Origin of the sequence: Mucilaginibacter sabulilitoris (assembly GCF_034262375.1) — a bacterium.
Lineage (GTDB): Bacteria > Bacteroidota > Bacteroidia > Sphingobacteriales > Sphingobacteriaceae > Mucilaginibacter > Mucilaginibacter sabulilitoris.
On record NZ_CP139558.1, the window covers coordinates 3978538 to 4036208 of the forward strand.

At 42.5% G+C, this 57671-nt stretch carries 34 protein-coding genes (2 of these 34 only partly in view); 29 read left to right on the forward strand and 5 right to left on the reverse strand.

From position 1 onward, the window contains the following. From SNE25_RS17180 to eutC, 9 genes are all read left to right on the forward strand, one after another. Positions 1-995, forward strand: partial view of a hypothetical protein gene (locus tag SNE25_RS17180; protein ID WP_321560224.1) — the 3' portion only. It extends 94 nt beyond the left edge of the window; only the last 995 of its 1089 coding nucleotides appear in the window; its start codon lies off the left edge, out of view; the stop codon is at positions 993-995. Between the two features lie 92 nt (positions 996-1087). Next, positions 1088-1552 (forward strand): RidA family protein, encoded by a 465-nt coding sequence (locus SNE25_RS17185; RefSeq protein WP_321560225.1) that lies wholly within the window; start codon positions 1088-1090, stop codon positions 1550-1552. Positions 1553-1659: 107 nt separating this feature from the next. Then, a complete protein-coding gene (locus tag SNE25_RS17190) occupies positions 1660-2766 on the forward strand; it encodes a D-TA family PLP-dependent enzyme (RefSeq protein ID WP_321560226.1) in 1107 nt (368 codons plus the stop codon). A gap of 1 nt (position 2767) precedes the next feature. Next, positions 2768-3838: a dipeptidase gene (locus SNE25_RS17195; RefSeq protein ID WP_321560227.1), complete on the forward strand. Its 1071-nt coding sequence runs from the start codon at positions 2768-2770 to the stop codon at positions 3836-3838. A gap of 272 nt (positions 3839-4110) precedes the next feature. Beyond that, positions 4111-6708, forward strand: a complete 2598-nt coding sequence (locus tag SNE25_RS17200; RefSeq protein WP_321560228.1) for an MGH1-like glycoside hydrolase domain-containing protein — start codon at positions 4111-4113, stop codon at positions 6706-6708. A gap of 190 nt (positions 6709-6898) precedes the next feature. Further along, on the forward strand, positions 6899-7831 hold the full coding sequence (locus SNE25_RS17205; protein WP_321560229.1) for a sugar phosphate isomerase/epimerase family protein: 933 nt from the start codon (positions 6899-6901) through the stop codon (positions 7829-7831). Between the two features lie 148 nt (positions 7832-7979). Continuing rightward, the gene (gene eat / locus SNE25_RS17210; RefSeq protein WP_321560230.1) at positions 7980-9323 is read left to right on the forward strand and encodes an ethanolamine permease; all 1344 of its coding nucleotides are present in this window, start codon (positions 7980-7982) and stop codon (positions 9321-9323) included. 34 nt (positions 9324-9357) lie between these two features. Continuing rightward, positions 9358-10737, forward strand: a complete 1380-nt coding sequence (locus SNE25_RS17215; RefSeq protein ID WP_321560231.1) for an ethanolamine ammonia-lyase subunit EutB — start codon at positions 9358-9360, stop codon at positions 10735-10737. A gap of 5 nt (positions 10738-10742) precedes the next feature. Continuing rightward, complete coding sequence (gene eutC, locus SNE25_RS17220) at positions 10743-11498, forward strand: ethanolamine ammonia-lyase subunit EutC (protein ID WP_321560232.1); 756 nt, start codon at positions 10743-10745, stop codon at positions 11496-11498. A 44-nt stretch (positions 11499-11542) separates the two neighbouring features. Here the strand turns inward: eutC and SNE25_RS17225 are convergent, their stop codons facing one another. The 5 genes from SNE25_RS17225 to SNE25_RS17245 all read right to left on the reverse strand — a co-directional run bounded on the left by SNE25_RS17225 (position 11543) and on the right by SNE25_RS17245 (position 17799). Continuing rightward, the gene (locus SNE25_RS17225) at positions 11543-12067 is read right to left on the reverse strand and encodes a DUF4251 domain-containing protein (protein ID WP_321560233.1); all 525 of its coding nucleotides are present in this window, start codon (positions 12065-12067) and stop codon (positions 11543-11545) included. 126 nt (positions 12068-12193) lie between these two features. Then, positions 12194-14077, reverse strand: a complete 1884-nt coding sequence (gene htpG / locus SNE25_RS17230; protein ID WP_321560234.1) for a molecular chaperone HtpG — start codon at positions 14075-14077, stop codon at positions 12194-12196. A 297-nt stretch (positions 14078-14374) separates the two neighbouring features. Next, positions 14375-14941 carry an NADPH-dependent FMN reductase gene (locus SNE25_RS17235; protein WP_321560235.1) on the reverse strand — a complete coding sequence of 189 codons (567 nt, stop codon included), beginning with the start codon at positions 14939-14941 and terminating at the stop codon, positions 14375-14377. Positions 14942-15104: 163 nt separating this feature from the next. Further along, a complete protein-coding gene (locus SNE25_RS17240) occupies positions 15105-16454 on the reverse strand; it encodes a sensor histidine kinase (RefSeq protein ID WP_321560236.1) in 1350 nt (449 codons plus the stop codon). After that, positions 16444-17799: a sigma-54-dependent transcriptional regulator gene (locus tag SNE25_RS17245; RefSeq protein WP_321560237.1), complete on the reverse strand. Its 1356-nt coding sequence runs from the start codon at positions 17797-17799 to the stop codon at positions 16444-16446. Before SNE25_RS17245 ends, SNE25_RS17240 begins: the two co-directional genes overlap by 11 nt. 290 nt (positions 17800-18089) lie before the next feature. Here SNE25_RS17245 and SNE25_RS17250 point away from each other — a divergent pair, with 290 nt between their 5' ends. The 20 genes from SNE25_RS17250 to SNE25_RS17345 form a co-directional block, all read left to right on the forward strand. Next, on the forward strand, positions 18090-19346 hold the full coding sequence (locus SNE25_RS17250; protein WP_321560238.1) for an efflux RND transporter periplasmic adaptor subunit: 1257 nt from the start codon (positions 18090-18092) through the stop codon (positions 19344-19346). Between the two features lie 116 nt (positions 19347-19462). Continuing rightward, positions 19463-20140 (forward strand): ABC transporter ATP-binding protein, encoded by a 678-nt coding sequence (locus SNE25_RS17255; protein WP_076373372.1) that lies wholly within the window; start codon positions 19463-19465, stop codon positions 20138-20140. Positions 20141-20359: 219 nt separating this feature from the next. Next, positions 20360-22789 carry an ABC transporter permease gene (locus SNE25_RS17260; RefSeq protein ID WP_321560239.1) on the forward strand — a complete coding sequence of 810 codons (2430 nt, stop codon included), beginning with the start codon at positions 20360-20362 and terminating at the stop codon, positions 22787-22789. Between the two features lie 87 nt (positions 22790-22876). Further along, positions 22877-25246 (forward strand): ABC transporter permease, encoded by a 2370-nt coding sequence (locus SNE25_RS17265; protein ID WP_321560240.1) that lies wholly within the window; start codon positions 22877-22879, stop codon positions 25244-25246. 97 nt (positions 25247-25343) lie between these two features. Further along, the gene (locus SNE25_RS17270; protein ID WP_321560241.1) at positions 25344-27707 is read left to right on the forward strand and encodes an ABC transporter permease; all 2364 of its coding nucleotides are present in this window, start codon (positions 25344-25346) and stop codon (positions 27705-27707) included. Between the two features lie 44 nt (positions 27708-27751). After that, positions 27752-30124 carry an ABC transporter permease gene (locus SNE25_RS17275; protein WP_321560242.1) on the forward strand — a complete coding sequence of 791 codons (2373 nt, stop codon included), beginning with the start codon at positions 27752-27754 and terminating at the stop codon, positions 30122-30124. Positions 30125-30286: 162 nt separating this feature from the next. Further along, positions 30287-32671, forward strand: coding sequence for an ABC transporter permease (locus SNE25_RS17280; RefSeq protein WP_321560243.1), 2385 nt, complete (start codon positions 30287-30289; stop codon positions 32669-32671). 74 nt (positions 32672-32745) lie between these two features. After that, positions 32746-35112: an ABC transporter permease gene (locus tag SNE25_RS17285; RefSeq protein ID WP_321560244.1), complete on the forward strand. Its 2367-nt coding sequence runs from the start codon at positions 32746-32748 to the stop codon at positions 35110-35112. Between the two features lie 199 nt (positions 35113-35311). After that, complete coding sequence (locus SNE25_RS17290; RefSeq protein ID WP_321560245.1) at positions 35312-35863, forward strand: hypothetical protein; 552 nt, start codon at positions 35312-35314, stop codon at positions 35861-35863. After that, entirely contained in the window at positions 35860-36780 is a 921-nt protein-coding gene (locus SNE25_RS17295; RefSeq protein WP_321560246.1) for an IS3 family transposase, read from the forward strand. Before SNE25_RS17290 ends, SNE25_RS17295 begins: the two co-directional genes overlap by 4 nt. A gap of 400 nt (positions 36781-37180) precedes the next feature. Further along, entirely contained in the window at positions 37181-39571 is a 2391-nt protein-coding gene (locus SNE25_RS17300; protein ID WP_321560247.1) for an ABC transporter permease, read from the forward strand. 65 nt (positions 39572-39636) lie between these two features. Continuing rightward, positions 39637-42012, forward strand: coding sequence for an ABC transporter permease (locus SNE25_RS17305; RefSeq protein WP_321560248.1), 2376 nt, complete (start codon positions 39637-39639; stop codon positions 42010-42012). 65 nt (positions 42013-42077) lie between these two features. Further along, positions 42078-44501 carry an ABC transporter permease gene (locus SNE25_RS17310; protein WP_321560249.1) on the forward strand — a complete coding sequence of 808 codons (2424 nt, stop codon included), beginning with the start codon at positions 42078-42080 and terminating at the stop codon, positions 44499-44501. A 45-nt stretch (positions 44502-44546) separates the two neighbouring features. Beyond that, on the forward strand, positions 44547-46940 hold the full coding sequence (locus SNE25_RS17315; protein WP_321560250.1) for an ABC transporter permease: 2394 nt from the start codon (positions 44547-44549) through the stop codon (positions 46938-46940). Positions 46941-47017: 77 nt separating this feature from the next. Next, positions 47018-47422 carry a hypothetical protein gene (locus SNE25_RS17320; protein ID WP_321560251.1) on the forward strand — a complete coding sequence of 135 codons (405 nt, stop codon included), beginning with the start codon at positions 47018-47020 and terminating at the stop codon, positions 47420-47422. 201 nt (positions 47423-47623) lie between these two features. Then, entirely contained in the window at positions 47624-48052 is a 429-nt protein-coding gene (locus tag SNE25_RS17325; RefSeq protein WP_321560252.1) for a DUF4097 family beta strand repeat-containing protein, read from the forward strand. A 256-nt stretch (positions 48053-48308) separates the two neighbouring features. Beyond that, positions 48309-50738 (forward strand): ABC transporter permease, encoded by a 2430-nt coding sequence (locus SNE25_RS17330; RefSeq protein ID WP_321560253.1) that lies wholly within the window; start codon positions 48309-48311, stop codon positions 50736-50738. A 182-nt stretch (positions 50739-50920) separates the two neighbouring features. Then, positions 50921-53275, forward strand: coding sequence for an ABC transporter permease (locus SNE25_RS17335; RefSeq protein WP_321560254.1), 2355 nt, complete (start codon positions 50921-50923; stop codon positions 53273-53275). 115 nt (positions 53276-53390) lie between these two features. Further along, the gene (locus SNE25_RS17340; protein ID WP_321560255.1) at positions 53391-55859 is read left to right on the forward strand and encodes an ABC transporter permease; all 2469 of its coding nucleotides are present in this window, start codon (positions 53391-53393) and stop codon (positions 55857-55859) included. A 74-nt stretch (positions 55860-55933) separates the two neighbouring features. Next, positions 55934-57671 carry the 5' portion of an ABC transporter permease gene (locus SNE25_RS17345; protein ID WP_321560256.1) on the forward strand. Its footprint extends 266 nt past the window's final position, so 1738 of the gene's 2004 nt are visible here — the first part of the coding sequence; its start codon is at positions 55934-55936; the stop codon falls past the right edge of the window.

Below are 57671 nucleotides of genomic sequence, written 5' to 3' on the forward strand. Positions count from 1 at the left end.
GCAACGGCCCACTAAGTAACATGGAACACCCAATGCAGGATTCCAGCAGTAAAGGCTGGCAGTTAACCATAGGGTACCGGTATTTCAAATCATTTCGCCATTTTAAAGGCACTGATGAACAAAAACAGCGACTGGTAATTGGCAACGAAGTTATCAACCACCAAAGCACTATTGATTTGGGTATAACCAAAATTTTTAATCAGTACTGGTCGGTATCACTTGGTGTGCCATACCTTATCAATACCCGTTCGTCCTTATACGAACATGGAGGTAAAGAAAGACACAGTTCCTATTCGCACGGTATTGGCGATATGCGCATAGTTGCCAACAGGTGGTTATTTAACAGCCATACCGCTACAAGAGGTAATATACAAGTAGGTTTGGGTGTTAAACTGCCTACAGGTAACGACAATTACATGTCGAAGTTTTATAACGTAACTCCAGAAATGCGTCCGGTTGATCAGTCAATACAATTGGGCGATGGAGGCCTGGGTATTATTGCCGAAGCAAACGGGTTTTTAAACTTCAGCAGCAGTTTCAGTGGCTATACCAATTTGTATTACATGGCCAATCCGCGCAACACAAACGGTACCCGCACTTATCGTGAAGTATTAAGCGCCGCATTAGCCAACGAAGCTATATCAAGCGTGCCCGATCAGTACCTGGCACGAATTGGGGTGAATTACACATTTAGCGGTGCACTCAACGCGCTTACCTTATCGGCCGGCGGCAGGATAGAAGGTATCCCTGTACATGACCTTATAGGCAAGAGCAGTGCTTTCCGTCGCCCGGGATATATTATATCAGCTGAACCTTCATTGAATTACAGCTTAAAAAGGGTAAACATTTTTGCCAATGTGCCAATTGCCCTGAAACGTAACCGCACACAAAGTGTAACTGATAAAGAAAACAGCATTAAAACAGGAACTTATGTTATTGGCGACGCCGCTTTTGCCGATTACTCTATAAATATTGGTGCTTCTTTTAAATTTTAGAAATACAAATGGTTGATTAATTTAAAGCCGGGAGTGAGATCCCCGGCTTTTTTTGTTGCTATTTGTTAGTTAATCTTTATAATTTTACCGGTATGAACACTCCCGAAGAAAACTTTGCAGCGCTGGGTTTAAACCTGCCGCCCGCACCAAAGCCGCTTGGCGTTTATAAACCATGTTTAGTTGATGGCAAGTACCTTTATTTATCGGGCCACGGGCCGGTGCAGGATGATGCCTCTTTAATTATAGGTCGCATTGGCGATACCGTTAGTCAGGAAGATGGCAAGTTAGCCGCCCGTCAGGTTGCTTTAACCATGCTGGCTACTATTAAAGCAAATATTGGCAGCTTTAATAAGGTAAAAAGGGTAATCAAAGTGCTGGGTATGGTTAACTGCACACCCGATTTTGAAAAACATCCCTTCATTATTAACGGTGCCAGTGAACTTTTTGCCAAAATATGGGGCGAAGAAAATGGCATAGGCGTACGTAGCGCCGTAGGCATGGGCTCATTGCCTGATAATATCCCGGTTGAAATAGAAGCTCTGTTTGAATTAGAATAAGTTAGTTTTAGGAGTTTTGAGTGATGAGTTTTGATAGTTTACAGAAAACCGTCAGATAAATTTGTCACTCAAAACTCATCACTCAAAACTTACAACCCACCCACCAAATGAACTGGTTTACAATTGATGATATTGAAAAGCTGGACACCCCTGCACTGGTAGTTTATCCGGATAGGGTAAAGGCTAACATCGATATGCTTGTTGGCATGATAGACGATGTTGCCCGTTTGCGTCCGCATGTCAAAACTTATAAAAATAAAGAAGTTACTTTATTGCTGCTTGCTGCAGGTATTCATAAGTTTAAATGCGCTACCATTGCCGAGGCCGAATTGCTGGCTATGTGTAAAGCGCCGGATGTATTGCTGGCCTATCAGCCGGTTGGCCCTAAACTTTACCGGTTTATCAAATTAATACATACTTATCCCGATAGCAAATTTTCATGCCTGGTTGATAATGCCGTTGCGGCCAAAGAAATATCAGATGAGGCAAAAAGATATAAAGTAAATATTAACGTTTACCTCGATCTTAACGTGGGTATGAACCGCACAGGTATCAAAGCCGGTTTTGAAGCTCTGCAGCTGTATATGGACTGTGATGTATTGCCGGGAATACATCCGGTAGGCCTTCACGCTTATGACGGCCATATCCATGATGTTGATCTTGATGTACGCGAGGAGCGGTGCAATGACAGTTTTGCCCCTGTATTAAAATTACAACGGGACGTGAAGCAAAAGGGTTATCCTGAACCTATCATTGTGGCAGGTGGATCGCCTACCTTCCCAATTCATGCGCAGCGTGCCGATGTGGAATGCAGCCCAGGGACCTTTGTTTACTGGGATAAAGGTTATCAGCTCGGTATGCCCGAGCAGCCTTTTTTACCTGCCGCTTTGGTAATTACCCGTGTAATATCATTGCCCGGTTCAACCAAACTGTGTTTGGATGTTGGTCATAAATCCATATCTGCCGAGAACGAACTCGCCAAACGGATATATTTCTTAAACGCGCCCGAACTCAAACCAATTGCACAAAGCGAAGAACATCTGGTGGTGGACGCCGGTGAGAATCACACCTATCAAATAGGTGATGTTTTATACGGCATTCCGCATCATGTATGCCCAACGGTAGCTTTATATGAACGAGCTTACGTGGTTGAAAATAATGTACTTAACAGCGAGTGGCTTAATACAGCCCGCGACCGCAAAATAACTATCTGATATGTTTATAATAGATGCCCATTTAGATTTAAGCATGAATGCGCTGGAGTGGAACCGTGACCTTACACGCCCGCTTGCCGAAATTAACCAGCGCGAGGAAGGCCTTACCGATAAGCCGGATCGCGCCAAAGCCGTGGTTTCCTTATCGGAGTTGCGCAAGGGTAATATAGGTTTGGTTGTAGCTACTCAAATTGGGCGTTATGTAGCGCCTGATAACCCGTTGCCGGGCTGGCATTCGCCCGAGCAGGCCTGGGCGCAAACCCAGGGACAGGTAGCCTGGTACAAAGCCATGGAAGATGCCGGTGAAATGGTACAGGTAACCGACCTGCCATCACTGGAACAGCATCTTAAGCTTTGGAGTGATGGGCAATCCGCAGAAAATAAGCCTGTAGCCTATATTTTAAGCCTGGAGGGCGCCGATTCTATAGTCACCGTTCAGCATTTGGAACGTGCTTACAATTATGGTCTGCGTGCTGTTGGCCCCGCGCACTACGGGCCCGGCAGATACGCCCAGGGCACTGATGCCACAGGTTATATGGGCTCTAAAGGTCATGAATTACTAAAGGAAATGGAACGGCTCAATATTATTCTGGATGCTACCCATTTATGTGATGATAGCTTTTGGGAGGCTTTGGATCACTTTAACGGGCATGTTTGGGCAAGTCATAATAATTGCCGTGCGTTGGTAAACCACAACAGACAGTACAGCGACGAAATGATAAAGGCCCTGATTGACCGTGATGCGGTTATAGGTGCGGCGCTTGATGCCTGGATGATGGTACCAAACTGGGTGAGAGGGCAGTCGACGCCTAAAGGTATGAACTGTAACCTGGAAGTGATGGTTGATCATATAGACCATATTTGCCAGATAGCCGGTAACGCCCTGCACGTGGGCATGGGATCTGACCTCGACGGCGCCTTTGGCCGCGAGCAGTGCCCTTATGACCTGGAAACCATTGCCGATCTTCAAAAAGTACCCGATCTGCTAAAAAAACGCGGCTATACCGATCAGGATATTGAAAATATGATGCACGGAAACTGGCTGCGGTTTTTAAGAAAAGCCTGGGCTTAAGCTAAATACCAAAAGTGTCATTGCGACCGCAGTGTAGCAATCGCGAACTTTACAGAGCGAATAGACATAGTGCGCGATTGCTTCGTCGTTCCTTCTCGCAATGACATGAATATCTCGTCCGATAACTTTTTAACCATCGGCTTTACCTATAATCAGTTGCGTTATTTCTCATCCGCATGTAAAACAAACCACTCATTTATATTAACTTTCCTTAAATAAGCATACTTTGCAAATACTTGTTTAGGTGGCATTATGCTGCGGAGGATTTTAAAATGAATGCAGAACAGTCAAGGTTAAAAGATACAAGCTGGAAAAAATGGGGCCCTTACGTAAGTGACCGCCAATGGGGTACCGTACGCGAGGATTATAGCGCCAATGGCGACGCCTGGAATTTTATTACCCATGACATGGCCCGAAGTAAAGCCTATCGCTGGGGCGAAGAAGGCATTGCAGGGATATGCGACAGGCAACAATTGCTTTGTTTTGCTGTTGCTTTATGGAATAAAAAAGATCCGATCATAAAAGAGCGTTATTTTGGCCTCAGTAATCCCGAAGGTAACCACGGCGAGGATGTAAAGGAACTGTATTATTATCTCGATAGTACACCTACGCATTCCTACATGAAAATGCTGTATAAATATCCCCAGCAGGAATTTCCATATCAATGGTTGCTCACCGAAAACAAGCGCCGTACCCGAAACGATCCGGAATTTGAATTGCTTGATACCGGCATATTTGATAATGACGCCTATTTTGATGTTTTTACCGAATACGCTAAAAACGCTCCCGATGACATATTAATTAAAATAACTGTTTATAACCGGGGCAATCAGGATGCCGCACTTAATGTGATGCCTACTTTATGGTTCCGCAATACCTGGAGCTGGGGATATAAGGATTATAGACCATATTTGGTCGCCAACGGGCAGGGTAAGATAGAAGTGTCTCATAAAGACCTTGACAAGTTATGGCTGCATACAGAGGGCCCATGCGGATTACTGTTTTGTGAAAATGAAACCGATACCCGTCGTTTATATAATTATGATAATGGTATACAATATATCAAAAGCGGCATTAACGATTATATTATAAACGGAACTGATACCATTAATCCTAAAAATACAGGTACAAAAGCCGCGGTTAATTATGATATAACCGTTGCTGCCAAACAGAGCGTTACCCTACGCCTGCGTTTATCGCCCGACGCCAATTACAGCTTTGAAGACTTTGATGATATATTTAACATCCGCATAACCGAGGCCGATCAGTTTTATAACGATATATACAGCAATAAAAATGATACCGAACGAAGCCTGATACAAAGGCAGGCCTTTGCCGGGATGCTTTGGAACAAACAGTTTTATTATTCTGACATACGACATTGGCTCCGGGGTGACCCGGCCCAGCCCAAGCCGCCTGAGCAACGGAAAAATGCCCGCAATAGCAAATGGATGCACTTGAATACGAGGGATATTATATCCATGCCCGATAAATGGGAGTATCCCTGGTTTGCGGCCTGGGATCTGGCTTTCCATTGCTTGCCACTGGCCCGGATAGATATGGCTTTTGCTAAAAATCAATTAATACTGCTCACCCGTGATTGGTACATGCACCCCAATGGGCAGCTGCCTGCCTATGAGTGGGATTTTAGCGATGGCAACCCCCCGGTTCACGCCATGGTGGTATGGAGCGTTTATAAAACCGATAAGGAAGCCAATAATGGTAAGGGCGACCTTTATTTTCTGGAAAGGATATTTCATAAGCTGATGCTCAATTTTACCTGGTGGGTAAACCGTAAGGATGCTTCCGGTAATAATGTTTTTGAAGGTGGTTTCCTTGGCCTCGATAATGTAGGGGTTTTTGACCGCAACATGCACCTGCCAGACGGACAGCACCTTGAACAGGCCGATGGCACCAGCTGGATGGCCATGTATTCGCTCAATTTACTGCGTATAGCTACCGAACTGGCTGCTGATGATAAATCATACGCTGATATCGCCTCGAAGTTTTTTGAGCACTTTATATACATTGTGGGAGCTATGTCAAACCTTGGTGATAACAATGAAGGGCTTTGGGACGATGAGGACGGTTTTTTCTACGACCAGTTGCGCTTTCCGGATAATGGCTCTGCAAAAATGAAGGTCAGGAGCATAGTAGGACTTATTCCTTTGTTTGCCACCGAAGTGCTGGATGAAAGCGATATAACAGATAGCCCTATATTTCGCGACCGTATGAAATGGTTTGCCGAGAACCGGCCCGACCTCGCTTCGCTGGTATCGCGCTGGAATGAGAAAGGCGCCAACGGCAAACACCTCATTAGCTTACTGCGCGGTTTCCGCATGAAATCGATCCTGCGCTATATGCTTGATGAAAATGAATTTTTGAGCGATTATGGTATCCGTTCTCTCTCCAAATATCACCTTGAGCATCCTTATCATGTATCGGTTAACGGGATTGATTTTGGTATTACTTATACACCTGCTGAGAGTGATAGCGGTTTGTTTGGGGGCAATAGTAACTGGCGGGGCCCCATCTGGATGCCGTTAAACTATCTTATTATTGATAGCCTGCACCGTTTTTATGAGTACTATGGCGATGATTTTAAGGTTGAATGCCCAACCGGTTCAGGTAATTACATGAACCTTAAGGAGGTAGCCAATGAGCTTTATCGCCGGGTATCGAATATTTTTTTGCGCAACGGCGATGGTAATCGCCCTGTTTTTGGCCAACACACCAAAATACAAACCGATCCCAATTTTAAGGATTATATACTTTTTTACGAATTTTTTGATGGCGATAATGGGCGTGGTGCAGGCGCATCGCATCAAACCGGCTGGACCGGACTGATTGCTAATTGTTTGTACGCATAAATTAGATATCCATTTCCCCAATTATCATTATTGGAGTAGAAAAATCCTAATACATGGTAAAATATGGGTATTTGTACATTATAAATGTCGTCTTAAATTTTATTGTGTAAAAAAGACACAATAAAATTTCTTTCCCACCGAAAATTATTTAGTTTTACTGTACCACTTATTAAAACTAAAAATTATCAGCATGAATTACAACAGGAGAAAGTTTATTCAAAGCGCTGGTGCACTGGCGCTTGGCAGCATAGCTTTATCAGGCAGGGCAGGCTCGCTATTAAGCAATGTACAGGGGGGGCACCCGATAGGTTTGCAGCTATTTACATTTTTTGACATCATTGATCAGGATGTGAAGGGGACCTTAACCAAAATAGCAGATCTTGGTTTCAAGGAATTGGAATCGGCATTCAGTAAAAGGGGCGGCTATTACGGAATGAGCCCGAAGGAATTTAAAGCCATGGTGAACGATCTGGGAATGGCCTGGACATCGCACCACGTATTAGGCGCTCCTTTCAAACTTCCTCCCGGGGCAAAGATGCCTGTTGGGGCCGATGGCAAGCCTATGGTGATACCACCAATGAAAAACCTGCGTGATAATATGCAGCAACTGGTTGACGATGCAGCTGAGGGCGGCATTAAATACCTGGTTTGCGCTAATTCACCAACCGCCACGCTGGATGAAATTAAATCAACCATTGAAGTGCTGAACAAGACAGGGGAGGCGGCAAAAAAAGTTGGTATACAGTTCGCCTACCATAATCACGATATGGAATTCCATCCGGTTGACGGCAAAGTACCTTATGATCTGTTGCTAAGTGAAACTGACCCCCAGAATGTAAAAATGGAACTTGATCTGGCTTGGGCAGTTAAAGCCGGTAAAAATCCGGTTGAAATGTTTAAACAGCATCCCGGTCGTTTCCCACTATGGCACGTAAAAGACCTGGACGCCGGCCGGGAAAATATACTGCCCGTTGGGAGCGGTACAATCGACTTTAAACCAATTTTTGCCGCAGCCTCATCAGCAGGCATGCAGCACTTTTTTGTAGAACACGATATGCCAAAAGATGCGCTGGCCAGTGTTACTAGCAGCATTGGCTATCTGAAAAATACATTGAAGGTTTGATATCCCCCCCGCTCAAACAGCGCGTCGTTGTGAGAAACGAAGCAACGACGCGTTTTGTTCTCTTAATAATTCCATAACACGCCATTATTTTGATTTAACATGTGCTTTAACTATCTTAAGGCGGCATTAATTAACAGATCAAAAAATTATGGCAGCACCCCCGGCAGAGCAGTTAAAACGAGTATTAAAACCTGTTCATCTGTGGGCTATTGCTGTTGGGTTAGTTATCTCCGGCGAATACTTTGGCTGGAACTTGGGCTGGGCCGTATCAGGTACCATCGGCTTTTTAATCGCTACACTGGTGATCACGTTAATGTATATCACCTTTATATTCAGCTATACAGAACTTACTACCTCTATTCCTCATGCAGGCGGGGCATTTGCCTATGCTTATAGAGCGATGGGTCCAATCGGCGGGTTGATTGCGGGTTATGCCACACTTATTGATTTTTTACTCGCGTCGCCTGCAATAGCTATTTCGCTGGGCAGTTACCTTCATTTTTTATATCCGGAAATTCCTGTTATACAATCGGCTATGTTGTTTAATGTGGCCTTTATCATACTCAATATATCAGGAGTAAAAGAGTCGGCTACATTTTCAGTATTCATTACTGTGCTGGCTGTTGCTGAATTATTGTTATATATGGGCGTTGTATCGCCCCATTTTAAAATGGATAATTACATGAGCAACCCAATGCCCTTCGGTTGGTCGGGTGTATTTGCTGCACTGCCTTTCGCCGTTTGGTTTTATCTGGCTATTGAAGGTGTGGCCATGGTGGCCGAAGAGGTAAAAGAGCCAAAGAAGAATATACCGCGAGGCTATATATCGGCACTGGCAACCCTGGTAGCCTTGGCATTAGGCGTAATGATATTAACCGGCGGCATAACCGACTGGCGCAAGCTCAGCAACCTTGATTACCCCTTGCCGGAGGCTATAGGTATTGTTTTGGGTAAAGCCAACGGATTAACCAAAATATTTGCCAGCATAGGTTTGTTTGGATTAATTGCTTCGTTGCATGGCACCATACTGGCATCGTCAAGGCAGGTATTTGCCATGGCACGCAGCGGCTATTTGCCACGCGGCTTGTCTAATATCAACCATCGCTTTAAAACACCTCATTGGGCCCTGGTTGCAGGCGGAGCAGTTAGTTTTATAGCCATTTATAGTGGCACTACAGCGCAGATCATTGTATTGTCAGTACTTGGGGCTATACTCATGTATTTAATGAGCATGCTGAGCCTGTTTATGCTTAGAAAAAAGGAGCCGAAGTTGGAAAGACCGTTTGCGTCGCCGTTTTACCCATTTTTTCCGGCTACGGCATTAATTATATCAACAATAACTTTATTTGCCATCATTTGGTTTAACGGCTGGGTGAGTTTGATATTTCTTGGAGGGCTTGTGGCTGTGATTATCATATTTATGCTGATGGGAAAACATAAGATAATATTAACTGATGAAATGATGGCCGCACCTGAATTTACTGAAGCATAGATTATTAGTAATGCACCAATGAACAGCTGAACGAATGAGTGCTTACAAACATACCATACGCAACAAGGTTTATAAGTTTTCTGATCTGAAAACTTTACTGGGCAAGGCATCTCCTTATCGGTCGGGAGATGAACTGGCCGGGTTGTGCGCGGAAAGTTATGAAGAGCGTATTGCCGCACAAATTACCCTTGCCGATGTACCCCTGAAAACTTTCGTCAACGAAGCCATTATTCCCTATGAACAGGATGAAATAACCAGATTAATTGTTGATAGCCACGATATTAATAGCTTCAATTTAATAGGCCATTTAACTGTTGGTGAGCTGCGCGATTGGCTGTTAAGTGATGAAACGGACACCGAGACATTAATAAGCATTGCCGCGGGACTTACTCCTGAAATGGCTGCCGCCGTATCAAAACTGATGCGTAACCAGGATTTAATTGCGATTGCTAAAAAGTGTGAAGTAATTACCAGTTTCAGAAATACAATTGGCCTAAAGGGGCATTTCAGCACCCGTTTGCAGCCCAATCACCCAACAGATAATGTCAGAGGCGTTGCTGCAAGTATTATTGACGGTTTGCTGCATTGCAGCGGTGATGCAGTTATCGGCATTAATCCGGCTACTGATAGTCCGGCTGTAATCGGAAGTTTATTAATATTGATGGACACGTTGCGGCAGCAGTTTGCCATACCCACGCAAACTTGTGTATTAAGCCATATCACTACCACATTGCAGCTTGTTAATGATGGCGCTCCGGTTGATCTTTGCTTTCAATCTATTGCAGGAACAGAGCTGGCCAATGCCAGTTTTGGTATCAATCTTAGTTTAATTGAGGAGGCTTACCAGGCTACGCTGTCTTTAAACCGCGGAACCATTGGCAGCAATGTAATGTATTTTGAAACCGGGCAGGGTAGTGCATTGTCTGCTAATGCCCATTTTGGTGTTGATCAGCAAACCTGCGAGGCAAGGGCTTATGCTGTAACCCGTAAGTTTAAACCCTTGCTGGTTAATACGGTAGTGGGCTTTATCGGGCCTGAATATTTATATGACGGTAAGCAAATTATCCGTGCTGCGTTGGAAGACCACTTTTGCGGCAAACTGCTTGGCTTGCCCATGGGTGTTGATGTTTGCTATACCAACCATGCCGAGGCTGATCAGGATGATATGGATAACCTGCTTACCTTGTTGGGTGTTGCCGGGTGCAATTTTATCATGGGGATACCAGGGGCCGACGATATTATGCTTAATTATCAGTCCACCTCATTTCATGATGCGCTATATCTGCGCAAAGTACTTGGTTACCTGCCGGCACCGGAATTTCAGCAATGGCTTATTAAACAGGGTATTGTAGATGATAAAGGGAATATGTTACCTGTGGCAGCTTCACATAGTTTATTAGGCGTTATGGTTTAAATGATATGAAACGGAATATTCCGCAGGAGATAGAACCACTTAAAGCGCTGCAGGAGTTTACCCCAGCCCGGATAGCTATTGGACGGGTGGGGACAAGTATTCCGCTAAAACAATCACTGGAGTTTAAACTGGCCCATGCCCACGCAAGGGACGCGGTTTATTCAGAATTGGATATCAATAGCTTAACGGCCGGACTTGAACCATTTGATCTGCCGGTACTTCATCTGTATAGCCGGGTTATTGACCGCAGACAATACCTGCAAAGGCCCGACCTTGGCAGAAAATTGAACGACGATTCGGTTGAGTTACTGCAAGATCATCATACAGAAAACGATATTGCCATCATTATTGCTGATGGTCTTTCGGCGACAGCGGTTAACAATAATACGATTGGGTTACTGAAAGTGCTTATTCCGCAGCTATCAGCTGTTCATCTCAAGCTGGCGCCTTTGTGCCTCGTGGAGCAGGGACGGGTAGCTATTGGCGATGATATAGGCCATGGATTAAAAGCAAAATTGTCCCTGATCCTTATTGGGGAACGCCCTGGTTTGAGCTCGGCCGATAGTTTGGGTGCCTATATTACCTATAAGCCAAAACCTGGGCTTACAGACGAGTCGCGTAATTGTGTGTCAAACGTCAGGCCGGGGGGACTATCATACCCCAAAGCCGCCAAAAAGATATTTTATCTTATTAGCGAAGCATTTAAACTTCAGCTATCTGGGGTAGGGCTCAAAGATAATGCTGGATTACTTGAAGGCTAAGAAATGGAAGAGGCGAAACGTTTTTTGCATTTCGCCCCGTTTGTTTATTTTCCCCGCTTTTCAATGGTGCCATTAAATGAAATAGCGTCCCGGTTAGTGCTGATCACCTGTAAAGACGCATAACCATCAGGAGAAATACCAAGTGTCATGGTTTGTACATCGCGCCAGTTGCTGATGTTTTTGTCTTTACCGGTAGGTTTTATAGTAATTGTCCAGCCGCCGCTTTTGCCGGCTTTTGAATCATACGTAAAATGGGTAGCTGTAAATTTAATGCCGCCATCTGTCGGGTTATAGGGTACAGATGTATAAGCCCTGCCAAAATAAGGCAAAAAGGAGATAATAGTATCTTTAGCCACCACCAGATCATAATCAGACGTTAAGGCCATGCCAGTACCCCTCATTGGGTTAACGTAGTTGGCTTTAAATACATAATTTTGAGCCTCCACCATTTTTTTAATTTCGGCAACATGAGCGGCTTTTTTTTCTTTGCGGGTGCTTTGCGCGTTAACTACATTGATGCTTATAAAAGCAAGAATAATTAATACAGATATTTTCTTTAATGATTTCATATTTAAGTATTTGATGGTTAGACGATGAAGTGATACTCAGGTTTAATTACCATCAAATTTAAATATTATTTTAAACAAAAAGCCACCCGTTTTATACGGATGGCTCTACAATATTAAGCTTTAAAATTATATCAAATTAACGCTGCGGTTAACAAATTCGGTAAGCTCGGCACCGGTTAACAAACCTTGCGAAAGCAGGGCCAGGTCAAATGCCTGTTTTGAAAGCTGGGCCTGTACATCTTCGTTCTCTTCCTGCAATATGCGGGTGATGAGTTTATGGTTTCCGTTTACAATTACTTTGTAATTATCGGGCATATTCCCATAAAAACCCATGCCGCCACCCATCGCCGCCATATCTTTCATACGGCGCATAAACTCGTCCATAGTTATAGTAACCGGAAGTTCATTAGGGTTAAGGCTCTCTAAATGAACGTTATATGCAGGTTTGTTAATGGCTTTGTTAAAAATATCTTTAACCTTGGTTGATTGCTCTTCGGTTAAAACAGTTTCAGGAGCATCATCTTTTTTAATCAGTTTATCAGCCACATCAGCATCTACACGTTTTAACGATGTTTTTTCAAGCTTTTGCTCCAGTTGGCTAATAAAGTGATTATCAATAGGTGAGTTCATTACCAGCACATCGTATCCCTTTTTATTGGCCGACTGAATAAAGGCATCCTGTTTTGCCGGGTCATTGGTGTATAAATAAACCAATTGTCCGTCTTTGTCGGTCTGTACAGCCTCAATCTTGTCTTTGTATTCGGCCAGGGTGAAGTTTTCTTTTTGGGTATTGCTTACTAAAACAAAGTCTTTTGCTTTATCATAAAACTTGTCTTCGCTTACCATGCCGTATTTTACAAACAAACCAATATCGGTCCATTTTTCTTCATAGGCTTTACGGTCGTTTTTAAACAGTTCCGCTAATTTATCAGCTACCTTTTTGGTAATGTAGCTGTTGATCTTTTTAACGTTGCTGTCGGCTTGTAAGAAGCTGCGCGATACGTTAAGCGGAATATCCGGCGAATCGATAACACCATGCAGCAGCATTAAAAACTCCGGAACAATGTCTTTTACCTCGTCGGTAATAAATACCTGGCGGCTGAATAACTTGATCTTGTTTTTTGATATTTCAAAGTCGTTTTTCAGCTTAGGGAAGTATAGCACACCGGTTAAGTTGAATGGATAATCAACATTAAGGTGGATCCAGAATAAAGGATCTTCGCTAAAAGGATAAAGCTGTTTGTAAAAATCAAGATAATCCTGGTCTTTTAGTTCAGATGGAGCTTTAGTCCAGATTGGGTTGGTATCATTGATGATGTTATCGTGTTGAACATCAATGTATTTAGGCTTTCCTTCTTCATCAACACCATCTTCTTCCTGTTCAGTTTTAGTACCGAATTTAATAGGTACAGGTAAAAACTTACAGTATTTGTCTAATATCTCCTGTAGTTTGTACTGGCTTAAAAACTCTTCCGACTCGCTATTAATATATAGGGTGATCTCAGTACCACGTTCTTCCAGTACACCTTCGCCAATTTCAAACTCGGTACTGCCATCGCATACCCAGTAAGCAGGCTCAGCGCCTTCCTGATATGACAGGGTTTGAATTTCTACCTTATCGGCCACCATAAAGGCAGAGTAAAAGCCTAAACCAAAACGACCAATAATTTCGTTGGCATCTTTGGCTTCCTTGAATTTTTCCATGAACTCAGTAGCGCCCGAAAACGCTATCTGGTTAATGTATTTCTTGATTTCTTCGGCGGTCATACCCAGGCCGTTATCGGAAATAGTGATGGTTTTCTTTTCTTCGTCAAATGCTACTTCAACGCGCAGGTCGCCAAGTTCACCGTTATATTGGCCTAATGAGGCCAGTCGTTTAATTTTTTGGGTAGCATCTACCGCGTTTGATACCAGCTCGCGCAGAAATATCTCATTATCAGAGTAAAGAAACTTCTTAATTATCGGAAAAATGTTCTCGGTGTGAATCGAAATGCTGCCTTTTTCTTGCATAATATTTATAATATGATTGATTTTAATATGATTTTCATCCTCAACCATCAATGCCTGTTCCAAAGATTATCATGTTGTCAAATTGTCAGGTGATGGGGTTGGGCGTATTATTCTGTTGTCACTTTTTAAAGCATTATTTTAACATAATATGGCATTAAAGGCACGATTTCAGAGGGTGAAAACCTTTAAAAACGGTTTAAAATAGACGTGTTTTAATCAATTTTAACACTTTTTTTACTGATTTGGAATATTTAAAAAAGTAATCTCAAAAACAGGTTGATTTCTGGTTTGAAAAATTTACTTTTTGACATTTAACCCGGTAATGGTTTCGATAAAAACTTTCATCACCTGTTTTAAATTTTGTTTCGTTTCCTCATCGGTAATATTGCCCGACGAATCCATTTTTGAGCGGATGAAAGATATCCTCAAAGTGGCACCATCAATTACGTTACTGTTTAGTGCGCCAAGTGTGAGCAGGAGCGAGGCGTGGGCATGTTCGCCGCCGAGAGACGCGGTAATAAGCGCTACCGGTTTTTCAACCAGTGTACTGCTTGATACCAGCCAGTCGAGCATGTTTTTGAGCTGACCGGGTACACCGAAAGCGTATTCAGGGGTACAAATGATCATAGCATCGGCAGTAGTTAACAGCCCGCGCAGGCGCGTTACCGCCTCCGGGGGCGTGTCATTATCCAAACCGGGGTCAAATGGGGGTATCAGGGCCAGTTCGTCGTAAATGTTAAAAGTTATATCGGCAGGAACAAGTCCCGAGAGGTATTTTAAAATATGATGGTTTGATGAGCCGGAACGCAGGCTGCCGGAAATGGCGGTGATACTATTGTTTTGGTTTTGAATATCTTGTTCCATTGTACTGTTCTTAAGAATGTAAAAGGCTGTCATGATGAGCTCCGTCGAAGCATGGTGGGCAGGCTTCTCCGCTCGACCCTTCGACGTGGCTCAGGGTGACAGCCCCTCCTGCAACTCTTTATCAAGCTAATTAAAAAACTCCCCCTTTAGGGGGCTGGGGGGCCTACGGTATAAACTGCAATATAAATGACGATCCCTTACCCTCGGTTGATTGTACCTGGATATTGCCTTTGTGCAGCAGCATGATCTGTTTACACAGACTGAGGCCTATGCCGCTGCCTGTTTTGCGGGTGCTGAAAAACGGTATGAATATCTTGTCGAGCAGTTCGGGGGGCATGCCCAGGCCGTTGTCGATAACCTTAACTAAGGTTTTGCTGTTGTTCTGCAGTTCGCCCGAGAGGATAAGGCGGGGCTCTTCGCGGTCTTTAACGGCCTCAATGGCGTTAACCAACAGGTTTATCATTACCTGCTCTATGAGGTTTATATCGGCCTGGATGGCCAGGGTTGGGTCGCGCAGTATAATTTCCAGCTCTATGTTCTTTTTCTCGAGTGTTGGCCGCATCAGGCTGTTGAGGTTTTCGAACAGATCGCGCACCAGTATCTTGTCCAGATCCAGCTTGGTGATCTTGTTTAAGCTGCGGTAACTTTCGGTAAATTTCAGTAAACCTTCGCTGCGCCTTTTTATGGTATCTATACCCAGTTCAAGGTCTTCCAGTTCGCTGCTTTGTACGCTGTTGGCAATTTCGGGGCTTTGCAGCCGGTTTTTCAGTGTATCTGCCAATGACGATATAGGGGCCACAGAGTTCATGATCTCGTGGGTCATTACGTTCAGCAGCTTTTGCCATGCTTTTGATTCTGTTTCGTCAAGGGCTTCGCTCACATTCTGGAACGCGATGAGTTTGTACAGTACATCGTCGCTGCGCATTACGCTGGCCGTTATCAGCATTTTAACCAGCTGCTGGTTACGGCTGATGGTGATGATCTTGCTATCTCCCGGTTTTACCTTGGTTAATTCGAGATATAAGCCCGGATCGCGTTTTTCGAGCGAATGGACCGTTTTAAGATAGGGTATGCCGATCAGGTTTTTAAAGGCCTCATTGATCCAGCTGATGTTGCCGGTTTCTTCCTCGAACGACAAGATACCGGTATCAACCAGCTCCAGTATCTTTTGCAGGTAATGGTACTGTGTTTCGCGTTCGCGGCTGATGAGCTTGAACGTGGTGTTGATATCATTAAACCCCTTACGCAAAGGCTTTAACTCGTTTGGTGCCCTGCGTACATCAAAATGACGGGAGAAATCGCGATAATGGATAGATTCCACAAACTGGTTCACCTCGTCCTGCGCCTTTTTCTGAAAACGGATCATTTCAATAACCGCGTAAATAACCAGCGGAATAAAAATAACCAGGTATAACGGCTGCCCTTTAACAATAACAAATGAGGCGGAAGTTAATGCCAGGAACATCAGGAACACGCGCAGCAACAGCCGCCATTCATATCGGTTAAATATCATATTTGCTCAATCTGCGGTACAAAGCTGTACGGGTTAGGCCCAATTCTTTAGCGGCCCGGGTAATGTTACCATTATGCTTTTCAATAACCCGGAGTATAGCGTTCTTCTCCAGGGTGCTTAATTGAATATTATCGTCGTCCAAAACCGTTTCGGGTGCTGTTTCCAGAATCGAAAATATCAGGTCGTCGGGGCGCAGTATGTGGTCATCGGCCATGATAACCGCACGTTCAATGGTATATTGCAGCTCGCGTACGTTGCCCGGGTAATTGTATGATTTTAGCTTTTGAAGCGCGGCAGCATCAAAATCAACCGATGGTTTCAGGTATTTGGTTGCGTATTGTTTGGCAAAATGCCGGGCCAGTATGGTTATATCCTCGGCGCGTTTGCGCAATGGCGGCATATTGATCTCCACGGTATTAATACGGTATATCAAATCCTTACGGAAACGGTTTTCATTGGCCAGCTCGTGCATAGGTACGTTGGTGGCGCATATAAGCCTGATGTCAATATCAACAGCCTTATTGGTGCCCAGGCGCGTTACCTGCCGGTTTTGCAACACGGTTAGTAATTTAGCCTGCTGCTGCAATGTAATGTTCCCAATTTCGTCCAGGAACAAAGTACCGCCCTGGGCATCTTCAAAACGGCCGGTGCGGTCTTCGCGGGCATCGGTAAATGCTCCTTTTTTATGACCGAACAGTTCGCTTTCAAACAAGGTATCGGTAAGCGCGCCCACGTCTACCTTTATAAAAGGTTTATCGGCACGCAATGAGCGCTCATGTATGGCTTTGGCCATCAGATCTTTACCGGTGCCGTTTTCGCCCAGGAGCAAAATATTGGCATCGGTAGGGGCTATTTTATTCACTTTGTAGAAAATATCCTGCATCACTTCCGATTCGCCCAGTATTGAGGTATCACCGGCAGTGCTTTTTACAGCCGTTTTGGTGGTTTTTACCCCTTCTTTTTTATCTAAAAGTTCTTTTATGGTGGCAATCAGCTTTTCGTTATGCCATGGTTTTACAATGAAATCGTTAGCGCCTTCTTTTAGTGACCGTACAGCCAGGTCAATATCGCCGTAGGCGGTTATCATGATCACACAAACATTAGGCTTCCAGTCTTTTACCTTCCGCAGCCAGTATAAACCTTCGTTGCCGGTATTAATGGCGCTGTTAAAGTTCATATCGAGCAAAACAAGGTCAACCTCATTACGCTGCAGTAACCAATTTAAATTCTCCGGATTTTTTTCAGTAATTACCTCCTGGGCTTCTGTTTTTAGTAAAAGCTTAACCGCGGTTAGCACATCCGGGTCATCATCAACAATTAAAATGGTTGCCTTTTTAAGTATCATTTGATAGTAATTAGATTGTGGTTAGTGTAAAATGATTGTTTATCATTTCATTGTGCAAATTAATAATTGAATGCTTAAATTTCATACCAGTTACATATAATACAAGTATTAAACTGTAAATCAACCCCGAAGAACTATCATTAAGTTAAAGTACTGTATCATAACCGGACACTTGCTGTAACAGAAGCGTACGCTTTAAATGCTTATTTATGGTTTAAATTGCTGAAATACAGTATTTTAATTTGTGGCATATCTTTTTGTAACTACTATTCAAAATATAATAAACTACAGTGGATAGAAAACTTGAAAAAAAGACCTGGAACAATAAGCGGATATTAACAATTGCGGGCATAACAGGCCTTATTATATTAGTTGGGGCCGTAATTTACAGCACATCGGGCAAAAGCAAGCTCGATGTTGATACCGAACGTATAACCATAAGTACTATTACAAAAGGGCCTTTTCAGGAATTTATACCGGTAAATGGCGTGGTAATGCCCTTAACAACTATTTTCCTGGATGCTACAGAAGGCGGCGTTGTGGAAGAGAAATATGTGGAAGACGGAGCCGATTTGAAAAAAGGCGACCCGATACTAAGATTATCAAATACCGACCTGGAACTGAGCCTGGCCAACCAGGAAACTGCAGTATATGCCGAGCAAACCCAAATGCAGATATCGCATAACAACGCGCAGCAAAATACGATCACCAAGCTTAATACCATGGCCGATGTTGAAAATACCTTCAAAGAGGCCGAAAGGGTTTACAAACTGGATAAGCATCTTTACGAACAAAAAGCGATAGGTTTACAGGAATATCAGTCGGCAAAAAATATGTATGACTACCAGGTTAACCGGTACAAACTGGCTAAACAGATATTATCGCAGGATACAGCACTGGTTAAGCAACAGGCATCACAATCAAAAGAGCAATACGCGCATATGAAGACCACATTGGAATTGATGCGCCAGAAAGTTGCCAGCCTTACTTTAAGGGCAAATGTTGATGGTCAGTTAACATCAATGGATGCCGAGGTAGGCCAGAATAAAAAACAAGGCGAACATTTGGGCCAGATAGATGTGCAATCGGGCTTTAAAGTGAGGGTTGATATTGATGAACACTACCTGTCGCGCATATATACCGGTTTAAAAGGCGATTTTCAGTTTGCCGACAAAACCTATAATTTGATTATAAAAAAGGTATATACCCAGGTTAAGGCAACAGGCAGTTTCCAGGTTGATATGCAATTTGTAGGCGAAGTACCCAAAGGCATCAGAAAAGGGCAGACTTTACAGGTGAGGCTGGCACTGAGCGAGGAGAGAGTAGCGGTATTGGTACCTAAAGGCGGCTTTTATCAGCAAACAGGCGGCAACTGGATATTTAAAGTGAGCGAGGATGGTAAACGTGCCTATAAAGTTAATATACAGCTTGGAATGACAAGTCCTGACTATTACGTGGTAACCCAGGGTTTAAATCCGGGGGATAAGGTAATTACCTCAAGCTATGAAACTTATGGCGATATACAGGAACTGGTACTAAAAAAATAAATGCAGTATACCTGCAACGAAAACAGATTTTAAAACATCATATATAATATAACCAATTAAACAAAAAATATAAAACAGGTGCCCGCCAACAGGTGGGTACTACTCAGGAGGCACCAATGATAAAAATTACTAATCTCGAAAAATTCTACCGTACAGAAGAGGTAGAGACCATAGCTTTAAATAAGCTATCTATTGAAATCGCGACCGGGGAGTTTGTGGCCATCATGGGGCCATCAGGCTGCGGCAAATCAACCCTGCTCAATATTTTGGGTATGCTTGATGATCCGGATGCCGGGAGCTATGTTTTCAACGATATTGAGGTTGCCCACTTTACCGAACGTAAACGTGCCGACTTGCGTAAGCACAATATCGGCTTCGTGTTCCAGAGCTTTAACCTTATTGATGAGCTAACCGTGTTTGAAAACGTGGAACTGCCATTGATATACACCGGTGTAGCATCGGCCGAAAGGGTAAAAAGGGTAGAGGAAGTGCTTGACAAAATGCAGATCATGCACCGCCGTAACCACTATCCGCAGCAGTTATCAGGTGGTCAGCAACAGCGTGTGGCGATTGCCCGTGCCGTGGTTAACAAGCCAAAACTGATACTGGCGGATGAGCCCACCGGTAACCTCGATAGCAGCAATGGTAACGATGTAATGGAACTGCTTACCGATTTGAATGAACAGGGGACTACCATAATCATGGTTACACATTCCGAGCATGATGCCCGTTACAGTCACCGTATTATACGTTTACTTGACGGCCAGAGTGTTATGGAAAATATCATGGTTTAAACTGTATTCGTTTCCCCCAAAAGAAAATAGTTTATATAAGTTAATAAGTGCCTCGCTTACCGCTCCCTTAATGGGAGGGGTAGGCTTGAGTTTTTTGTTTTTTGCCTGGATACTCCTTTTTAACCTAACCTTTCGCGAAAAAATATGCTTTGCCGGTATATTCCGCAAAAGTATAACGGTTTTTATAATTGGCAGTTTACCTATTAATATTTTAATAAAATGATCAGGAATTATATAAAAACAGCCATCAGGAGCCTTTTAAAAAACAAGGGGTTTACCGTTATCAATATCCTTGGCCTGGCCTTGGGGCTGGCTACCTGCCTGTTAATTGTTTTATATGTAGTTGACGAACTAAGCTACGACAGGTATAACACTAAAGCCGATAGAATATACCGTGTTAACGAAGATCTGAAACTGGGCGACAATAAAGTTGAATATGCCGTGTGCATGCCTCCGCTCGCTAAAACCCTGAAAACAGAATATCCATACGTTGAAAACACAGTAAGGTTAAAAAATGCGGGTACGTCGCATGTAAAAAAGGGCAGCCTGAATATATCCGAAAACAGGGTAGCCTTTGCCGATCCTTCCTTGTTTGATGTGTTTACCCTGCCCATGATCAATGGTAATCCGTCATCGGCGCTGGCAGAGCCCAACAGCGTTGTAATTACCGAAACCACTGCCTTAAAATATTTTAACAGCACCAATGTTGTTGGTAAAACCCTGTTGTTTAATGATAATACACTGTGTAAGGTAACCGGTGTAATAAAAGATATCCCTAAGCAATCACATTTTAATTTCGATTTTTTTATATCGATGTCTTCCTTTCCCGACAGCCGCTCAAATGAATGGCTACGGAGCGATTATAATACCTACGTTTTGTTAAAAGACGCTTCAGATGCAAAAAAACTGGAGGGCGCTTTCCCCGAATTCTTAAAAAAATACAGCGGCGCGCAAATGCTTGACCAACTCAATATGAGTGTCGATGCGTTTGAAAAAAGCGGCAGTTATTTCAGAATGAATTTAATCCCGTTAACGGCCATACACCTGCATGGCCATCTGAGCGGCGAACTTGGAGCCAATACAACAACACAATACATTTATATATTTTCGGCCATCGGCATATTTATACTTTTAATTGCCTGCGTAAATTTCATGAACCTTTCTACCGCGCGTTCATCAAACCGTGCATGCGAGGTTGGGGTGCGCAAGGTATTAGGATCGCCACGCAAATACCTGATTTTGCAATTTTTAACCGAGTCGACCCTGTTAACGTTATTGGCCACCATTATAGCTTTTTTGTCGACGTTACTTTTGCTGCCTGCATTTAACCAGTTATCGGGCAAGGAGATACTGATCACCGCGCAATCTCTTACGTGGATATTACCTGTATTGTTGTTCATTGTCATATTTATAGGTGCGCTATCCGGCTCATATCCTGCGTTTTACCTTTCCGCTTTTCAACCGGTTGATGTATTAAAGGGCAAATTGACGGCAGGGTTTAAAGGGGGCAGGCTCAGGAGCTTTTTAGTGGTTTTCCAGTTCTCCATATCTATTATCCTTATCATTGGTACTTTGGTTGTTTATAATCAGCTAAATTATATCCAAACCAAAAATTTAGGGTACAACCGCAGCCAGGTACTTATAGTGCAAAATATATCTGAACTGAATACCCAGGCTAAGATATTTAAACAGGAAGTAAAGGCAATTCCGGGAGTTATCAACGCTACCATGACGGGTTTCCTCCCCACATCACACTGGAGCAATACGTCTATTTATTTCAGGGATGCATCGCTTGATCAAAAAAGATCAATATTTCCGCAAAGCTGGGATATTGACGAGGATTACATGAATACACTGGACATGAAGATGGCCGCGGGCCGCAGCTTTTCCAGGGATATGCAAACTGATTCGTCGGGCATAGTACTCAATGAAGCCGCTGCAAAATTTCTTGGTTTTAAAGACCCGTTAAATAAAACCATATACCGAAACCAGGGGGGTAAACATACGCTTGATAACGTAAAGCCTTACCATATTATAGGCGTGGTGAAAAACTTCAACTTCAGCTCATTACGTGATGTAGTAGAGCCCGTAGTAATGACTTTGGGAGAGAATAACGGCGCCTTAAGCATCCGGGTTAATACCGCAAACCTGCCAGCGCTTTTATCGCAAATAAAAGATAAATGGAAAAACCTGTCGCCAAATGTACAGATCAACTATTCGTTCATGGATCAGGAATTTGATGCCTCATACCGCAGCGAGCAACTTACCGGTAAAGTAGCCATTATACTCACCTCGCTGGCCATTTTAATAGCTTGCCTGGGTTTATTTGGTTTGGCCGCCTATGCTGCCGAGCAGCGCACAAAAGAGATCGGGATACGCAAGGTGCTGGGCGCCAGTGTATCTGCAATTACCGGCATGTTGTCAAAAGATTTTATAAAACTGGTATTCATAGCCATTTTAATATCCTCGCCCCTGGCCTGGTATTTAATGAGTAAATGGTTACAGGGTTTTGCCTATCGTATTGATATTTCATGGTGGGTGTTAGCGCTGGCGGGTATCATAGCGCTGTTGATCGCCATTATTACGGTGAGCTTTCAATCAATAAAAGCGGCTATGGCAAACCCGGTTGATAGTTTGAAGAATGAGTGAGTGGTGAGTGGCGGGGATCGGGGATCGTGTTGTGTGTTCTCAAATAATTTAGGTTTTAGAAATTAGAGTTTAAAATTTGCATAGGACATGTTTAAAAATTACATCAAAACCGCCTGGCGAAACTTAATTAACAAGAAGTTTTACAGCGCCATTAATATTGTAGGCCTTACCATTGGTTTGGCTGTAGGTATGCTCATTTTACTTTGGGTGCAGGATGAACTGAGCTATGACCGCTTTAACTCAAAAACCGACCAGATATATACGGTTAACGCCTCTATTGGCACAGGCGTGAGCAAGCAGGTATGGGGCGGTGTTCCCAGTCCCGTAGCCGTGTATGCTTTAAAGGAAGTTCCGGGGGTTGTTGACGCGGTACGGATAGTGGCAAACTACAGGTATTCTGTTTTCAGATATAAAGATAAAATATTGAAGGAAGAATATAGAAAACTCAATTATGTTGACAATTCGTTCTTTAAAATATTTGATTATAAACTGTTAAAAGGGAATGTAAATAACCCGTTCCCAAATGATCAATCGGTTATTATTACTGAGAGCGCTGCCAAACGTTATTTTGGAAACGAAGATCCTATTGGTAAAACCATGCTGGGCGACAGCAAAGATCCGTATGTGGTTTCGGGTGTACTGGCCGACTTTCCTGCTAATTCAAGTATCAGCGGCGATATGTTGTTTTCCATGAACCTGAAGAAAAAGGAGTACAGCGGTAAAGACTACTGGAAATCAATGGACGAGGATTGGGGTAATTACTATACCCAAACGTTTTTGTTGGTAAGGCCCGACGCCTCCACAAAGGCCATAGGCGAAAAGCTTACCCAAATCCATTTCAAGCATCATCCCGGAATAAAACATACAGATGGGATATTCAATCTCCAGCCGCTTGCGCAGATACATCTTTACAATCCCGATGGTTCCTCGGCCGGTATACAGATAGTAAAAGTATTTTCATTTGTGGCCATACTGATATTGCTGATAGCGTGTATCAATTACATCAACCTGTCAACAGCACGCTCCATGATGCGGGCCAAAGAAGTAAGTGTACGTAAAATAATAGGTGCCGAAAGAAAGCATTTATTTATACAGTTTATTACGGAAACCATATTATGCTTTGCCATCGCACTTATGCTGGCCTTTGCGCTTATATATGCGGTAATGCCGGTTTACAACGGTATTGCAGGCAAGCAAATGCATTTTGATTTGTTTGATGCCCGTGTGTGGCAGGTAATAGCCGTAACTATAACGGCTACGCTCGTAGCCTCAAGCATATACCCAGCATTGCTGCTTTCGTCATTTAAGCCCATTAACGCGTTAAAAGGTAAAATATCGGGAACCGGCAATGCTGCTTTCAGAAAGGTGCTGGTGGTTTGCCAGTTTGCGTTCTCGATCGGGCTCATCATCGGGACTATCATTATCAACAAACAGTTAAATTATATACAGCAAAAACAGTTGGGGTATGACAGAGCGTACGTTTTTGGTATGCAGATGCACAGTATGCAGGATCATTATGAAGCCATAAAGGCCGATTTGCTTAATCACCCCGAAATAACAGGCGTTACCACCAACGACGGCAATATTATAAATGCCCAAAATACAACCAGCGATACTGAGTGGGATGGCAAAGACCCTGATATGAGTTTCCTGGTGCATCCGTATGCTATTGATAAGGATTATTTGAATGTGTTCAAAATAAAACTGGTGAGCGGAGAAAATTTCACCGGGGCAAAATCAGATTCGGCGCATTGGATTTTGAATGAAACCGCTATTAGGTTGGCCGGTATTAAAAACCCCGTGGGCAAACGGTTTAAATTTCATGATACCGAGGGTATCATAATAGGCGTGGTAAAGGATTTTCACATGGCTTCATTAAAACAAGCCATCGAGCCTGTTATTTTTACTTACCAGCCAAGCACCTGGCAACTATTTATAAAAACAACCGGCAAGGATGCCCCTACAGCAATCAAAACGGTTGAGAAGTTGTGGAAGCAATATAATTCAACCTTTCCGTTTGAATATAAGTTTTTGGACGACGACTATAATGAGCTCTATAAATCAGAACAGCATACAGCTACGCTTTTTGACATTTTTGCCGGCATAGCCATATTTATATCATGTCTTGGCCTGTTTGGCTTGGCAACTTATACCGCGCAGGTGAGGGTTAAAGAAATAGGCATCCGTAAAGTACTGGGAGCAAGCGTTACCAATATCACCGCTATGCTTTCTAAGGATTTTCTGATGCTGGTGTTAATTGCCATTGTTATAGCATCGCCGATTGCCTGGTATGCTATGAATAAATGGCTGCAGGATTATGCCTACCGCACCGAGCTGCACTGGTGGATCTTAGCCATTGCAGGGTTTTCGGCCATATTGATTGCTTTTATTACTATAAGTTTTCAGGCCATTAAGGCGGCATTAAATAACCCGGTAAACAGCTTGCGGAGTGAGTAGTGGGTAGTGGGTAGTGGGTAGTGGGTAGTGGGTAAAAATGCCCGGCAATTTAGCATTTAGAGGTTAGTATTTAGCTTTTTCATTTAATATCTGTGTTATGTTAAAGAGTTATATAGTTATTGCTTTCAGAAATATCCGGCGTAACCTGAGTTATGCTTTCCTGAATGTTTTTGGGCTTACCCTGGGTATTGCCGCCTGTCTGATTATTTTTTTAATTGTAAGGAACGAGCTTGGCTATGATGCCTACAACAGTAAGGCAAACCGCACCTACAGGGTAACCCTGCACGCGCTCGATTTTAACTCTAACGTATCATTGGCCATCATACCGGCCATGCGTATCGACTTTCCCGAACTGGAGGCCACCACCCAGGTATTTTTCATGCGCGATGGAGTGGTTAAAGTAGGCGATAACCGTTACAGCGAAAAAAACTATGCCTTTGGCGATGAACAGATCAACAAGGTTTTTGACTATCAATGGCTGGCCGGCGATCCTAATACCGCGCTCCGGCAACCCAACAGCGTGGTACTTACCGAAACCATTGCCCAAAAATACTTTGATAAAAGCAATGCCATGGGGCAGCTGATCAACCTCGATAACGATTTAAACCTTAAGGTTACCGGCGTAATTAAAGATTTGCCCGGCAATACCAGTATGCCCCTGAACTTTTTGGTATCGCTGCAAACCATTAGTAAACGGCTGGAGGGCGCCATGCACTTTTGGGCAATTCCCGGCGGTAGTTATGCCTATATTGTTGTTCCGCCTAATTATTCTATCCGCCAGCTTCAAAAAAAGATGCCCGGTTTTGTTAAAAAGAACTTTGGTAATGATATTGCCAAAGCTGCCGTTATGCCATTACAGCCTTTAAAGGATATCCATTTCGATCAGCGTTACATCAATAATATTACAACACCTACATCAAGGGATACTTACTGGGCGCTGATAGGGGTGGCCCTGCTTATTATCATTACGGCCTGTATCAACTTTATAAACCTTGCAACGGCACAGGCCATCAGGCGTTCAAAAGAGGTGGGGGTGCGTAAGGTTTTGGGCGCTACCCGTCAGCAACTCATCAGGCAGTTTATGGGCGAAACCACGGTGCTGGTGCTTATATCGGTGATATTGGGTGTGCTCCTGAGTGCTGCTTTCCTGGCCGAGGCAGGGAAGTGGATGTCGATCACCATTGATGCAGGGCAACTGCTGCAACCCGTAGTAATAGGATGGATTGCCAGTATAACCTTGCTGGTTATTTTGCTGGCTGGTTTGTATCCATCTTTTATCCAGTCGGCGTTTCAGCCCGTCGATTCCCTGAAAAACAAGGTAAGTGTTTCAGCTAAAGGGCTAACGCTGCGCAAAGGCCTGGTAATTGCCCAATTCTCTATATCGCAGATATTGATCGTGGGCACGCTGATAGTAGCCCATCAGATGGATTTTTTTCAAAACCAGGACCTTGGTTTTAGTAAAGAAGCGGTTGTTTCTATCGGGCTTCCTGATGTTGCCAAACGGGAGGTTTTTGAACAGCAACTGGAAAGTTACCCGGGCGTAAAGGAAGTTAGTTTTTCATCGGGTGCACCAAGTTATAATAGTTCGTTCACCAGTTTTTCTTCGCCCGAGCTTGGGCTCACAAAAGACGATGTAACGGAAGTAAAGTACATTGACGAGAAATACACCGATATGTTTCAGCTCAAAATGCTGGCCGGACAGAAAATTTGGAAAAAGAATCCCAAGGATACGCTACACAGTATTGTGATCAACGAAACCATGATGCAGAAGCTGGGTTTCCAGGACCCGCAAAAAGCAATAAACAAGCATGTAACACTAAACGGCGACCAGCAATCAATCATCGTTGGCGTGATGAAGGATTTTCAAAGCGAATCGAAACATAAAAAACGCCGGGCCTGTGTTTTGGAATATAATGCCGACAGGCTATTTATGGCCGGTATCCGTATGCAGCCGGCAGGTATGAACAAAACCATTGGTTATATTGGTAAACAATGGTCAAAGCTGTTTCCTGATAACTTGTTCCGGTACGAATTTATTGATGAACATATTGCCGCCATGTATAAACAGGAGCAAAAAGTATATACCGCTTTTCAGTTGTTTTCCTATATCGCCATTTTAATAGGTTGTTTGGGTTTATATGGGCTAATTGCTTTTGCAGCCTCACAACGTACCAAAGAGGTAGGCATCCGAAAGGTGCTGGGTGCATCTGTGTACAGTATTGTAAACCTGTTTACCAGGGAGTTTATATTTTTAATTGGCATTGCCTTCCTGGTGGCGGCGCCGCTTGGTTATTACATTATGCATACCTGGCTCCAGAATTTTGCCTATCACATTAGTATAGGGCCGGGAATATTTATTGTGGCCATAGCTGCGTCGGCAATTATAGCAGCTATTACAATTGCTTACCAGGCTATAAAAGCAGCATTAATTAACCCTGTGAAAAGTTTAAGAAACGAATAGCGCTACTGCAAACCAGTATAAAAAAATTTAATAAAACGGATCTTATGATCAGGAACAATATAAAACTCATGTGGCGTAGCCTGTTAAAGAACAGGACCTACAGTTTTTTAAACATATTTGGGCTGGCAATAGGAATAGCCTGTGCCGCCCTGATATTTTTATGGGTTGAGGATGAGGTAAATTTTGATGTTGTAAATGTAAAAAAAGACAGGTTGTATTTGATTTTGGAGAATCAGAAATATGATACCTATGTTTTTACAGAATCATCAACCCCGGGCTTAATGGGGCCGGCAATGCAAACCGAATTGCCCGGTATAGCCAATACGTGCCGTACAACAGAGGGGGAAACATCATTTCTGTTTGCCGTGGGCGACAGGTCGTTTTTTGCTTCCGGAAAATATGCCGACCCATCTATCTTTAATATGTTTACCCTGCAATTTGCACAGGGCAACGCGGCTACAGCTTTTTTACAGTTGCATTCATTGGTTATCACTCAAAAAACAGCAAAAAAGTTTTTTGGTAATGATCAAAACATAATAGGAAAAAGCATACGGGTTGATAATAAGCACAATTATGTAGTATCGGGGGTTTTAAAAGATATACCTGCAAATTCAAGTGTTCAGTTTGAATGGCTTATGCCATATAAGGTATTTTTTGATCAAAATCCATGGCTAACAAACTGGGGAAATCAGGGAACAGCCACCTATGCAGAGTTAAAACCGGGTGTTGATCCCGAAACCATAAATAAACAGTTATATAATTACATTCAAAGGCGTGAACCCACTGCACTGGGGCATTCCTTTTTGTTTGCCATGAACGACTGGCATTTATACAGTGATTTTAAGGATGGGAAACAAACCGGGGGCGGACAAATTGAATATGTGCACCTGTTTACCATTATAGCCTGGATTATTTTATTTATAGCCTGTATTAATTTCATGAACCTGGCCACGGCCCGCAGCGAAAAACGGGCCCGTGAAGTTGGAGTGCGAAAAGTATTGGGGGCAGGCAAAAAACTGCTGATAGGCCAGTTTATTGGCGAAGCTTTATTTATGGCCTTTGTCGCAGCTTTTATCGCCATGGTTTTGGTTGCGCTTATTTTACCTGTATTTAACACATTGGTTCAAAAACAGTTAACAATTGGTTTGGGTAACCCCGCCCATATCGTTGCACTGTTGCTTATCACTATGGTTTGCGGCCTGGTGGCAGGCAGTTATCCTGCACTATACCTGTCATCATTTAACCCGGTAGCAGTGCTTAAAGGTGTCAGGTTAAAAAGCAGCGGCGCAACGTTTATTCGTAAAGGTTTGGTAGTGTTGCAATTCACGGTTTCTATAGTGTTGATTATCTGTACTATTATTGTTTATCAGCAAATTCAGCATGTAAAAAGCCGGCAGCTTGGCTTTAATAAGAATAACCTTATTGATATGCCTATGCAAGGCAACATGGCTCAAAATTATGATCTGATAAAACAAGACCTTTTGAGTACAGGATATATAACCAATGTTGCCCTTGCAGATCATGGTATTATTTATGGTGGAAACAACACTTCAGAAATGACCTGGGATGGAAAACCGGCCAATTCAAAAGTATTGATATCACGAAGATTTGTTACACCCGAGTTTATGGAAACATCCGGCCTTACGGTGCTCGATGGCCGAAACCTTACGATGGCAGATACCGTCAAACCAGTCCGTTTATTGATCACTAAGTCATTAGAAAAACTAATGGGGAAAGGAAGTGCCGTAGGTAAAACACTTCGGCATGAGGGAGATACCACCAGCGCTACAATAGTTGGTGTAGTAAATGATTATGTATATGGTAACATGTATGGCAAGCCTGATCCGGTAATGTTTCTGTGCGCATCTCCAAATCAAACATCGGTAATGTATGTGCGCATGAAACCAGGCAGCGATATTGAAAAGGTTTTGACCAGCATGCAAAACATTATGAAAAAGGATAATCCGGCGTATCCGTTTGATTATAGATTTGTTGAAGATGAGTTTAACCAGAAGTTTTTGTCTGAAGCCCTGGTGAGTCAACTTGCAAGGGTGTTTGCCTCCCTTGCCATCATTATTTCGTGCCTGGGCCTGTTCGGATTGGCGTCTTACACAGCCGAACGCAGAACAAAAGAAATAGGGATCCGTAAAGTGCTTGGTGCCAGCACATCTGGTTTGGCAGGCTTGCTTTCGGGCGACTTTTTAAAATTAGTGGTGCTGTCATGCGCTGTAGCTTTTCCTCTGGCTTATTGGGCAATGCAAAACTGGTTAAAAAACTATCAGTACCACATAGGTATAAACTGGTGGGTATTTATTGTAGCTGGTGTGGTTGCCATATTAATAGCTTTGGTTACGGTTAGCTTTCAATCTATCAAGGCTGCATTGGCAAACCCGGTGAAAAGTTTAAGGAGTGAGTAGATAGGAGCTTAAAGCCAAAGGCAGAAAGCATAAAGCTTTAAAAAAAACGGAGAAGAACGAAAAGCTCAATGTGTAAAGTCAAAAGTATTGAGCCATTAATAGATAATTAACCCGGTAAAGCTTTAAGCCTTTGGCTTTATGCTTTAAGCTAAAAAAAGTATTATGATCAAAAATTATTTAAAAACGGCCTGGCGTAATATTACCAATAACAAGTTTTACACGGCCATCAATGTAACTGGCCTCACCTTTGGTTTGGTTGTTGGTCTGTTTATGCTGCTTTGGGTGCAGGATGAATTGAGCTTTGACAAGTTTAACAAAAAAGGCCCCGAAATATACCGGATAGCCATAGTTGGTGGTACCGATGTAAGCAAGCAAATGCTCAATTACATTATAGCCCCTGTTGCTACTTTCGCGAAAAACGAATTACCCGAAGTTAAAGATGGTGTGCGCATCATGAACATTGGCAATACTTCGTTTAAGTATAAGGACAAAATATTTATTGAACAAAATATAGCTTTTACCGATCCTTCTTACTTTTCGGTATTTGATTTTCATTTGATCAAAGGCGAGGCGAAAAATCCTTTCCCGGATAATAATTCGGTTGTTATTACCCAAACCCTGGCCAAAAAATACTTTGGTAACGATGAGCCTGTAGGCAAAACAATAACCCTGGGCCAAAAGGATGTACTTAAAGTTACCGGTGTGGTTGATGATTACCCGGCTAATTCGAGCATCAAATGCAATGCGTTGCTTCCGTTAAGCCGGTTTAACCAGCAGGCTTATATTAAAGATGCCAGGAGTTATAACGGTACCAACCGCATATCGTCAATGGATGCCGACTGGATAAATTTTGGATTTGAAACCTACCTGCTCCTGAAACCCAATACCAATATAGCGCAACTGGAAAAAAAGCTGCAAACCATACATGAACGCAATAAACCAGATGATGCACCGGTACCTTACATGGCGCAACCGCTGCTGCAAATGCACCTGTATAAAACCGATGGCAGTAATGGCGGCATTGAAACCGTACGCACCTTTGCTATTGTAGCCATTTTGATACTGGTAATAGCCTGTATCAACTACGTAAACCTGTCTACAGCACGGTCAATGCTGAGGGCTAAGGAAGTGAGCATGCGTAAAATTATCGGTGCAGGTAAGTTTCAATTATTTATGCAGTTTATGGTTGAAACCACCATGCTGTTTCTGATTGCTACCGTATTTGCGGTGGGGTTAATGTACGTGCTCATGCCGTTTTATAACAGTTTTTCGGGCAAGCAGCTGGAATTGGCGATAACCAATTACGAGGTATGGGTATATATTGCGTTAACATTAGCCGGCACGCTTGCCGCGTCGAGCATTTATCCGGCCTTATTATTATCGTCGTTTGAACCTTTGAAGGCGTTAAAGGGACGCGTAACTGCAGGTATTGGCAATGCAGCCTTCAGAAAAGTGCTGGTAGTGCTGCAGTTTACCATATCCATAATGCTTATTATAGGTACGCTGATCATAGGCAAACAATTAAAGTATATCCACGAAAAAAACTTAGGGTACGACAAAGAAAACGTGCTGTCGTTTTCCATGCAGGACATGCAGAAGCATTATGACGCGGTAAAGGCGGAGCTGTTGAAGCAGCCGGGTGTTTTGGCGGTTTCAAGAGGGGGCACCAATATTATTGACAATAACGGCTGGACGGGCGACGCTGACTGGGAGGGTAAATCGCCAAAGGCAAACCTGTTGTTTCACCCTGTATTTGTAGACAAGGATTTTATAAGCTTTTTCAAGATGAAAATGAAAGACGGGAGCGCCTTTACCGGTGTGGTAGCCGATTCAACCCATTATATTTTGAACGAAGCGGCCGTAAGTGCCATGGGCCTTAAAGATCCGGTGGGTAAAACTATACGGATACAAAAAACCCGGGGAACGGTTATAGGCGTGATGAAAGATTTTCACTTCGCAAGCATGCGTAAAAAGATTGAGCCCTCTGTGTTGATTTATAATCCTGATAATTGTTTCCGCATATACATCAAAACAACGGGCAGGGATGCCCAAAAGGCCATTGCTGCTGCCCAGCGCAGCTGGAAGCAGTACAACAATGATATGCCGCTGGCCTATTCGTTTTTAGATGAAAACTTTGATATGCTTTACAAGGCAGATGAACGCACCGGTTCATTATTTAACCTGTTTTCGGCACTGGCCATTGTTATTTCATGTATGGGGCTGTTTGGTTTGGCAACCTACTCGGCACAGGTAAAAACCAGGGAAATTGGTATCCGCAAAGTGCTGGGATCAAGCGTTGCCGGTATTGTGAGGCTTTTGGCTACTGAGTTTATCGTGCTCATCATCATATCTATTTTCATAGCTGTACCTGTAGCCTGGTATGCGATGGATAAGTGGTTGCAGGATTATGCCTATAAAATTAGTATTACGGCCTGGGTATTTGTGCTTGCTGGCGGTGGTGCTACACTTATAGCGCTGGCAACCATCAGTGTACAATCCATAAAGGCGGCATTAATAAACCCTGTTAAAAGTTTACGGAGCGAGTAATTTAGCTAAAAGCGTAACACTGAAGCATAAAGCTGTTCATGTAATATAGTTTGGCTCTTAATATTTAAAATACCATGATTAAAAATTATTTTAAAATAGCCTGGAGAAGTCTGGTTAAAAACAAACTATACTCTGCCATTAATATTGGCGGCTTAGGCGTGGGAATGGCAGTAAGCTTTATGCTGCTGATTTATGTATATAATGAATTTGCTTTTGATGGCTTTCACCAGAAAAAGGACAGGATATACAAGGTTTTAAGAAACCAGCCGGCCAACGGCGAAATATATACCGGCGACGCCACCCCGGTGCCGGCAGCCCCGGCCATTATAAAAGATTATCCAGAAGTAGAGACTGCAGTGCGCGCCACCTGGGGGTACGATCAGTTGTTTAATTACAACAATAAGCCGCTCAAATTTAATTTAATGGCTGCCGATGAATCATTTCTGGATATGTTCACATTTGATTTTGTTAAAGGTAACAAACACGACGCGTTTAAAGACCTGGCCTCGGTTATCATGACAGAATCAGCAGTGAAGGCGCTGTTTGGGGATACCGATCCGATAGGGAAGATGGTAAAGCTTAATGGTAAAGATCTGGTAAAAGTTACCGCTGTTATCAAAGACATGCCTGAAAATTCAACCTTCAGGTCAAAGGCCATTATCTCGTGGAAATTCAATGAATCTGTTCAACCCTGGTTAAAGACCTCCGGGTGGGGTAATTATTCATTTGCAACTTATGTGTTATTAAAACCTGGCGCAAATGTAGATAAGCTTAACCGCGAAATGAAAAAACTGATTACCCGCTATGACGTTAAAAACAAGGAAAATGAGCTGTTCCTTTATCCGTTTACCAGGTGGCATCTATATAGCGAATTTAAAAATGGGGTAAATACAGGCGGCAGTATCGAGTATGTGAGGTTGTTCCTTTTCCTGGCCGTTGGTATTTTACTGATCGCCTGCATCAATTTCATGAACCTGAGCACCGCTCGGTCTGAGCGCCGATCGCGCGAGGTTGGCATCCGTAAGGTGGTAGGAGCCCGGAGAGTAGCCATTGTTCAGCAATTTTTAAGCGAATCTATCCTGACCGCTTTCCTTGCATTTCTGTTAGCGGTTATATTGATGCGGGTGCTGATGCCGTATTTTAATGAGATAATAGGTAAGCAAATGATTGTTCCTCTTGCCAATCAATGGACATGGATAACCGCCATTATGGTAATCCTGATAACCGGCATACTGGCAGGAAGTTACCCGGCCCTGTTTTTATCGTCATTTAAACCGGTAAAGGTTTTAAAAGGTGCAAATAATACCGGTAAAAAAACACTGCATACCAGGCAGATACTGGTGGTTTTACAGTTTATTTTTGCTACCTGCCTTATACTTTCGAGCATACTTATTTACAAACAGATCGACTACATCAAAAACCGGCCCGTAGGCTATGCACAAAATGGTTTAATAGAGCTTGATCTGGAGGGTAATATGATTAAGGAATTTGATAATTTCAGAAGGGATATCATTAATTCGGGTGCAGTGGTGGATGCTGCTACCTCATCGGGCAGTATTGCCAATAATAACAGCAGTACCTGGGGTGTTACCTGGCCCGGGCAACTGGCGGGCGAAGACAAGATACCGATTGACCAAATTGCCACATCCTATCATTTTGTTCCAACCTTCGGCCTGAATATTCTTGCCGGCCGCGATTTTGAAGAGGGCAGACCGGCAGACACTGCCGCTGTTATACTTAATGAAGCAGCTGTTAAAATGATGCACCTGAAAGCTCCTTTAGGACAGATAGTTAAATGGCAGGGTACCTCATGTGCTGTTATCGGGGTTGTTAAAAATTTTGTATGGGGATCACCCTATGAACCTGTAAAACCGGTAATTATAGGCTTTAATAAAGGTTGGGCAAACGCAATAGGCGTACGTTTAAATCCAAAAGCTCCGGTATCAAAAAGCCTGGCAACTGTTGAGGCCATCTACAAAAAGTATAACCCAGAGTACCCTTTCCAATACAAATTTGTTGACGAAACCTTTGGTGAGAAGTTCAAAACAGAAAAATTACTGGGTACTTTGTCGAGCTCGTTCACCGTACTGGCTATCGTGATATCTTGCCTGGGCTTATTTGGCCTGGCATCGTTCTCGGCAGAGCAGCGTAAAAAGGAGATCAGTATCCGTAAGGTACTTGGCGCCAGCATCAGTAACCTGTGGTTCAACCTGTCAAAAGAGTTTTTAATACTCGTTGTCATTTCGTTCGTCATCGGGTCGGCCATCAGCTGGTATTACATGAACAATTGGCTTGGGCATTACACGTATCGTACCAATATGAGTTTATGGGTATTTGCGGCTACCATAGGTGTAAGTGTGGTGGTGTGCCTTCTTACTGTAAGCTGGCAAGCCATAAAAGCCGCCCTGAGTAACCCGGTTAAAAATTTGCGAAGTGAATGAGTAGTGAGTACTGAGTGGTGAGTAGTGAGTGGTGAGTGAAATTTGTCGGACACTATAGCGTAAAAAAATAGATAAGTCCTGATTTAAGAACGTATAACTCAGTACTCACCACTCAGAACTTATAACTCAAAACTCTCAACTCATCACCTTAAAACTGACTCGTCCTAAAAAAACTATACACTAAAACTATTAGTGTAAGATGAAAAAAGAGGAAAAATTAATGCAAATGGTTCGCTTCTCGGAACAGGGTCATTTTCAGGTAGCCGTTCGCGACGAGATTATCAAAGCTATTGAGCATGGCGTTGCCAGAAGTGTGTTTACCAAAAAGTATGGTGTAGCCAGAAGTACTTTATCAGACTGGATGCGCGATCATGGATCGCCTGAATATCAGGCAAAGCGTCAGGGAAAGCATTTGAGTAAAGCAGAAAAGGAAACTATTATACGGTTAATTCAGCAAGGGCAGTTAACGAGGCACCAGGCTAGAAAGACTTATGAATTGGGTGGCGATGTTTTAGTCCGGTGGCTAAAGACAGCTTCCAGAAAAAATCCCGATCTTGTCATAGACTCTCGAAATGCGATGAAGAAAAAAGCCACAGAACAGCCCGATACAGCAGATTCTGAAAAACAGGCTTTGAAAAAAGCTCTCCAGGAAGCGCAATTAAAGATTCACGCCCTTAATACGCTGATCGACGTTGCTGAGGAGCAATTTAAAATAGCCATCAGAAAAAAGCCTGGCGCCAAACAGTCATGATAATTAAGCAAGATTATCCCCAGTTAAGCTGGGAGGTTCTTTGCAGGCTGTTTGGCAAGACCCGTCATGCCCATTACGATCATTTATGGAGAGCGCAGAATGATTCTTTGAAGGAAGACGTCATCCTGCAGTTGGTTTATGAGACCAGGGACTCACTTCCCCGTCTGGGAACCCGAAAAATGATACACATGCTGGCTCCCCGGTTAAAATCCCATGGTATTGTTGTAGGCAGGGATTATTTATTTGATTTGCTGGGCGTTCATAAGCTATTGATCCGGCAACGTAAAAAGAAGGCTTATACAACAGATTCCAGGCATTGGATGCATAAATACAATAACCTAGTAAAAGATTTGCCGGTAGCAAGGCCAGAGCAGGTTTGGGTAAGTGATATGACTTATATCAGGGTAATGAATCAATGGGGCTATTTGTCGCTGATCACAGACGCTTTCTCCAGGAAGATTATGGGTTATTGCTTCCGTGACGATATGCTGGCGCAAGGCTGCCTAGAGGCGTTGCAAATGGCTTTAAATAACCGCATATACCATGACCGCCTGCTTATCCATCATTCTGACAGGGGATCACAGTACTGCTCGAAAGACTATGTAAACGTGCTCCTGTTTCACGGTGTACAAATCAGCATGACACAAAACGGAGATCCATATGAGAATGCATTGGCCGAGCGGATGAACGGGATTATTAAAGAAGAGTTCAATCTCTATAGCAGCTCGCTGAACTTTGAACAGACCCGGCAGAAAATAGAAAAAAGTATCAAGACTTATAACGAGGTCAGGCCACATGGCAGTTGTGACTATCTAACGCCAAGTCAGGCGCATACTCAGCAGCATGCACTTAAAAGGCGTTGGAAAAGCTATCAGCGAAAATGGCAAAAAGAAAACCCTGTAGTTAAGGCTGTCTAAATAAACTCGATTGTAGATCATTATTGTTATTCACAAAAAGGAGGTACCGGCAAAAAGAAAAAAAGAAGCAAAAAAAGAAAAACGGGTTGAAATATGGAAAACTCTGTGAGTTTCCCACATTCCAACCCGGCAAACAAGCCACTGTTCGTTTATGAATTATATTTACTAACCGAACAGGACAGTACTAATCAGGATTAACAAAATCTGATGTATTGTTCAATCAGGATTAACCTAACAAAATGTATAGTCTTTTCAGGACGGGTCAAACTGTATCATATCCGAACAACAGGTGTTCCGGTTGCGTACGTTTGGTTTTGATGTTTTATTTTTAAATTGCTTGTAATTAGTTAGTTGTGTGTTTGGTACGCATTTTACAAGTAGATTTAAAACCAATTACCCTATGTTAAGGAATTACTTTAAAATAGCCTGGAGAAACCTTATAAAACATAAAGTTTTTTCATTAATCAATATTTGCGGCCTTGCCACTGGTGTTGCCGCTTTTTGGCTCATTACTTTATATGTTACCGATGAGTTAAGTTATGACCGTTACAATGCCAAAGCCGACCGGATATTTCGCGTGGTGCAGCATGGCGACTGGAATGGCGGCAAGTTCAATCTGGCAGTGACCTCGGCACCTTATGCCCCGGCATTAAAAAACGATTATCCAGAAGTAGAGGCTGCCATCAGAATTGACGCGGAAGGCGGTGGTAAAATAACTTATGGCGATAAGCAGATCAACGAAGGTAGCATGTTCTTTACAGATAATGCCATCTTTAATGTATTCACCTACCACTTTTTATACGGCGAAGCCAATAATGCTTTGGCAAAGCCACAATCAATAGTATTAACCCAAACCCTGGCACAAGCCCTATTCGGCAACGCAGCAGATGCCGTTGATAAAACTATACTAATAGAGAATACCCCCAATACCGTTACAGCTGTTATTGATGATGTTCCTGTAAATTCGCACTTCACCTTTAAGGCTTTGCGCGCACTGCCGGCTGGTTACACCACGCCCTGGGGTAATGCGAACGTATATACCTATATACTTTTAAAGGAGCATGACGATTTTAAGAAAATTGAAGCAGGCTCCGACGCGTTTTACAACAAATATCTGAAAGGTGGCCGCGGCGCCCGGCATTATAAAATGGAACTGCAGCCGCTTACCTCCATCCACCTTAACTCAAATTTAGATTATGAAATTGGTTCAAACGGTAATATCACTTATGTATATGTGTTTGGCGTAGTTGCCCTGTTGATTTTGGCTATTGCAGTTATCAATTATATAAACCTGACCACAGCCCGCTCATCGGTACGGATTAAGGAAGTAGGTGTGCGCAAGGTAATAGGCTCCAGCAAAAATCAACTGATGCTTATGTTTTTTGCCGAGTCTGTTTTGCTTACCGTGATAGCAACACTGTTAGCCGGGATGATCATTCAACTCGCGCTGCCATATTTTAACCAGCTTTCGGGTAAAAGTTTAATACTGCTTCAGTTTGGATTGACCAAAACAGCGGGTATTGCTATAGCTTTCGCTTTAGTTACCGGTATTTTGAGCGGCTTATATCCGGCCTTGTTACTTTCGGGCTTTGCCACTATTCCGGCCATGAAGGGGCAAACAGGCAGCCAGGCTTCAACTATACTATTCCGCAAATCGCTGGTGGTATTTCAGTTTATAGTTACCATAGTCATGATAGCCGGTTCATGTATCATATACCAACAATTACATTATGTAATGAACAAGGACCTCGGTTTTAATAAGGCGCAGGTGCTTACCTTCCACATTAGTGATAAATCTGCAAGAACCAAGATCGCGGCAATAAAAAACCAGTTGCTGCAAAACCCCTCTGTTGAAAGCGTAGGTGTAGCCGGAAACCCCATTGGTAACAATGATATAGGTTCGGGCGATTTTAATATCAGCAGCGACGGAAAGCCAAATGCCGAATCAAAGTTTGTAGAAAACCTGATTGTGGATGAAGATTTTATCCCAACACTGCAGGTTAAGATGGCAAAGGGGCGCAATTTTTCATCAGCAATGGCTACCGACCAAAAAGACGCCATTATTGTGAACGAAACACTTGTGAATGAGTTAGGCTGGAAAGATGCGGTGGGCAGGTTAGTTCGCAGCGGAGTTGATCAGGATGGTAAAGTCATTACGCAGAAAATTATAGGTGTAGTAAAGGATTTTAATACGTATTCATTACAGCATAAAGTAGCCCCAATGGTTATGAGAATGCCTGCAGCTGCAAACGACGAGGATAATTTATACGTACGGGTAAGCAAGAATAATATACCAGCCACCCTTAATTATATCAGCAAGATATACGGCCGTTTTGATATAGAGAATAAAGTGGAATACCACTTTCTCGATCAGAATTTTGCCAATCAGTACAAGTCCGAGCAAAAACAGGGGAGCATCCTGTTCATATTTACCATCCTGGCTATTTGCATAGCATGCCTTGGCCTTTTTGGCCTGGTAACCTTTACCGCCGAACAGCGGGTTAAGGAAATAGGTATCAGGAAAGTTTTGGGTGCAAGTGTAACCAATATCGTTACCCTGTTGTCGAAAGATCTGTTAAAGCTGGTATTAATCGCCACCGTCATAGCATCGCCGCTGGCCTGGTATGGCATGAGTAAATGGCTGCAGGGTTTTGCTTACCAGGTAGGCGTACAGTGGTGGGTTTTTGCGTTAGCAGGCGCTGCTGCCATATTCATAGCTTTTATAACTATAGGTGCACAATCGGTAAGGGCTGCAACTGTGAACCCGGCTAAAAGTTTGAAGAGTGAATAGGTGAGTGGTGAGTGGTGAGTGGTGAGTAAAATTGAACAGACAAGTTAGGATTTAATGAGAAGATCATGTTAAAAAATTACATCAAAATCGCGTGGCGAAACCTTTATAAGAATAAAGCTTTTTCGCTCATTCATATCCTGGGGCTAACCATGGGCATTACAGTGTGCCTCATGATTTTCCTGTATATTAGTAATGAGTTCAGCTTTGATAACTTTCATAGTAAAGGGAAAAACATTTACCGTGTTATGCGGGGTTTTGATGCTACAAAAGCAAGGGTTCCTTATTTATCGGGACCTTATGCGCCGGCTTTGCTAAATGATTACCCTCAGGAGGTAAAGCAGGCAGTACGTGTTTCTCCCAGGAACGACCTGGTATCATTTGGTGAAAAAGCTTTTAATGAAAAGAAAGTATTTGCCACCGATGCCGGTTTTTTTACATTGTTTTCTTTCCCCTTTATTAAAGGCAATGCCGCAACAGCTCTTAAAGAGCCGGGCAGTATTGTACTTACCGAAACAACAGCTAAACGATATTTTGGCAATGTTGATGATGCCATGGGCAAGGTAGTGCGGATGGATAAAAGCCTGCAATTAAAAGTGACTGCTGTTGTAAAGGATGTTCCGTCAAATTCGCACCTTGATTTTGACATGGTGATGCCTATATCAAACTATGTGCACGATAATGGTTTTGATATATGGATCAATAACAGCATGTATGTTTATGTGCTGCTTGATGAACATATAAGCCAGGCACAGCTGGAAAGCCGCTTCCCGCAGTTTATGGATAAATATATGGGCAAGGATATGGCCCGTATGGGAAGCAAGTTCGACCTTAAACTTACCCCGCTTAAAGATATTTATTTTGAACAGTCATCGGCATTTGATACCGTAAAGCATGGCGACAGAACTGTGGTATTCATATTTATATCCATCGCCATACTCATTATGCTTATTGCCTGTATCAATTTCATGAACCTGTCTACCATAAGGGCGGTAGAGCGATCCAAAGAAGTGGGTATGCGGAAGGTAATGGGCGCTTTGCGTAATCACTTAATTATCCAGTTTATTGGCGAGTCGCTTCTGCTGGCCTTGATTTCATGTGCGCTGTCTGTAGGTTTATTATTAATGCTGATGCCCTGGTACAATCAACTGCTCGGATATACTTTAACAGTGGCCTGGAACCAGCCGCCCATTTATTTGTTCCTGGCAGGCGTAATATTAGTTGTTGGTTTTTTAGCCGGCAGTTATCCTGCGTTTTTCCTTTCGGCGTTTTCGCCAATACAGGCATTAAAGGGAAAATTACGGCTTGGCAGGGGCGGCACGTTCTTTCGGCAGTCGCTGGTGGTAACGCAGTTTAGTATTTCGGTGTTGCTGATCATCAGTACCATCGTTATCATGAACCAGATGAGTTTTGTTAAAAACAAATCATTAGGTTATGATAAAGCCCAAACCGTAATAGTAAGTATCGATAATAATGATATTTATAACCACAGGCGTGCTTTTAAAGACCAACTACAAAATTCGGGCAATGTGGCTTCCGTATCGCTCATGTCGGGCGAGCCGGGAGGTTTTTTCGATGTTCAGGGATTTGAAGCTGAAGGGCAGCATGAAGTATTTAAATCACGATCAGAATTTGCCGATTTCGAATTTGTAAAGACCCTTGGCCTTAAAGTAATAGCCGGCAGGGATTTCTCGCCTCAGTTTGCTACCGATACCACCGAAGCGGTACTTGTAAACCGCACCGCGGCCAAATTGCTTGGTTTTACACCTGAACAGGCCCTCGGCAAATGGATAAAAAACACCGTGCGCGATGATAAGAAGCGTCATATCATAGGCGTAATTGAAGATTTTAATTTCCTGTCGCTCAAAGAAAATATGGACGCCCTGGTAATTTCGCCAAGCGAAGACAAGAGAGTAGCGGTAATAAAATTAAAACCAGGCCATATCAAATCATCATTAGCCGACATTAAAAACATCTACAACGAGGTAGCACCAATTTACCCGTTTGAATATAAATTCCTTGATCAGCAATTTGATGTTACCTATCGTACAGATATCAGGCAGCAAACAATGCTCGGTATTTTTTCGGGGCTGGCTATATTTATCGCATGCCTCGGTTTATTTGGCCTGGCATCATTCACTGCTGCCAAGCGTACCAAAGAAATAGGTGTACGTAAAGTATTGGGCTCATCGGTACAAAATATATTGCTTTTACTATCAAAAGATTTGCTGAAACCAGTATTACTGGCCACAGTAATTGCTATGCCCCTGGGTTATTATTGTATGAACCGCTGGCTGCAGAATTTTGCTTACCGTACGCCATTGCATTGGTGGATATTTGCTTTGGCCGCGGTAGCGACATTCTTAATTGCATTAACTACCATCAGCTTAAAATCGGTAAAGGCAGCACTGGCAAACCCGGTAAATAGTTTAAGGAGCGAATAGGGGTGTCGGGGTTTTGAGTTGTATGATATACAAATCTTATTATTAAGCATTTATTGTAAAATATCATGTTGAAAAATTACTTCAAAACCGCCATTCGCAGCCTGCGGAAAAATACAGGCTTTACAGCTATTAATATTTTAGGCTTGTCTGTTGGGTTAGCCACTTGTTTATTGATTGTATTTTATGTAATTGATGAGGTAGGCTATGACCGGTTCAACAAAAAGGCCGACCGCATTATGCGGGTGAATTTTGAAATAAAGTTTGGCGGCAATCATTCGCGATATGCGCAAACCATGGCCCCGCTTGCGCAGGTTTTAAAAACCGAATTCCCAAACGTAGAAACCACCCTGAGGTTGAAAGGGCGGGGAGGTGTGCATGTTAAAAAAGGGAATGAGAATATTCAGGAAGACCGGATAGTTTACAGCGACCCGGCTTTGTTTGATGTTTTTACCCTGCCTATTATTAATGGCAATGCCGCCACAGCCCTGGTTGAACCTAACAGCGCGGTAATTACCGAAAGTACTGCCAAAAAATATTTTGATCAGACTGATGTAGTTGGCAAAACGCTGGTATTGAATGATCATGAAAATTATAAAATTACAGGTGTTATTAAAGACATTCCCAAACAATCACACTTTAACTATGATTTTTTCCTGTCCATGTCAACCCTCGGCGAGAGTAGGGAAACTACATGGCTGAGCAATAATTTTAATACCTATGTTTTGCTAAAGCCAGGTGTTGATTATAAAAAATTTAACGCCCAGCTGCCGCCAATGATGCGCAGGCACATTAATGTAGAACTGCAAAGTGTTGTTCACTTAACCACGGATGAATTTGAAAAGGCGGGCAACTTCTTCAAAATGGATGTAACACCGCTTACGGATATACACCTTTATTCAGACAAAATAGGCGAACTGGGGCATAATGGCAACATCATGTACATTTACATCTTTTCGGCCATTGCTATATTTATCCTGCTTATAGCTTGCGTTAATTTCATGAACCTCTCTACCGCCCGTTCATCAAACCGGGCACGGGAGGTTGGGGTGCGTAAGGTATTGGGTTCGCCGCGTGGATCATTAATAGCCCAGTTTTTAGCGGAATCTATTCTGGTAACCTTTGTATCAACTCTTATAGCGGTGTTGATGGCGTGGGCCTTTCTGCCCTTATTCAATCAGGTAGCCAGTAAAGAACTTGCCATTACGTTACATTCACTCATTTGGTTAGTTCCGGTAATGATAGCTGTGTCACTGGTTATTGGATGTTTGGCGGGGTTCTATCCAGCGTTTTTCTTATCGGCATTTCAGCCTGTTGATGTGCTTAAAGGAAAGTTATCTACAGGTTTCAAGGGAGGTATGCTCCGCAGTTTTTTAGTAGTTTTCCAGTTCTCTATATCCATTATCCTGATCATTGGTACGCTGGTTATTTATAATCAACTCAAGTACATCCAGAATAAAAACCTGGGTTATGACCGCAACCAGATACTTATTGTAAAAAATACCGGGGCACTTGGCAATCAGGCTAAGATTTTTAAACAGGAAGTTAAACAGCTGCCCGGTGTGGATGATGCCACATTAACAGGCTATTTACCTACCGCAGATTATAGAAATACAAGCGCGCTGTTCCAGGACCCTACGCTTGATCAAAAACGCGGCATTTTACCACAGGTATGGTCGGTTGATGAGGATTATTTGCGTACGCTTAACATCAAGGTAGTTAGCGGCCGTAATTTTTCGACCCAGCTGCATACAGATTCGTCTGCAGTAATTGTAAACGAGACTGCCGTTAGGCTAATGGGACTTAAATCTCCCTTAAACAAACCAATTTACCGCCCTATGGATAGCGGGGGCAAAACCATCAAAAAGTTTAATATTATTGGTGTTGTCAAAGATTTTCATTTTAGCTCATTACGTGATAATATTTCGCCGGTTACCTTGTTTTTGGAAGACAACTATGATGCGCTCAGCGTGCGCACCAACGGCAAAAACGCTCCTGCCTTAATATCAGCCATCGAGAGCAAATGGAAATCGCTGCTTCCCAATCAGCATTTTGCCTATTCATTTATGGATCAGGATTTTGATGCCACCTACCGCACCGAGCAGCGTATAGGCAAAATATCAGTCATATTCACTTCATTGGCCATAGCCATAGCCTGTTTAGGGTTGTTTGGTTTAGCTGCATACGCCGCGGAGCAGCGCACTAAAGAAATAGGCATACGCAAGGTACTCGGAGCCGATGTGTCTGTTATTGTTGCCATGCTGACCAAAGATTTTATCAAACTGGTGTTCATCGCTATATTAATATCGTCGCCGGTTGCCTGGTATTTTATGCACCAATGGCTGCAGGGTTTTGCTTACCGGGTAAATTTTCAGTGGTGGATAGTAGCGCTGGCCGGCATAGGTGCAATTTTGATCGCCTTTTTAACCATCAGCTTTCAATCCATTAAATCGGCACTCGCCAATCCGGTTAACAGTTTAAAAAATGAATGATAAATCTAACAACAATAAATACCTATAATTCACCATCTAAGCCCTATGTTTAAGAACCATATCAAAATAGCATTTCGTAGTTTAAGTAAAAACAAAGGATTTACTTTTATCAATATTGTGGGGTTGGCCGTTGGTCTGGCCGTGTGTATCATGATCATGCTATACGTAACGCACGAAATGAGTTACGATAGTTTCCACAAAAATGGGAAGCGTACTTTTAGTTTGCACGGGAAATTAAAAATGGGCGATAATACCGTGGATATGGCTTATATGAGCTATGCTACCGCGCCGCTGGTTAAACAAAGCTATCCGCAGGTAGAGAGCTTTGCACGTGTTTTGAATTACTTTAAACCAATTGTAATTAATAAGCCGTCGGCTCCCGAAGCCAGGTTTTTAGAAAGTAAGCTGATATTCGTTGATCCGGGATTCTTTAATTTCTTCTCTTTCAAGTTATTATCCGGCGACGCGGGAGAAGTACTGAAAACGCCTTTCTCGGTGGTGATTTCAAAAGATATGGCCAAAAAATATTTTGGCCATGCCGATCCTGTAGGTCAAACCATCAATATTAAAACAGATAGCGTCCATACTTATCAAATAACCGGGGTGGCCGAAAACGCTCCGTCAAATTCTTCTATCAACTTTAATTTTGTGGCTTCGGGCCAAAGTTTCCAGTCAATGAAAGAGGCTGCTCAGTATTCCGGTTCTCAGAAAGTTGGATTTGGATCTTTTAATATCTTCCTGCAATTAAATCATGCCGCAGATACCGCTTCCTTCATGCATAACATGCAATTGATAAGCAAGAAAAATAAGGATGCCGAAGGGATACAGTTTTACCTGCAACCTTTAACAGATATGCACTTAAAGGGTAACGACGGCGACACGGCAAATACTAAATACCTTAAAATATTTCCGCTGGTAGCTGTTTTAATATTGTTGCTGGCATTGGTTAACTACATGAGTTTGGCCACTGCGCGCGCAACCTTACGCGCCAAAGAGGTTGGTGTACGTAAGGTATCGGGTGCCAGCCGCAAAAACATAGCCGTTCAATTTTATGTAGAAGCCGCATTGTTCAGCAGCATATCATTTGTGTTAGGCTATTTACTGTGCTTTTTGGTAAAGCCCTGGTTTTTAAATGTATTGCAGCTTAAAATTGATAATTCATTTTTATATAGCCCGTTAGTTGTTACACTACTGGTCGCTTTGTTTTTGGTAACGGTTTTGATAGCGGGCAGTTATCCTTCAGTAGTACTTTCGGCGTTTAAGCCTGCTATCACCTTAAAGGGGAAAACAAGTAAACAGGCAGGTGGCATGATGGTGCGCAAGGGTTTCACTACGCTGCAATTCGCTATATCAGTGGGGCTGATCATCTGCGGGATTATCATCGACAGGCAGCTTTATTATTTCAGGCATGTAGATACCGGCGTAAACCGTGATAATGTTATCATGATACCCGTTGGTAAAGATTTGGGTAAAAAATACCAGGTATTTAAAAAGGACATTGCTGACCTGGCTGGCGTAAGCAGCATAGCCACTTCGCATAACGCGATGTTTAAAGGCTTTGATACGTTTTCGGCCGAAGGCAAAACCAAAGACCAAAACGTGCTGATCACATCGCTGCTGGTTGACCATAACTTTATTTCGATGCTGGGGCTCAAATGGAAGTATCCTCCCTTACCAAATACCGAACTGGCAGCCCATAATAAAATAGTGATTAACGAGCTGGCTATCGAAAAATTAAATCTTCCGGTTAATCCTATCGGCAGCTTTATAAAAGCCGGATCAGACAGGTTAGAAGTTGTGGGTGTATTAAAGAACTTCAATTTTGGATCGATGCAATATGCTGTCAGTCCGATGGCGCTTTCAACAATTCCTGATTCTACATCATTATGGGGTAAGCTGGGTTGTAATTTGTTTGCCAAAGTAAAACCGCATACCAATTTGCCGTCGCTGCTTAAATCAATGCAGGATATTTATAAAAAGTACGACAAGGACACCCCGTTTGACTACACCTTTATGGACGATGCCTTTAACCAGCAATACAAGGCAGAAGACAGGCTGGCTTCCATATTCAGTATATTTACTTATATCACCGTAATACTGGCCACTATGGGACTATTTGGTTTGGCCGCGTTTACTATTGAACAGCGTACAAAAGAAATAGGCGTGCGTAAAATATTAGGTGCAAGCCTTTCTGCGATTACTAATTTATTAACAAAAGATTTTTTAAAGCTGGTGTTGTTATCCATCGTTATCGCCTCGCCGGTGGCGTGGTGGGCTATGCACAACTGGCTCCAGAACTTTGCTTATCGCATCACCATACCGTGGTGGGTATTTACCGTAGCAGGTGTTATCGCAATGCTTACGGCTATAATTACCATCAGTTACCATGCTATTAAAGCAGCTTTGGCTAACCCGGTGGATAGTTTAAGGAGCGAATAGCATGTTTTATTTTTTTTATATCAATGCAACTAAAAGTTAAATAAAAGGGTCTTATATCTAAATTAAACCAAAACATTATGAAAAAGTATTTACTGTTGTTATTTGTGGCCTGCCAGGGGTATGCTGTTTTAGCACAGAATGACAAGGCGCCATACATGACAAAATCATTGGCAGGGGCTGGTGTAAAAGCGGTTTTTGTAACTACATCAGGCGGCAGCATTGCTGTTAGCGGCGCAACCGGCGAGCAACCCAGGGTTGAAGTTTACATAACCGGCAACAACGGATTGAGGAATATATCAAACGACGAAATTAAAAAACGTCTTGATGAAAATTATGAGTTGGACGTTGCCGTAAACGGGGGCGAGGTCCACGCGGTTGCAAAAAACAAAAACAATCGCTCTTTTGACGGCAACAACGGGCTTAACATCTCCTTTAAAGTATTTGTACCTACCCAGGTAACTACTGATTTAAGAACCAGCTGAGGAAGTATTCATCTTGATAACCTAACCGGACAGCAAAGTTTTGAAACAAGCGGCGGCAGCCTGCATGTCGATCGCCTTACCGGGGTAATACGTGGCAGAACATCGGGCGGGAGCATAAGTGTAAGCAATTCAGGTCAGGATATTGACCTGCAAACCAGTGGCGGCAGCGTTAATGCATCAAATTGCCAGGGTCGTATAAAATTGGGAACATCGGGCGGTTCGTTGCGTTTAGATGCTTTAAAAGGTACTATTAATGCGAACACCAGCGGAGGCAGTATCAACGCCAATAACATTAGCGGTGAGCTGGTAACCGGCACCTCGGGCGGCAGTATCAACCTGTCGCAACTGGCATGTGCCCTTGACGCTTCAACCAGTGGCGGTAGTTTCCATGCGCAGTTTACCAATGTTGGCAAATATGTTAAAATTGATGTTAGTTCAGGGCATATTGACCTGGATATTCCTTCAAAGCAAGGACTTGATCTTGACCTTCGCGGCCAAAAGATAGAGTCAGCCCTGTTGGGGAATTTTAATGGAGTTAAAGAAAAGGAAAAAATACAGGGAAAACTTAACGGAGGCGGAACTCCGTTTGAGGTTAGGGGTAACGGAAGAATAACCCTGAACCTTAACTGATTACACGTAACAAACTAAGGATTGCAAAGGCCTGTCAATATTAACTGACAGGCCTTGTTTGTTTTAAAAAAACTGTATCATAACCGGACATACGGTGTTACGCCTGCGAACAGTATAGGCTTGGATTTTTTATGCTAATTAATTGATTATTAGTTAATTAAATAATTGGTACGCGTTTTAAATAGATTTTGAGTCAGTTGTGCTACTAAACCTGATTTGAATTTGGGATTGGTTTTGGAATTTAGAGATTAACGTTATGATAAAGAATTATTTACGAAGCGCTATACGCAATATTACCCGGCATAAATTTATATCATTCATCAATATTTTTGGTTTAACCATAGGCTTAACATGCTGTATGCTTATCCTGATATATATTGTTAATGAATTGAGCTATGATAAGTTTAACACCAATGCCAATGACATTTACCGGGTAACGCGCAGTTTTAATACCGCCGATGGTATTGATAACCTGCATTTAGGCGCGGTCGCGCCGCCGTTTGGCCCTTTGCTTAAAAATGAGTTTTCGGACATAAAAAAAGTAACCCGTGTATTCCCGAACGGTAATGTTGTTTTACGTTACAAGGATAAGCTGCTGACCGAAAGAGGTTCATATTTTGCAGATGAGAACTTCTTTGATTTTTTTAGCCTGAAAACCCTTAAAGGCGACCCTAAAACGGCGCTCAGCGACCCGTTTTGCGTGATGATGACCCCGGATATGGCCCGGAAATACTTTGGAGATGAAGATCCAATAAATAAAGTGATCAGGCTCAATAACCAGGTTAATTTTAAGGTTACCGGTATATATGAACCATTTCCGGCCAATTCACAATTACACCCCCAAATGCTGTTATCATTTAATACCTTAAGAGATAGTACAATTTATGGCGAAAAGCAGTTACAAACCAATTGGGGAAATAACGCATTTTTTACCTACTTGCTTTTCCCGAAAGGGTATAATGTTGATAGAGTAGCTTCTTTGTTTCCTGCATTTTTAGATAAGTATGTGCATTTTCCTGGTCAACCTGGTAATTTTAAGGAATCGAAATTCAGCAAATTACATATACAGCGTTTTTTAGATATCCACCTGCACTCACATCTTGACGATGAAATTGAACAGAACGGCGACATCAAACGGGTTTATATATTTTCGGCCATTGCCCTGTTTATTTTATTGATAGCCTGCATCAATTACATGAACCTTTCAACAGCAAGATCAACCATACGGGCCAAAGAAATAGGCATCAGAAAAGTAATAGGTGCGCAGCGAAAAGAAATCATTACGCAGTTTTTAAGCGAATCGGTTTTGATCACCTGTTTCTCACTGGTATTGGCCCTGGTGCTTACCTGGCTGCTGATCCCGCTGGTCAATAAGTTTTCTGAACTGGATTTGCTTTTCAGCAGTCTTTATCAATCGAAAATTTTGATAGCCGTAATAGCGCTTCCGTTTATAGTAGGCCTTATCAGCGGTATTTACCCAGCTATTTTTATGTCGTCGTTTAAACCGGTTAAGGTTTTAAAAGGTATTATAAAAGTAGGTTCGGGCAATATATCCTTCCGCAAGGTGCTGGTAGTGTTACAATTTTCCATTTCCATTATCCTCATTATAGCAACCACTATCGTATTTCAGCAACTGAGATATATACAGCAAAAATCATTAGGGTTTGATAAAGAACACATCATCACCATTGGTAACCCTTTTTCTGACAACGAGCTCAGCGCGTTTAAAAATGAGGTGATGAAAAATCCGGATATAAAGGAGTTTGGACGCTCGTCACGTATCCCGTCGGGGCGGTTGCTTGATGACCAGGGGGTATCTGTTTTTGAAGGAAGTACCTCACAACCGGTTAAGGCCGATTTAAAATTTATAAATGTTGATTATGGCTTTATTCCAACTTATGGAATGAAACTGGCAGCCGGCCGTAATTTCTCCCGCGATTTTAGTACAGACAGTAATAATTATATCATCAATGTAGCTTCGGTTAAGGTATTAGGCTGGAAAACCCCCGAAAAGGCCATAGGTAAAGAATTGAGCTATGGTGGGGTACGCGGAAAAGTTATTGGAGTAGTGAATGATTTTCATTTTGAATCATTACACCAAAACATTATCCCATTGCTCATGCGGATGCCGCCTTTCGCCAATAATAACTACAGTAGATTGTCGGTTAAAATTACCGGTAACAACATTAGCGGGGCTATCAATACTATTCAGGAAACCTGGCGTAAAGCGCAACCCGAAATACCTTTTGAGTACACTTTTTTGGATGACCGGTTTCAAAAACTATATAACAGCGAACAGCAGCAGGGCAGCCTGTTTACCATCTTCTCCTGCGTTGCCATATTTATAGCCTGTTTGGGTCTGTTTGGTTTATCGGCATTTACCATTACGCAAAGGGTAAAAGAAATAGGGGTGCGTAAAGTACTGGGTGCAAGCATACCACAAATTGTAACCGAACTATCAAAGGATTTCCTGAAGCTGGTAATTATAGCGGCGGTAATTGCTTTGCCCGTAGCCTGGTACGCTATGAGTAAATGGCTGCTTGATTTTGCCTTCCATATCAGTATACAATGGTGGGTGTTTGTATTGGCCGGCATTGTTGCCGTAGTGATTGCATTTGTAACCATAAGCTTTCAATCTATTAAAGCGGCCACGGCCAATCCGGTGAAGAGTTTGCGCAGTGAGTAGTGAAGTGGTGAAGTGGTGAAGTGGTGAAGTGGTGAAGTGGTGAAGTGGTGAGTGGTGAGTGGTGAGTGGTGAGTGGTGAGTGGTGAGTGGTGAGTGGTGAGTGGTGAGTGGTGAGTGGTGAGTGGTGAGTAAAGATGCCGGGCAATTTAGGATTTAGAAATTAGAATTTAGAGTTTATAACCATGATAAAAAATTATTTCAAAATTGCGTGGCGAAACCTGATCAGAAATAAAGGTTTTTCTATAACAAACCTGCTTGGGCTTACCATCGGGATTACCTGCACTATCTTTATTTTTTTGTGGGTAAAGAATGAGCTTACTTATGATAAGGCCCATGCAAACTATAAAACAATTTACCAGGTAGTAGCTAACCGCGATTTTAAAAACAGCATTTTCACTGATAAGAACATGGTGTTTCCGCTGGCTAAGGCACTGGAAAGCGGGTATCCTCAAATAAAAAACGCGGTACTTACGTCTCATTTAGAGCAGCACCAGGTTAATTTTGGCGAAACCCGCATTAAAAAGCATGGATATTATGTTGGGGGCAGGTATTTTGATATGTTTTCCTGGAAGTTTATTAAAGGTAATGCAGCTGTTGCCATAACTGATCCATTGTCAATTGTGATCACCGAATCAACTGCCAAAAGCTTATTTGGCAGTGCTGACCCCATTAATAAGACAATAAAGATTGATAATAACGAAGTACACAAGGTTACTGCCGTACTGGCCGATTTGCCTGGTAATACCACCCAGCAATTTGACTTTATTATACCTTACAACTTTTCAAGTGCTGATGTTAAGAACGCCATGACCCGGTGGGAAGGCTCATCATGGGAAGTATATATACAAACGGTGGATAATCCAAATATTCCGCAGCTTGAGAAATATATTACCGGTGTTATGTTTCAGCATAATAAAGATAAAATCAGCACTTATTTTACTTTTCCGATGAATAAGTGGCACCTGTATAGCGATTTTAAAGATGGTAAGAACGTTGGCGGTATGATTGAGTACGTTCGTTTCTTTACTGTAATTGCCATCATAATATTGTTGATTGCCTGTGTTAATTTTATGAACCTTTCAACTGCCCGGTCAGAAAAACGGGCCAAAGAGGTGGGTATACGGAAAACACTGGGCTCGGACAAAAAGCAACTGATATCACAATTCTTTTTAGAGTCGATGATATTGGTGCTTATTGCTTTTATATGTGCTATAATGGCGGTTTATCTGTTACTTCCATCATTTAACCTGTTGGTTGGTAAACAATTATATTTAAATATTTCGGAGCCGGTATTTTGGATGGGCGCAATTATTATCATCCTGTTTACCGGTGTAATAGCAGGCAGTTACCCTGCATTGTATTTATCGTCATTTAGCCCGGTGAAAGTGTTGAAAGGCACGTTTGTGGCAGGTAAGGGTGCAATAGCACCGCGCAAAATATTGGTGGTGTTTCAATTTGTTGGATCAATTTTGCTGATCTCGGCTACTATTATTGTTTATCAGCAAATACAACATATTAAAGATCGGAATATAGGATACAATCCAAACAACCTGATCATGACGCCATCTACAGCGGCAACTGATAAAAACTTTGCATCTATTAAAAACGATCTGCTGAAAACCGGGCTTATCAAAAATGTTACCCGTACCTCATGGATGGTAACGGAAATATCCTGGAGATCGGGTCCACCGGATTGGGAGGGTAAGCCTGCAAATGCCAATATTATATTTTCGAACATGACAGCTGACGTTGATTATGTTAAAACCATGGGTATTAAACTGCTGCAAGGACATGAATTTACAGGGATGCCATCTGATACTTCGGCTGTATTGTTGAATAAAGCGGCGGTTGAAGCCATGCAAATCAAAAAACCAATTGGTATGCAATTACGGTATGACAATCATAAATATACGGTAATTGGGGTAACCGATAATGTGGTGATGTTATCGCCATACATGCCTGTTGATCCGATGATGGTTTTTTCCGATCATAACAATTCGGGTTATATAAACCTAAGGCTAAATAATGACGTAAAACCCCAGCAAGCCATACAATTACTGCGAAATATTTACGCGAAATATAGTCCGGCTGATATTTTTGAATACCAGTTTGTGGATGATGAGTTTGGTAAAAAGTTTTTGACCGAAGAACTGATAAGCCGTATCACTAATATTTTTGCCGGCCTGGCTATTTTTATATGTTGTATAGGCTTAGCCGGTCTGGCATCGTTCACCATCGAAAAACGTTTCAGGGAAATAGGGATACGCAAGGTTTTAGGAGCAACCATACAACAGTTATTGGTATTAATATCTACCGAATTTTTAAAATTAGTGCTGATAGCCTTTGTAATTGCAACGCCCCTGGCCTGGTGGTTAATGCATAACTGGCTTCAAAAATATACATACCATGTCAATATCAGCATATGGTTATTTGGGGTAGTGGGCATATTGATATTGCTGTTAACACTCATTGTAGTAAGCCTTAATACTATGAGGGCTGCAATGGCTAATCCGGTGAAGAGTTTACGGAGTGAGTAGTATTGGTGAGTGGTGAGTGGTGAGTGGTGAGTGGTGAGTGGTGAGTGGTGAGTGGTGAGTGAAAATGCCCGGTAATTTAGAGTTTAAGATTTAGATTTTAGAATTTAAGAAAACCATGATAAAAAATTATTTCAAAATTGCGTTTCGTAATTTTCGGAGGCATAAGCTTTTTACGTTTATTAATATTATTGGTTTATCCATTGGTATCAGTTCGGCCCTTGTTATCTACCTTATTGTTCATTTTGATTTCACCTTTAACCAGTCTTTCCCTGATGGCGACCGCATTTACAGGGTGGTTTCTAACTACACCTTTGCTGGCGAAGAAGCACACAACCGCGGGGTTTCTGGGCCCGTACCTGAGGCGGTAAGGACAGCAGTAAGCGGTGTCGAAATAACGGCTCCATTTTTTAACCTGTCGCAGCCTAATGTATTGATTCCAACAAAATCGGGCATGCCGGTTAAGTTCAAAATACAGGATAATGTGATATTAACTGATAGCCGTTATTTTAATTTATTAAGCTACACCTGGCTCGCCGGTAATGTTAAAACCGCATTAAACGAACCCAACCAGGTGGTGCTCACTACAGATCAGGCTAATAAATATTTCCCTAAAACGTCCTATAACCAAATGCTTGGCCGTGTGGTAACTTACGATACCGTGAACACAACGGTTACCGGCATTGTAGAACCATTGAAGGGCAATACCGATTTTGCCTTTCACGATTTTATATCATATACCACGGCAAAGAACAATACGGCCCTTTCAGACGAGTTACGACTTGATAACTGGGGTGGCACAACCTCCGACTCACAGCTTTTTATTAAGCTTTCACCAAATACTACAGTAGCACATGTAGAAAAACAATTAAATGAATTGCTAAAAAAGCATGATCCACCAAAGCCGTCGAATAAAGGCAATACCCGTAATTTCAGTTTACAACCACTAAACGATCTGCACTTTAATAATATATATGGCACATTTAATTCGGGCCGTACCGCTAATAAATCAACGCTATATGGGTTGTTGGCTATTGGATTGTTTCTCCTGATATTAGGATGTATTAACTTTATAAACTTAACAACGGCCCAATCCTCACAGCGGGCAAGGGAAATAGGTATTCGTAAAACAATGGGGAGTACACGCACCCAGTTAATTGTACAATTTTTAAGCGAAACCTTCCTGATTACTACTATTGCAGTAATAATAGCAGTCTTGCTTGCTCCGGTGATATTGAAGCTTTTTGCCGATTTTATCCCGGAAGGTATAAGTGTAAATATTATTCAACAACCTGGCCTGATGTTGTTCTTAGTAATACTCACCGTGGTGGTAACCCTGCTTTCCGGTTTCTATCCAGCTATGGTGTTATCCGGTTACCAGCCTGTTTTAGTGTTAAAAAATCAGGCCGTTAATAGCAACAGTAAAACAAGAACTGCCTTTTTACGAAAATCGTTAACAGTAGCCCAGTTTGTAATAGCCCAGTTTTTTATAATGGCTACCGTATTGGTTAGCAAGCAGATTTATTATGTACTCCACAAAGATCTGGGCTTTAAAAAGGATGCTATTATCATTATAAACTCTCCGTGGAAAAACCGGACAGACAGCCGTAATCATGTGTTTATGAATAAGCTGCAGGCTATTCCGCAGGTAACAATGATAAGTGTTGGAAAAGACGCGCCATCATCCAATGGGAGCAATTCTACAGAAGCTACTTATAAAGACGGCAAAAAAGAGGTCAAGATAAACCTGGAATTAAAATTCGGCGATCAGCATTATATTGATGTGTATAAGATTAAACTGCTCGCTGGGCGTAATATACAAATAGCGGATACCGGCAGGGCATTCCTGATCAATAATACCTGTGCAAGAATATTTGGGTTTAAAAATCCGCAGGATGCTGTTGGTAAACAGATAGACAATTTCAACGGCGATAAAAAAATAGAGATCGTAGGCGTAGTGGCCGATTTTCATCACGAGTCGTTGCATTCGCCTATTAAACCTTTGGCTATTTTAACAAGTAATGAACACTATAATCATGGTACGTTTCATATCGCGTTAAAACCGCAATCGGCAAACGGGGGCGACTGGAAAAAAGCGATCAACAGCATGCAGCAAGCCTGGAAGGAAATATATCCGGATGATGATTTTGAATATCATTTTTTTGATGAAAACTTAGCACAGCTTTATGATAGCGAGCAACATACTTCAACATTGCTCGCCTGGGCTACCGGACTATCTATATTTATTAGCTGCCTTGGCTTACTGGGATTGGCCATGTACACTACCAATTTGCGTACAAAAGAGATAGGCGTACGTAAGGTGTTGGGCGCATCGGTTGCCCAGATAGTTACCCTTTTATCTACCGAATTGGTGTTGTTAACTATATTGGCTTTTGTGTTGGTTACACCGCTGGCCTGGTATGCCATGAATAAATGGATGCAAAGCTTTGCCGACCGCACTACCATAAGCTGGTGGATATTTGCTTTAAGTGGTACAGGTATGCTGGTTGCGGCGTTAATTACATTAAGTTTTCAAACGGTTAAAGCCGCTATTGCCAACCCAGTTAACAGCCTGAGGAGTGAATAAGCTATTAAATGTTTTAACACAATTTAACTACTCATTTTAAGTAATTTAGCTATCATCGTATAAACAAAAGGTATATGATACATAATTACTTCAAAATAGCCTGGCGCAATTTACGGAAACATCAGTTTTATACGCTTATAAACGTATTTGGCTTGTCGTTAAGCATAGCTTGTGGTATTATCCTGTATCAGTTTATTACTTATCACCTTAGTTTTGATACGTATCATCATGATGCCAAACAGCTTTATAAAATTGTAAACCAGGTACATTTTGATGATGGTGTAATATTATACGACCAGGGCGCTCCTATGGTTTTAGCGAGAGCGATAAAGACCGAACTTCCGCAGATCAAAGATGCCGGACTACTCATCAGGAAACAATCATTTACTATTGCCGTTTCGCAGAATGATGCTGCAGGCCGCAAATTATTTTATGAAAAAGAAAACGTTGGACTTGCCGATAAGCACTGGTTTAATATGCTTGACTATGCCTGGCTTCAGGGAAGTGCTACTAACGCGTTTAATGATCCGTACAATGCAGTTATTACGCATAAGCTGGCTCAAAAATACTTTGGTACAGATGATGTAATGGGCAGGGTTATCCGCCTGAACAACAAGTACAACTTTAAGATAACCGGTGTACTAAAGGACAATGTTAGCAATACCGACTTTAAATGCGATATGTTTCTATCGCAAAGCTTCCTGAAAATTTTATATCCTGATATTCAAAAAGATTGGCAGGAAAACTGGGCGTTTTCTGATTCGCGGAATGTGCTGTTTTTGTCGCTCCCCCCAAACTTATCTCCTAAAACGGTTGAAGCGGCAATTACCAAAGCCGCTGGAAAAGAGATCTCAAAGTCGTACAAGTTTTTACTACAACCCTTAAATGAGGTACACTTTGACGGCCGGTACAGCGGAGTGATACAAAAATCATTACTGGTTACGCTGGGCATTGTAGGTTTATTATTGATTGTAATAGCCTGTGTTAATTTTGTTAACATGGCTACAGCCCAAAGCTTTAAACGTGCCAAAGAAATAGGAACACGCAAGGTTTTAGGCGGCACACCAACATCAATATTTTTTCAGTTCATTGCCGAAACTTTCCTTATTGTTTTATTTGCCGGTTTGCTGGCCATGCTGTTTGTATTCCTGTTTTTACCGGTGTTAAATTCATGGCTCCAAACCATGCTTACTTTCAGCTTGGTAAATGATTGGAAACTGTTTGGTTTTATAGGCATAATGATGATAATGATCACTATGGCGGCTGGTTTTTACCCGGCCCTGATTTTGAGTGGGTTTAAACCGGTAAACGCGTTAAAAAACCAGGTGGGTAATCAGTCACAATCAACTGGGTTTAGCCGCAAAAGCCTTATCGTAATTCAAAATATTATTGCGCAGGTGCTTATCATCGGCACCATTATCATTACCATGCAGGTAAGGTATCTGAAAACCGCAGACCTCGGGTATAACAAAACAGGTGTTATAATGCTGCCATTGCCCGATTTTGATAAGGGAAAAACCGATTTTTTGCGTAACCGGTTATTGGCAAATCCGGGGATCAATGCGGTTTCGTATTGTTACAGGGCGCCATCGTCAACGGCAGATAAAGGCGGTTCTATCAAATATGATGGCCGCGACTGGGAGAAATTTGTTGGACGTACCATTATGGGTGACGCCGGTTATGCCAAAACATTTGGTCTGAACATCATTGCGGGCAGAAACATAGCCGAAAGCGATACCGCAATGGAATATTTGATTAACGAAAAATTAATGCACAAGCTGGGGATCAATGATCTGCAGCAGGTTATCGGGC

Bases quoted from the DNA above. Each gene is read 5' to 3' on its own strand.
- SNE25_RS17185 (WP_321560225.1), top strand. From the start codon at position 1,088: ATGAACACTCCCGAAGAAAACTTTGCAGCGCTGGGTTTAAACCTGCCG.
- SNE25_RS17190 (WP_321560226.1), top strand. From the start codon at position 1,660: ATGAACTGGTTTACAATTGATGATATTGAAAAGCTGGACACCCCTGCA.
- SNE25_RS17195 (WP_321560227.1), top strand. From the start codon at position 2,768: ATGTTTATAATAGATGCCCATTTAGATTTAAGCATGAATGCGCTGGAG.
- SNE25_RS17200 (WP_321560228.1), top strand. From the start codon at position 4,111: ATGAATGCAGAACAGTCAAGGTTAAAAGATACAAGCTGGAAAAAATGG.
- SNE25_RS17205 (WP_321560229.1), top strand. From the start codon at position 6,899: ATGAATTACAACAGGAGAAAGTTTATTCAAAGCGCTGGTGCACTGGCG.
- eat (WP_321560230.1), top strand. From the start codon at position 7,980: ATGGCAGCACCCCCGGCAGAGCAGTTAAAACGAGTATTAAAACCTGTT.
- SNE25_RS17215 (WP_321560231.1), top strand. From the start codon at position 9,358: ATGAGTGCTTACAAACATACCATACGCAACAAGGTTTATAAGTTTTCT.
- eutC (WP_321560232.1), top strand. From the start codon at position 10,743: ATGAAACGGAATATTCCGCAGGAGATAGAACCACTTAAAGCGCTGCAG.
- SNE25_RS17225 (WP_321560233.1), bottom strand. From the start codon at position 12,067: ATGAAATCATTAAAGAAAATATCTGTATTAATTATTCTTGCTTTTATA.
- htpG (WP_321560234.1), bottom strand. From the start codon at position 14,077: ATGCAAGAAAAAGGCAGCATTTCGATTCACACCGAGAACATTTTTCCG.
- SNE25_RS17235 (WP_321560235.1), bottom strand. From the start codon at position 14,941: ATGGAACAAGATATTCAAAACCAAAACAATAGTATCACCGCCATTTCC.
- SNE25_RS17240 (WP_321560236.1), bottom strand. From the start codon at position 16,454: ATGATATTTAACCGATATGAATGGCGGCTGTTGCTGCGCGTGTTCCTG.
- SNE25_RS17245 (WP_321560237.1), bottom strand. From the start codon at position 17,799: ATGATACTTAAAAAGGCAACCATTTTAATTGTTGATGATGACCCGGAT.
- SNE25_RS17255 (WP_076373372.1), top strand. From the start codon at position 19,463: ATGATAAAAATTACTAATCTCGAAAAATTCTACCGTACAGAAGAGGTA.
- SNE25_RS17260 (WP_321560239.1), top strand. From the start codon at position 20,360: ATGATCAGGAATTATATAAAAACAGCCATCAGGAGCCTTTTAAAAAAC.
- SNE25_RS17265 (WP_321560240.1), top strand. From the start codon at position 22,877: ATGTTTAAAAATTACATCAAAACCGCCTGGCGAAACTTAATTAACAAG.
- SNE25_RS17270 (WP_321560241.1), top strand. From the start codon at position 25,344: ATGTTAAAGAGTTATATAGTTATTGCTTTCAGAAATATCCGGCGTAAC.
- SNE25_RS17275 (WP_321560242.1), top strand. From the start codon at position 27,752: ATGATCAGGAACAATATAAAACTCATGTGGCGTAGCCTGTTAAAGAAC.
- SNE25_RS17280 (WP_321560243.1), top strand. From the start codon at position 30,287: ATGATCAAAAATTATTTAAAAACGGCCTGGCGTAATATTACCAATAAC.
- SNE25_RS17285 (WP_321560244.1), top strand. From the start codon at position 32,746: ATGATTAAAAATTATTTTAAAATAGCCTGGAGAAGTCTGGTTAAAAAC.
- SNE25_RS17290 (WP_321560245.1), top strand. From the start codon at position 35,312: ATGAAAAAAGAGGAAAAATTAATGCAAATGGTTCGCTTCTCGGAACAG.
- SNE25_RS17295 (WP_321560246.1), top strand. From the start codon at position 35,860: ATGATAATTAAGCAAGATTATCCCCAGTTAAGCTGGGAGGTTCTTTGC.
- SNE25_RS17300 (WP_321560247.1), top strand. From the start codon at position 37,181: ATGTTAAGGAATTACTTTAAAATAGCCTGGAGAAACCTTATAAAACAT.
- SNE25_RS17305 (WP_321560248.1), top strand. From the start codon at position 39,637: ATGTTAAAAAATTACATCAAAATCGCGTGGCGAAACCTTTATAAGAAT.
- SNE25_RS17310 (WP_321560249.1), top strand. From the start codon at position 42,078: ATGTTGAAAAATTACTTCAAAACCGCCATTCGCAGCCTGCGGAAAAAT.
- SNE25_RS17315 (WP_321560250.1), top strand. From the start codon at position 44,547: ATGTTTAAGAACCATATCAAAATAGCATTTCGTAGTTTAAGTAAAAAC.
- SNE25_RS17320 (WP_321560251.1), top strand. From the start codon at position 47,018: ATGAAAAAGTATTTACTGTTGTTATTTGTGGCCTGCCAGGGGTATGCT.
- SNE25_RS17330 (WP_321560253.1), top strand. From the start codon at position 48,309: ATGATAAAGAATTATTTACGAAGCGCTATACGCAATATTACCCGGCAT.
- SNE25_RS17335 (WP_321560254.1), top strand. From the start codon at position 50,921: ATGATAAAAAATTATTTCAAAATTGCGTGGCGAAACCTGATCAGAAAT.
- SNE25_RS17340 (WP_321560255.1), top strand. From the start codon at position 53,391: ATGATAAAAAATTATTTCAAAATTGCGTTTCGTAATTTTCGGAGGCAT.